The organism is Brevundimonas sp. LM2 (genome assembly GCF_002002865.1).
Classification (GTDB): domain Bacteria; phylum Pseudomonadota; class Alphaproteobacteria; order Caulobacterales; family Caulobacteraceae; genus Brevundimonas.
Genome location: NZ_CP019508.1, coordinates 831759 through 886567, shown reverse-complemented (window position 1 = coordinate 886567; position 54809 = coordinate 831759). Strand labels below are relative to the sequence as shown.

The 54809-nt window shown below is 68.5% G+C and carries 58 protein-coding genes (2 of these 58 cut by a window edge); 31 read left to right on the top strand and 27 right to left on the bottom strand.

Annotation, left to right across the window (positions count from 1 at the left end; all coding sequences use genetic code 11):
* On the top strand, window positions 1–576 hold the 3' end of the coding sequence (locus BZG35_RS04405) for an NAD(P)/FAD-dependent oxidoreductase (RefSeq protein WP_253189266.1). Its footprint begins 669 nt before the window's first position; 576 of the gene's 1245 nt are visible here — the last part of the coding sequence; its start codon lies off the left edge, out of view; the stop codon is at window positions 574–576.
* Here BZG35_RS04405 and folP read toward each other — a convergent pair.
* The 11 genes from folP to BZG35_RS04350 form a co-directional block, all read right to left on the bottom strand.
* Window positions 533–1348, bottom strand: a complete 816-nt coding sequence (folP, locus tag BZG35_RS04400) for a dihydropteroate synthase (RefSeq protein WP_216351883.1) — start codon at window positions 1346–1348, stop codon at window positions 533–535. The two genes, BZG35_RS04405 and folP, sit on opposite strands and share 44 nt — an antisense overlap.
* Window positions 1349–1525: 177 nt before the next feature.
* Entirely contained in the window at window positions 1526–3469 is a 1944-nt protein-coding gene (gene ftsH / locus BZG35_RS04395) for an ATP-dependent zinc metalloprotease FtsH (protein ID WP_077354546.1), read from the bottom strand.
* Window positions 3470–3526: 57 nt separating this feature from the next.
* Window positions 3527–4813: a tRNA lysidine(34) synthetase TilS gene (tilS, locus tag BZG35_RS04390; RefSeq protein WP_216351882.1), complete on the bottom strand. Its 1287-nt coding sequence runs from the start codon at window positions 4811–4813 to the stop codon at window positions 3527–3529.
* 44 nt (window positions 4814–4857) lie between these two features.
* Window positions 4858–5706 carry a tol-pal system YbgF family protein gene (locus BZG35_RS04385; RefSeq protein WP_077354544.1) on the bottom strand — a complete coding sequence of 283 codons (849 nt, stop codon included), beginning with the start codon at window positions 5704–5706 and terminating at the stop codon, window positions 4858–4860.
* 45 nt (window positions 5707–5751) lie between these two features.
* Window positions 5752–6858, bottom strand: a complete 1107-nt coding sequence (locus BZG35_RS04380) for a DUF3667 domain-containing protein (RefSeq protein WP_077354543.1) — start codon at window positions 6856–6858, stop codon at window positions 5752–5754.
* 251 nt (window positions 6859–7109) lie between these two features.
* Window positions 7110–7664, bottom strand: a complete 555-nt coding sequence (gene pal, locus BZG35_RS04375) for a peptidoglycan-associated lipoprotein Pal (RefSeq protein ID WP_077354542.1) — start codon at window positions 7662–7664, stop codon at window positions 7110–7112.
* A gap of 79 nt (window positions 7665–7743) precedes the next feature.
* Window positions 7744–9144 carry a Tol-Pal system beta propeller repeat protein TolB gene (gene tolB, locus BZG35_RS04370; RefSeq protein ID WP_077354541.1) on the bottom strand — a complete coding sequence of 467 codons (1401 nt, stop codon included), beginning with the start codon at window positions 9142–9144 and terminating at the stop codon, window positions 7744–7746.
* 175 nt (window positions 9145–9319) lie between these two features.
* On the bottom strand, window positions 9320–10195 hold the full coding sequence (locus tag BZG35_RS18105) for a hypothetical protein (RefSeq protein WP_216351881.1): 876 nt from the start codon (window positions 10193–10195) through the stop codon (window positions 9320–9322).
* A gap of 2 nt (window positions 10196–10197) precedes the next feature.
* Window positions 10198–10650 (bottom strand): ExbD/TolR family protein, encoded by a 453-nt coding sequence (locus BZG35_RS04360; RefSeq protein WP_077354540.1) that lies wholly within the window; start codon window positions 10648–10650, stop codon window positions 10198–10200.
* A 1-nt stretch (window position 10651) separates the two neighbouring features.
* Entirely contained in the window at window positions 10652–11437 is a 786-nt protein-coding gene (gene tolQ, locus BZG35_RS04355) for a protein TolQ (RefSeq protein ID WP_077354539.1), read from the bottom strand.
* Window positions 11438–11591: 154 nt separating this feature from the next.
* Complete coding sequence (locus BZG35_RS04350; RefSeq protein WP_077354538.1) at window positions 11592–12050, bottom strand: YbgC/FadM family acyl-CoA thioesterase; 459 nt, start codon at window positions 12048–12050, stop codon at window positions 11592–11594.
* Between the two features lie 97 nt (window positions 12051–12147).
* Here BZG35_RS04350 and BZG35_RS04345 point away from each other — a divergent pair, with 97 nt between their 5' ends.
* The 3 genes from BZG35_RS04345 to BZG35_RS04335 all read left to right on the top strand — a co-directional run bounded on the left by BZG35_RS04345 (window position 12148) and on the right by BZG35_RS04335 (window position 13698).
* A complete protein-coding gene (locus BZG35_RS04345; protein ID WP_077354536.1) occupies window positions 12148–12735 on the top strand; it encodes a peptide deformylase in 588 nt (195 codons plus the stop codon).
* The gene (locus BZG35_RS04340; RefSeq protein WP_077354535.1) at window positions 12735–12953 is read left to right on the top strand and encodes a hypothetical protein; all 219 of its coding nucleotides are present in this window, start codon (window positions 12735–12737) and stop codon (window positions 12951–12953) included. The genes BZG35_RS04345 and BZG35_RS04340 overlap by 1 nt, the downstream gene beginning before the upstream one ends.
* A 73-nt stretch (window positions 12954–13026) precedes the next feature.
* Entirely contained in the window at window positions 13027–13698 is a 672-nt protein-coding gene (locus tag BZG35_RS04335; RefSeq protein WP_077354534.1) for a bifunctional 4-hydroxy-2-oxoglutarate aldolase/2-dehydro-3-deoxy-phosphogluconate aldolase, read from the top strand.
* Here BZG35_RS04335 and BZG35_RS04330 read toward each other — a convergent pair.
* The 3 genes from BZG35_RS04330 to BZG35_RS04320 form a co-directional block, all read right to left on the bottom strand.
* Window positions 13695–13940, bottom strand: a complete 246-nt coding sequence (locus tag BZG35_RS04330; RefSeq protein ID WP_077354533.1) for a hypothetical protein — start codon at window positions 13938–13940, stop codon at window positions 13695–13697. The two genes, BZG35_RS04335 and BZG35_RS04330, sit on opposite strands and share 4 nt — an antisense overlap.
* Before the next feature lie 65 nt (window positions 13941–14005).
* Window positions 14006–14413 (bottom strand): response regulator, encoded by a 408-nt coding sequence (locus BZG35_RS04325; protein WP_077354532.1) that lies wholly within the window; start codon window positions 14411–14413, stop codon window positions 14006–14008.
* 217 nt (window positions 14414–14630) lie between these two features.
* Window positions 14631–15347 carry a hypothetical protein gene (locus BZG35_RS04320; RefSeq protein ID WP_077354531.1) on the bottom strand — a complete coding sequence of 239 codons (717 nt, stop codon included), beginning with the start codon at window positions 15345–15347 and terminating at the stop codon, window positions 14631–14633.
* A gap of 173 nt (window positions 15348–15520) precedes the next feature.
* Between BZG35_RS04320 and BZG35_RS04315 the strand changes: the two genes are divergently transcribed.
* Window positions 15521–16474, top strand: a complete 954-nt coding sequence (locus BZG35_RS04315; protein ID WP_253189265.1) for a DUF3883 domain-containing protein — start codon at window positions 15521–15523, stop codon at window positions 16472–16474.
* A gap of 288 nt (window positions 16475–16762) precedes the next feature.
* Here BZG35_RS04315 and BZG35_RS04310 read toward each other — a convergent pair whose 3' ends face one another.
* Window positions 16763–17128 carry a helix-turn-helix domain-containing protein gene (locus BZG35_RS04310; RefSeq protein ID WP_077354529.1) on the bottom strand — a complete coding sequence of 122 codons (366 nt, stop codon included), beginning with the start codon at window positions 17126–17128 and terminating at the stop codon, window positions 16763–16765.
* A gap of 258 nt (window positions 17129–17386) precedes the next feature.
* Here BZG35_RS04310 and BZG35_RS04305 point away from each other — a divergent pair, with 258 nt between their 5' ends.
* The 3 genes from BZG35_RS04305 (at window position 17387) to BZG35_RS04295 (ending at window position 18947) form a co-directional block, all read left to right on the top strand.
* Window positions 17387–18070 carry an EthD family reductase gene (locus BZG35_RS04305; RefSeq protein WP_077354528.1) on the top strand — a complete coding sequence of 228 codons (684 nt, stop codon included), beginning with the start codon at window positions 17387–17389 and terminating at the stop codon, window positions 18068–18070.
* Between the two features lie 258 nt (window positions 18071–18328).
* The gene (locus BZG35_RS04300) at window positions 18329–18625 is read left to right on the top strand and encodes a nucleotidyltransferase family protein (RefSeq protein ID WP_077354527.1); all 297 of its coding nucleotides are present in this window, start codon (window positions 18329–18331) and stop codon (window positions 18623–18625) included.
* A complete protein-coding gene (locus tag BZG35_RS04295; protein ID WP_171981876.1) occupies window positions 18615–18947 on the top strand; it encodes a DUF86 domain-containing protein in 333 nt (110 codons plus the stop codon). The genes BZG35_RS04300 and BZG35_RS04295 overlap by 11 nt, the downstream gene beginning before the upstream one ends.
* Window positions 18948–19014: 67 nt before the next feature.
* On the opposite strand, the gene lepA is transcribed toward BZG35_RS04295, so the two are convergent.
* Window positions 19015–20823, bottom strand: a complete 1809-nt coding sequence (gene lepA, locus BZG35_RS04290; protein ID WP_077354525.1) for a translation elongation factor 4 — start codon at window positions 20821–20823, stop codon at window positions 19015–19017.
* 218 nt (window positions 20824–21041) lie between these two features.
* Between lepA and BZG35_RS04285 the strand changes: the two genes are divergently transcribed.
* Together BZG35_RS04285 and BZG35_RS04280 are read left to right on the top strand one after the other, a co-directional pair.
* Window positions 21042–22196 (top strand): efflux RND transporter periplasmic adaptor subunit, encoded by a 1155-nt coding sequence (locus BZG35_RS04285; protein WP_371454825.1) that lies wholly within the window; start codon window positions 21042–21044, stop codon window positions 22194–22196.
* Window positions 22193–25396, top strand: coding sequence for an efflux RND transporter permease subunit (locus BZG35_RS04280; protein WP_077354523.1), 3204 nt, complete (start codon window positions 22193–22195; stop codon window positions 25394–25396). The genes BZG35_RS04285 and BZG35_RS04280 overlap by 4 nt, the downstream gene beginning before the upstream one ends.
* Window positions 25397–25667: 271 nt before the next feature.
* Here the strand turns inward: BZG35_RS04280 and BZG35_RS04275 are convergent, their stop codons facing one another.
* Window positions 25668–28331: a TonB-dependent receptor gene (locus BZG35_RS04275; RefSeq protein ID WP_077357812.1), complete on the bottom strand. Its 2664-nt coding sequence runs from the start codon at window positions 28329–28331 to the stop codon at window positions 25668–25670.
* Window positions 28332–28695: 364 nt separating this feature from the next.
* Between BZG35_RS04275 and BZG35_RS04270 the strand changes: the two genes are divergently transcribed.
* The 4 genes from BZG35_RS04270 to BZG35_RS04255 all read left to right on the top strand — a co-directional run bounded on the left by BZG35_RS04270 (window position 28696) and on the right by BZG35_RS04255 (window position 31773).
* On the top strand, window positions 28696–30108 hold the full coding sequence (locus tag BZG35_RS04270) for a protein adenylyltransferase SelO family protein (protein WP_077354522.1): 1413 nt from the start codon (window positions 28696–28698) through the stop codon (window positions 30106–30108).
* Window positions 30109–30215: 107 nt separating this feature from the next.
* Window positions 30216–30740, top strand: coding sequence for a DUF2975 domain-containing protein (locus BZG35_RS04265; RefSeq protein WP_077354521.1), 525 nt, complete (start codon window positions 30216–30218; stop codon window positions 30738–30740).
* 14 nt (window positions 30741–30754) lie between these two features.
* Window positions 30755–30991 (top strand): helix-turn-helix transcriptional regulator, encoded by a 237-nt coding sequence (locus tag BZG35_RS04260; RefSeq protein ID WP_077354520.1) that lies wholly within the window; start codon window positions 30755–30757, stop codon window positions 30989–30991.
* Window positions 30992–31326: 335 nt separating this feature from the next.
* Entirely contained in the window at window positions 31327–31773 is a 447-nt protein-coding gene (locus BZG35_RS04255) for a DoxX family protein (RefSeq protein WP_077354519.1), read from the top strand.
* Here the strand turns inward: BZG35_RS04255 and BZG35_RS04250 are convergent.
* A complete protein-coding gene (locus BZG35_RS04250; RefSeq protein ID WP_077354518.1) occupies window positions 31733–31936 on the bottom strand; it encodes a DUF2256 domain-containing protein in 204 nt (67 codons plus the stop codon). The two genes, BZG35_RS04255 and BZG35_RS04250, sit on opposite strands and share 41 nt — an antisense overlap.
* A gap of 81 nt (window positions 31937–32017) precedes the next feature.
* Between BZG35_RS04250 and BZG35_RS04245 the strand changes: the two genes are divergently transcribed.
* The 11 genes from BZG35_RS04245 (at window position 32018) to BZG35_RS04195 (ending at window position 42212) form a co-directional block, all read left to right on the top strand.
* The gene (locus BZG35_RS04245; protein WP_077354517.1) at window positions 32018–32500 is read left to right on the top strand and encodes a MerR family DNA-binding transcriptional regulator; all 483 of its coding nucleotides are present in this window, start codon (window positions 32018–32020) and stop codon (window positions 32498–32500) included.
* Window positions 32501–32504: 4 nt separating this feature from the next.
* The gene (locus tag BZG35_RS04240) at window positions 32505–34286 is read left to right on the top strand and encodes an acyl-CoA dehydrogenase C-terminal domain-containing protein (RefSeq protein WP_077354516.1); all 1782 of its coding nucleotides are present in this window, start codon (window positions 32505–32507) and stop codon (window positions 34284–34286) included.
* Between the two features lie 177 nt (window positions 34287–34463).
* Window positions 34464–35642 carry an acyl-CoA dehydrogenase family protein gene (locus BZG35_RS04235; protein ID WP_077354515.1) on the top strand — a complete coding sequence of 393 codons (1179 nt, stop codon included), beginning with the start codon at window positions 34464–34466 and terminating at the stop codon, window positions 35640–35642.
* A gap of 10 nt (window positions 35643–35652) precedes the next feature.
* Complete coding sequence (locus BZG35_RS04230; RefSeq protein WP_077354514.1) at window positions 35653–36045, top strand: hypothetical protein; 393 nt, start codon at window positions 35653–35655, stop codon at window positions 36043–36045.
* A gap of 9 nt (window positions 36046–36054) precedes the next feature.
* On the top strand, window positions 36055–36768 hold the full coding sequence (locus tag BZG35_RS04225; RefSeq protein WP_077354513.1) for a 16S rRNA (uracil(1498)-N(3))-methyltransferase: 714 nt from the start codon (window positions 36055–36057) through the stop codon (window positions 36766–36768).
* 4 nt (window positions 36769–36772) lie between these two features.
* The gene (locus tag BZG35_RS04220; RefSeq protein WP_077354512.1) at window positions 36773–37213 is read left to right on the top strand and encodes an ion channel; all 441 of its coding nucleotides are present in this window, start codon (window positions 36773–36775) and stop codon (window positions 37211–37213) included.
* An 82-nt stretch (window positions 37214–37295) separates the two neighbouring features.
* On the top strand, window positions 37296–38651 hold the full coding sequence (locus BZG35_RS04215) for a glutamate--cysteine ligase (protein WP_077354511.1): 1356 nt from the start codon (window positions 37296–37298) through the stop codon (window positions 38649–38651).
* A gap of 10 nt (window positions 38652–38661) precedes the next feature.
* Window positions 38662–39411: a DUF72 domain-containing protein gene (locus BZG35_RS04210; protein WP_077354510.1), complete on the top strand. Its 750-nt coding sequence runs from the start codon at window positions 38662–38664 to the stop codon at window positions 39409–39411.
* A 66-nt stretch (window positions 39412–39477) separates the two neighbouring features.
* A complete protein-coding gene (locus BZG35_RS04205; RefSeq protein WP_077354509.1) occupies window positions 39478–40536 on the top strand; it encodes an NAD(P)-dependent alcohol dehydrogenase in 1059 nt (352 codons plus the stop codon).
* A gap of 122 nt (window positions 40537–40658) precedes the next feature.
* A complete protein-coding gene (gene phbB, locus BZG35_RS04200) occupies window positions 40659–41384 on the top strand; it encodes an acetoacetyl-CoA reductase (RefSeq protein WP_077354508.1) in 726 nt (241 codons plus the stop codon).
* A gap of 81 nt (window positions 41385–41465) precedes the next feature.
* On the top strand, window positions 41466–42212 hold the full coding sequence (locus BZG35_RS04195; protein ID WP_253189264.1) for a DUF4908 domain-containing protein: 747 nt from the start codon (window positions 41466–41468) through the stop codon (window positions 42210–42212).
* On the opposite strand, the gene gloB is transcribed toward BZG35_RS04195, so the two are convergent.
* Window positions 42213–42941, bottom strand: coding sequence for a hydroxyacylglutathione hydrolase (gene gloB / locus BZG35_RS04190; protein ID WP_077354506.1), 729 nt, complete (start codon window positions 42939–42941; stop codon window positions 42213–42215). It lies immediately after the preceding gene.
* Window positions 42942–43003: 62 nt separating this feature from the next.
* Between gloB and BZG35_RS04185 the strand changes: the two genes are divergently transcribed.
* From BZG35_RS04185 to BZG35_RS04165, 5 genes are all read left to right on the top strand, one after another.
* Window positions 43004–43753, top strand: a complete 750-nt coding sequence (locus tag BZG35_RS04185) for a class I SAM-dependent methyltransferase (RefSeq protein ID WP_077354505.1) — start codon at window positions 43004–43006, stop codon at window positions 43751–43753.
* 10 nt (window positions 43754–43763) lie between these two features.
* Window positions 43764–44276: a histidine phosphatase family protein gene (locus BZG35_RS04180; protein WP_077354504.1), complete on the top strand. Its 513-nt coding sequence runs from the start codon at window positions 43764–43766 to the stop codon at window positions 44274–44276.
* Window positions 44273–44644 carry a DUF952 domain-containing protein gene (locus tag BZG35_RS04175; protein ID WP_077354503.1) on the top strand — a complete coding sequence of 124 codons (372 nt, stop codon included), beginning with the start codon at window positions 44273–44275 and terminating at the stop codon, window positions 44642–44644. Before BZG35_RS04180 ends, BZG35_RS04175 begins: the two co-directional genes overlap by 4 nt.
* On the top strand, window positions 44641–45672 hold the full coding sequence (locus BZG35_RS04170) for a quinone-dependent dihydroorotate dehydrogenase (protein WP_077354502.1): 1032 nt from the start codon (window positions 44641–44643) through the stop codon (window positions 45670–45672). Before BZG35_RS04175 ends, BZG35_RS04170 begins: the two co-directional genes overlap by 4 nt.
* Before the next feature lie 114 nt (window positions 45673–45786).
* Entirely contained in the window at window positions 45787–47667 is a 1881-nt protein-coding gene (locus BZG35_RS04165) for an ATP-binding protein (protein ID WP_253189263.1), read from the top strand.
* Between the two features lie 36 nt (window positions 47668–47703).
* Here BZG35_RS04165 and BZG35_RS04160 read toward each other — a convergent pair whose 3' ends face one another.
* Window positions 47704–48189 (bottom strand): peroxiredoxin, encoded by a 486-nt coding sequence (locus BZG35_RS04160; protein ID WP_077357810.1) that lies wholly within the window; start codon window positions 48187–48189, stop codon window positions 47704–47706.
* Window positions 48190–48319: 130 nt separating this feature from the next.
* On the opposite strand from BZG35_RS04160, the gene BZG35_RS04155 reads away from it, so the two are divergent.
* On the top strand, window positions 48320–48889 hold the full coding sequence (locus tag BZG35_RS04155; protein ID WP_077354500.1) for a YqgE/AlgH family protein: 570 nt from the start codon (window positions 48320–48322) through the stop codon (window positions 48887–48889).
* On the opposite strand, the gene BZG35_RS04150 is transcribed toward BZG35_RS04155, so the two are convergent.
* The 7 genes from BZG35_RS04150 to BZG35_RS04120 form a co-directional block, all read right to left on the bottom strand.
* Window positions 48886–50553, bottom strand: a complete 1668-nt coding sequence (locus tag BZG35_RS04150) for a bifunctional diguanylate cyclase/phosphodiesterase (protein WP_077354499.1) — start codon at window positions 50551–50553, stop codon at window positions 48886–48888. The genes BZG35_RS04155 and BZG35_RS04150 overlap by 4 nt on opposite strands.
* A 16-nt stretch (window positions 50554–50569) precedes the next feature.
* On the bottom strand, window positions 50570–51166 hold the full coding sequence (locus BZG35_RS04145; RefSeq protein ID WP_077354498.1) for a GNAT family N-acetyltransferase: 597 nt from the start codon (window positions 51164–51166) through the stop codon (window positions 50570–50572).
* 25 nt (window positions 51167–51191) lie between these two features.
* A complete protein-coding gene (locus tag BZG35_RS04140) occupies window positions 51192–52403 on the bottom strand; it encodes a pitrilysin family protein (protein ID WP_150125927.1) in 1212 nt (403 codons plus the stop codon).
* Between the two features lie 50 nt (window positions 52404–52453).
* Window positions 52454–53173 (bottom strand): SURF1 family protein, encoded by a 720-nt coding sequence (locus BZG35_RS04135; RefSeq protein ID WP_077354496.1) that lies wholly within the window; start codon window positions 53171–53173, stop codon window positions 52454–52456.
* Window positions 53166–53561, bottom strand: coding sequence for a DUF983 domain-containing protein (locus tag BZG35_RS04130; RefSeq protein WP_077354495.1), 396 nt, complete (start codon window positions 53559–53561; stop codon window positions 53166–53168). Before BZG35_RS04130 ends, BZG35_RS04135 begins: the two co-directional genes overlap by 8 nt.
* A 7-nt stretch (window positions 53562–53568) precedes the next feature.
* Complete coding sequence (locus BZG35_RS04125) at window positions 53569–54441, bottom strand: cytochrome c oxidase subunit 3 (protein WP_077354494.1); 873 nt, start codon at window positions 54439–54441, stop codon at window positions 53569–53571.
* 61 nt (window positions 54442–54502) lie between these two features.
* Window positions 54503–54809: the 3' portion of a cytochrome c oxidase assembly protein gene (locus BZG35_RS04120; RefSeq protein ID WP_077354493.1), read on the bottom strand. 254 nt of this gene lie beyond the right edge of the window; only the last 307 of its 561 coding nucleotides appear in the window; the start codon falls outside the window, past its right edge; it ends in the stop codon at window positions 54503–54505.

Here is a 54809-nt window from a genome sequence, read left to right as displayed (position 1 = left end):
GAACTGGGGGTCGAGGTGCGGACGGGGGTCGCCGTCGAGGCGATCTCCGACGGGGTGGTGCGCGCGGGCGGTGAGACCGTGGAAGCGGCGGCCGTGCTGTGGAGCGCGGGGGTCCAGGCGCGGCCCGTCGGGACCTGGCTGGGCGCGTTGAGCGCGCCCAACGGCGCCGTGGTGGTCGACGCGCACTGCGCCGTGCCCGGGCTGGAGGATGTCTACGCGATCGGCGACGTGGCCAGCTACCACCAGGCGGGCAAGCCCTTGCCCGGGCTCGCCCCGGTGGCCAAGCAGCAGGGCCAGTGGGTCGGCCGCCTGATCCGCGCTCGCCTGGAGGGGAGACCCGATCCGGCCCCCTTCCGCTATCGCGACTGGGGCACGATGGCGGTGATCGGACGGTCGCGCGCGGTCGCCCTTCTGGGGCCGTGGAAGATCAAGGGTTTCGTCGCGTGGCTGGCCTGGTCCCTGGTCCACCTGATGCTGCTGATCGACTTCCGCAGCCGGGTCGCCGTCTATGTGAACTGGACCTGGGCCTGGTTCACCCTGGGTCGAGGGGCGCGACTGCTGACCCGGCTGCCGTGATGGCCGCCTGAACCGCCAGGGCCTGGACCGTCTCGCGCACGTCGTGCACGCGGACGATCGCCGCCCCCCGGCGCGCCGCATCCAGGGAAATGGCCAGGGAGCCGCCCAGCCGGTCGCCCGCCTCGACCGCGGACGGGTCTATGTTCCGGATCATGCGCTTGCGGCTGGCCCCCATCAGCACCGGATAGCCGGTGTCCGCCAGGGTGCCCAGCCCCGCGATCAGCGCCAGATTATGCTCGATCGTCTTGCCGAACCCGACCCCCGGATCCAGCGTGATCCGGTGCCGGGCCACCCCGGCCGCCTCCGCCACCCGCGCCCGTTCGACCAGATAGGCGCTCACCTCGGCCACCACGTCGTCATAGCGCGGCTCCACCTGCATGGAGCGCGGCTCGCCCAGCATATGCATCAGCACGACCTCGCACCGCAGATCGGCCGCCACCGCCGGACTGTCGGGCGAGAAGGTCAGGGCCGTCACGTCGTTCCAGATCGTCGCGCCGGCGGCCATCGCGGCCCGCGCCGCCTCGGGCTTCATCGTGTCGATGCTGATCGGTCCGTGCCAGCGAGCATGGACGGCGGCGATGACGGGGATCGTCCGCGCGATCTCGACATCGGCCGAGACGGGTTCCGCCCCCGGCCGCGTGCTCTCGCCCCCGATGTCGAGGATGTCGGCCCCGTCCCCGATCAGCCGCATCGCCTGCGCCAGCCCGCTCTCGGCCGAGGCGTGCAGCCCGCCGTCCGAGAAGCTGTCGGGTGTGACGTTCAATATGCCCATGACCCTGGGTCGCATGCACAGGCCTTCTCCCTCCCCCTCGGGGGAGGGTGGTCGCGCAGCGACCGGGTGGGGGCGGCAAGGCGACGTGGCGACGGAGTCTGAGGAGCCTTGCCCCTCCCACCCCGTCGTCGCTTCGCGCCGACGACCCTCCCCCAAGGGGGAGGGAGATGGGTTGGCCTAGTGGACCGTCGGATGCTGACCCGAGGCGACGACCGTGACGCCTTCCGAGATCGGCGTGACCGGCACCGAGACCGAAGGCCCGGCGTTGGGGAAGTTGTTCTCGTCGCGGTTCGGGGCCGCGCCCTTCTCCAGCAGGTCCTTGATCTCCTCGCCCGACAGGGTCTCGTACTCCAGCAGGGCCTGGGCCAGTTTTTCCAGATCCTCGGCCTTGCGGGTCAGGATCTCGCGGGCCTCGTCCCAGCCGGAGGTGACCAGCCGCTTGACCTCGGCGTCGATGGTGCGGGCGGTTTCTTCACTGATGTTCTGGCTGCGCGCGACCGAGTGGCCCAGGAAGACCTCCTGCTCGTTCTCGCCGTAAGCCACGGTGCCGAGCACGTCGGAGAAGCCCCACTGGGTCACCATCCGCTTGGCCAGCTTGGTCGCCTGCTGGATGTCGGAGGAGGCGCCCGAGGTGATGTTCTCCTTGCCGAAGATGATCTCCTCGGCCACCCGGCCGCCGGCCATGATGGCGATGCGATCGACCATCTGCTGGTACTTCATGGAATAGCGGTCGCCTTCCGGCAGCTGCATGACCATGCCCAGGGCCTGGCCGCGCGGGACGATGGTCGCCTTGTGCACCGGGTCGGCCATCTTGACGTTCATGGCGACGATGGCGTGCCCACCCTCGTGATAGGCGGTCAGGCGGCGCTCTTCCTCGTTCATGGCCATGGATTTGCGCTCGGCGCCCATCATGACCTTGTCCTTGGCGTCCTCGAAATCGCGCTGGGTCACCATGCGCCGATCCTTGCGCGCGGCCATCAGGGCCGCTTCGTTGACCAGATTGGCCAGGTCGGCGCCGGAGAAGCCCGGCGTGCCGCGCGCGATGGTCTTGACCATGACGTCCGACGCCAGGGGCACGTCCTTCATGTGGACGCGCAGGATCTTCTCGCGGCCGTTGACGTCGGGGTTCGGCACCACGACCTGACGGTCGAAGCGGCCGGGACGCAGCAGGGCCGGGTCCAGCACGTCGGGACGGTTGGTGGCGGCGATCAGGATGATGCCTTCATTGGCCTCGAACCCGTCCATCTCGACCAGCAGCTGGTTCAGCGTCTGCTCGCGCTCGTCGTTGCCGCCACCCAGGCCGGCGCCGCGGTGACGACCGACGGCGTCGATCTCATCGATGAAGATGATGCAGGGGGCGTTCTTCTTGGCCTGTTCGAACATGTCGCGCACCCGGCTGGCGCCGACGCCCACGAACATCTCGACGAAGTCCGAGCCGGAGATGGAGAAGAAGGGCACGCCCGCCTCACCCGCGACGGCGCGGGCCAGCAGGGTCTTGCCGGTGCCGGGAGGGCCGACCAGCAGGGCTCCCTTGGGGATCTTGCCGCCCAGGCGCTGGAACTTGCCCGGGTCCTTCAGGAAGTCGACGACCTCCTGCAGCTCTTCCTTGGCCTCGTCCACGCCGGCGACGTCGTCGAAGGTCTTGCGGCCCTTGTGCTCGGTCAGCAGCTTGGCCTTGGACTTGCCGAAGCCCATGGCCCCACGCGCGCCGCCCTGCATCTGGCGCATGAAGAAGATCCACACCCCGACCAGCAACAGGATCGGCAGCAGGCCCAGAAGGGCGCTCATCCACACCGACTGGCGCACGGTCTTGGCTCCGACATCGACCCCGGCGGCGTCCAGACGGGCCGCCAGCTGGGTGTCCGAGATCGGCACCACGGCGGTGAATCGTGTCTCGTTGGCATAGGTGCCGGTGACCTGATCACCGGAGATCATCACCGACTTGACGTCGCCGGCCGCGACCTGGTCGTTCAGCTGGGAATAGGTGATGGCCACGGGACGGGTGGTCGATGTCGCGGGCGAGCCCGGCATGGCCATGCCGTTGTTCTGACTGACCGCGGCATAGACGGCCAGAAGACCCAAAAGGATCACGCCCCAGATCGCCATATTGCGCAGGTTCATCGCTCTGATTTCCTCGTCGCCGGCCGCTCGTCCGGCATGGGTTTCACGTCGTTGAATTCAAAATAGGTCAGACGGTGTCGTTTCGCCATGGATCGTTCCGTGAAGCTCGCATTCCTGCGTCGTTTCGCCCAGCGCCAGACGCAGCCGACGCGGGGCCAGGGCGCGCACCGCCGCCGCGCGCCATGCAAGAACCGGCGCATCCACACCGTCCCGGATCAGGACCGGCAGGGCCCCCCGCCCCCAGGCCGGCACCGTCTCGGCGATCGCGCGATCGGCCTTCGACAGACGGTTCAGCCGGCCGAGGGCGGCGACGACGGTCCATCCGGCCTCCGGCGCGGTGATCTCATAGCGTCCGTCCCACACCGCCGGCGTGCCGGGTTGAAGGACCAGCGGCGGGACGGGCACGCGCTTGAATTCCCCCGCCTCGCGGCCGACGATGACCCGGTCGCGCGACGCCTCGACCCGCGCCCCCGCCAGCGTCGCCGTGAAGGCCTCGCCCGCTGCGACCCTCGCCGAGAGCGCGCCCAGCCGATCCCCCCGCGGCCGCCGGTCATGCCCCGCCGCGCACAGCAGCGTCACGGCCAGATCCGCGGCCACCCCCTCGAATCCCTCTCCCAGCGGGAGAGGGCGTGAGCGCCCGAGAGCGTCAGCGATCGGACTTGCGCGAAAGGGTGAGGGGTTATCCTCTTCCCGGTTCGCATCGTAACCCCTCACCCTTTCGGCTGGCGCATCGCTGGGCTCTGCGAGCCTCAAGCCCTCTCCCTCTGGGAGAGCGTGCAATGCCGCCCGCGCCCGCCCGCGCTCGAACCGCGCATTGGCCGGATCCTCGACCCAGTCCTGCCCCCGCGCCCGCAGCCAGTCCCGCAACGCCTCCCGCCGCTCCTCCAGCATGGGCCGCAGCAGCATCAGCCCGCGCCCTTCGGGCCAGGCGGGCGACGGCGACCATTCCCGCAGGCCCCCCAGGGTCGAGCCGCGCGCCCGCATCCAGTCGCTCTCGGCGAGATCGTCCGCCGTATGGGCGAACAGCACCACCCTGGCCCCCGCCTGCCGGGCGGCATTTCCGATCAGGGCATGCCGCGCGCGGCGGGCGGCGGCGGGAAGACCCGTCGCCGGCTTCGCCCCCGCCCAACGGCATTCGATCCAGTCCGCCCCGACCGCGCGAGCCGCACGGGCACACCGCCGGCTCCAGTCCGCCGCCTCCGGGCTTAGTCCGTGATCGACGGTGATCGCCAGCAGTCGCCGCCCCGCGTCCCGCGCCCAGTCGGCCGCGATCAGCAGCAGGGCCATGGAGTCCCCGCCTCCGGACAGGGCCAGGGCGACCGGATGATCGACGTCGCGTTGCACCCGCGCGTCGAGGCGCGCCGAGACCCGCCCCTCGAGGGTGCCGCTCAGGTGCAGTTCGCCGCCCGTCCCGTGTCCGTCGCGATCTGTCGAAGGGCCGGGGTCGAGGTCGCCGCATAGCGCCGGGTGTATTCACCGAGCGCCGCGCAGGCCTGCGGATCGCGGTTGGTCGCCTCCAGCCCCCGCGCCAGTTTCAGCGTCACCTCCCCGGCCCAGGTCTGGGTCGGCCAGCCCTGCAGGGCCTGGGCGTATTGCTGCACCGCCCCGGCCTGGTCGCCACCCGCGCGGATGAGGTCGCCGACCCGCCAAAGCGCCTCGCGTCCCTGGGCCGTGTCCGGCCAGTTGGCCGTCACCGCCTCCAGCGCCGCCCGCCCGCGCGCCGGGTCGGTGGCCGACAGCGCCCTCGCCGCCGCCAGATCGGCCACGGCGTCGCCGGTGGGCGAGCGCGGCCCCGCCGCCTCGGCTTCTTCCGCCGCCCGGGCCTCGGTCGCCGCGCGCTCCAGGGCCTGGACCCGCGTCTCGGCATCGGCCAGCCGGGTGCGCAGGGCGGCGTTGTCGCGGTCGCCCTCGTCCTGCGAGAAGGTCATCCGCTCCAGGTCGCCGTTCACCCGCAGCACCGTGGCCTCCAGGTCGGCCAGCCGGCGATCCATCTGCCCGACCCGGTCCTGCAGGGCGACGACCTCGGGATCCGGCTCGACCAGCACGGGCTGGCCCTGGCTGTTCCTCTGGGTCAGGGCGCGCTCGAGGCGGCGGACATTGCGGTCCAGCGTGTCCAGCCGGCGATTGTCCCACTGCACCGCCGGCAGGGGCTGGGTCTGGGCGACCACCGCGCCGCCGACTAGGCCGCAGGCGACCGTGGCGAGGGCGATGTTCCGAAACGTGAGCAGGCTTTTCATGACGCCACAGCTTTCACCGATTTGGGGCCGCCGCAAGGCCGACGCTCACCCCGTCAGCCCCATCAGGATGATCGCTGCGAGAAACAGGGTGATCGTGAAGACGCAGAACAGCAGCAGGAAGGCCGTGCGCCACAGCGCGGAGAAGATCGACAGCCCATAGGTGCCTTTCAACTGGGCGAACATGTGCACCGGCACCGACAGCATCAGCAGGCCGACGAGGGTGTCCGGAAACCATCCATCCCACCGACCGAAGACCCCGACGGCCATGGTCAGGATGGCCATGAAGGTCAGGGAATACAGCACGAAGACGCCGTGATCGTACCAGGTGAACCCCCGCTTCCAGGCGAACAGCAGCCACACGAACGGGATCGACAGCGGGATCAGCAGGAAGGCGAACTTGTAGGCCGTCTGCTGGATCTTGTAGAGGGCGAAGTCCGGGTTCGCGAGCTTGTGGAGGATCTTCTCCTTCATCTTCTTGTCGCCGATCCCGATGGTGACCCGGCCGTCGTGAACGGAGTCGGCCACGCTGGCCTGCCAGCTGCCGGGGGCCAGGCCGTCGGCCCGAGGCGCGGCCGTCTTGGCCTCTTCCAGCATGCGCAGCGTCGCCTCGGCGCCCGTCACCGCCCCCTGGGCCCCCGCCACGATACCGGCCCTGCCGGGGGTATCGGACGGCGTTTCGGCCTGGACCGTGGCCAAGGCTTCGCGCGATTCCACCACCGCGGTCCGAGCCTCCGCGATCCGCTCATCCAGCGACTGCGATTGGATTGGTTCCACCCCGCCGAAGCTGAGGGCGAAGAACATCAGGAAGACGGTGAACAGGAAGATGGCCAGGGGCGAGACGTAGCGGGTCCGCTTGCCGTGGATCCACTCGCGCGTCAGCTTGCCGGGGTTCAGCAGCAGCAGCGGCAGGGTGCGCCAGATGCGGGCGTCGAAATGCATGACGCCGTGCAGAAGTTCTTCGCCCAGATGCAGCAGCGAGCGGTGCACATGGGTCGGCTGGCCGCAGTGGGCGCAGAAATTCCCGCTGACAGGCTGGCCGCAGTCGCTGCAGGTCCCGGCATGGGCCTCCCCCGCATGCCCGCTCGGCTTTTCGATCGCGCCCGCGATCACGCCGCCGGTGACCAGCCCCCCGGTCGCCTCGATATCCACCATGGGGTCCCCCAGACCGTGCGACGCACAATCTGAGGCCTGGGTGGGATTGAGGCAAGGTCGAGAAAGCAGTCTCCTCCCCGTTCGCCGCTTGGCGAATGGGGAGGTGGATGCGAGCCCTTGCGAGCAGACGGAGGGGCTCTTGAAACTGGCAGGATCAATGGGGCGTCAAGAACCCCTCCACCCCCCGCCAGGCGGCGGGCGGTCCCCTTCCCCGTCCTTCGGACGGGGAAGAGACAGAACGCGCCCCTGACTTAGTTGGCGCCCGACACGATCGCCGTGTGGCCGTTGCGGTTGCGGGCCCACGAGTCCTCGCTGGAACCCTCGGCGATCGGCCGCTCCTTGCCGAAGCTGATGGTGTCGATCCGCCCGGCCGGCACGCCGCGGTTGATCAGATAGTTGCGGATCGACTCGGCCCGGCGCGCGCCCAGGGCCAGGTTGTACTCACGGGTGCCGCGCTCGTCGGCATTGCCTTCGATCCGGACCTGGACCTGGGGATAGCGCTGCAGCCAGGCGGCCTGGGCGTCGAGGCGCGGATAGGCCTCGGGGCTGACGGAATAGCTGTCGAGGTCGAAATAGATCCGGTCGCCGACGTTGACGACGAAGTCCTGGGCCGAGCCGACGGCCGCCGGGCCGGTCGATCCGCCGTCGATGCCGCCATTGCCGGGGCCGGGATAGACCGGATTGTTGGCCACGGCCCCGCCGGTGCCGTCCGTCGCGCCCGTCACCGGGCGGCGCGGGGTGCAGGCGGCCATGGACAGGGCGGCCAGGCCGAGGAGAGCGATCTTGGCGATGGAGGACGGGGACATTCTACGGGTTCCTGGGTCTGTTCGGGCCGGGCGCAACCCTACCACAAGGCTGCGTCCATAGGAGAGGGCTGTCAAAGGGTCAGGTCGGGCAGCTGTCGGCCCCGCCGGTGCCCAGGTTCTGCGGCGCGTCGTCCAGCAGGGGCGACCAGGCCGGGTCGGACCCGCGGCCCTGATAGCCCGACTGGGCGATGACCCGGCCGGACAGGTCCACCATCCACAGATTGGTGTTCCCGCCCCGCGTCTGGCGCGAGAACATCAGATAGCGGCCGTTGGGGGCCCAGGACGGGCCCTCCTCGAAATAGCTGCGGCTCAGCATCCGCTCGCCCGAACCGTCGGTGGCCATGACGCCGATGCCGAACTGGCCCCCGCCCGACTTGGTGAAGGCGATCAGGTCGCCGCGCGGGCTCCAGGCCGGGGCCGTATAGCTGCCGCCGCCGCGGCTGATGGGCCGCTGGTTCGAGCCGTCGGCGTTCATCACATACAGGCGCGGCGTCCCGGTCCGGTCCGAGTTGAACACGATCCTCGACGCATCGGGGCTGAACGACGGCGAGGTGTCGATGCCGGGATCGCTGGTCAGGCGCGACAGCTGACGCGTGCGCAGGTTCATCACATAGACGTCGGTATTGCCGCCCTGAATGATCGAGAAGGCCACCTTGGTCCCGTCCGGCGAATAGCGCGGCGCCAGGGCCTGGCCGTCGAACTCGCCCAGGCTTTCGCGCCGGCCGGTGGTCAGGTTGTACAGGTAGATCCGGCTGTAGTCCTTGCCCAGCGCCATATAGGTGATCTCGTCCGGGTTGGACGAGAAGCGCGGCGTCAGGATGATCTCCGACCCGTCGGTCAGGAACACGGGGTTGTAGCCGTCCTGGTCCACGATCGCGAGGCGGCTAAGCCGGTTCAGCTCGGTCCCGCTTTCGGCGACATAGATGATGCGAGTGTCGAACACCCCGGTCTCGCCGGTCATCCGGGCATAGACGACGTCGGCGATCTTGTGCGCGATCCGGCGCCACTGTTCGGGCGTAGCGGTGAAATTGTAGCTGACCAGCTGGCACTGGCGGTACGGGTCGTACAGCCGGAAGCCGAAGTCGTTGCGACCGTCCGGACGCGGGCTGACCGAACCATAAAGCACCGCCTGAGCCCCGATCTGGGTCCACTGCGGAAAGTTCGGGGCATTGGCCAGGGTCAGGCCGGTCTCGATGAAGCTGCCGGGGTTGATCGGCTCGAAGAAGCCTGAGCGCCGCAGGTCGCCCGACAGCACCTCGGTCAGGGACGCGCCGTTCTGGCCGCTGAAGGGGGCCACCGCGATCTGGAAGGGGCGTAGCACGCCCTGGTCGATCTCGACCTCGATCGGCTCGCCGGTCTGGGCGGGTTGGGCCTGGCTTTGCTGGCGGCTGGGCCCGTTCAGCCCCTGGGTCTGCGCCTGCGGGGACGTCGCCAGGATGCCGAGGGCCGCCACGGTGCCGAGAAGCAGGTTCAGACGCATCGAAGTCTCCAGGCGAAATCAGGCATGTCCCGGTCCTTATCGCCAGACCGTGTGACAAACGCCAGCTTGCGGGCGATTGGGGCGACTTTGCGGACGGCAAGATCTGGGGACCGCGGACCTCCAGGTCCGCTCTTGTCGACTGGAGTGCAGAATGCGGACCTGGAGGTCCGCGCTCCTAGCGGTTCCGGCAGGCCCGTTCGGTCACGAACACCGGCCGGAACGCGCCGCCCGGGAACCCTTGCGGTACATCGAACGGAGCCGTCTGGCGAATGGCGCGCAGGGCCCCGTCGGCGGCGGCGCGATAGACGCTGTCCGACCGTGCGTTACGCAGCGTCGGTCCGGCCGTGATCCGGCCGTCGGCGGACAGGGTCACGTCCATCTCGATCCGCAGGGCGTTGGCGCCGGGAATGTCGCAGGGCAGGGTCCAGTTCGGATAGACCTGGTTGAATACGGCGGTCAGCTGCGGCCCCGTGGCCTGGGGCGCCCGGCCGGCGCCCTGCTGCCCGGTCGGGGCCCGCGTGCCCTGGGTCGCGGCCGGACGACGCGGGCCGGCCAGGGAGTCCAGATCCAGGGACGGGGTCGGGCGGGTCGCCGCCGGCCGGGCGGGGGTCGGCGTCGGCCGCGCCGGAGTCGGACGCGCGGGGGCCGGCGGCGTGGCCCGGGGCGGCGTCGGGGTCGGCGTCGGCCGAGGCGGTGTCGGCGTCGGGCGCGGAGCCGGACGGGTCGGGGCGGGCGTCGGGCGCGGCGTCGGGGGTGTCGGCGTCGGACGCGGGGTCGGCGGGCTGGGGGTCGGCGGTGTCGGGGCTGGCGGGGTCGGTTCGGGCGGAGCCTCCACCGGGGCGGTCGCGGCGTCTTCGGTCACCAGCTCCTCGGACGGATTGTCGGGAGCGGCGGCCTCGATCACCTCGGACGAGACGATCGAGACGGGCACCGAGGAGATCATCGGCACGATCTCTTCCTCAGGCTCCGGTCCGCGCAGCAGGAACAGCGCCCCCACGCCCGCGTGCAGCAGGATCGCGCCCAGGATCGCCGGTGACGGACGCGCGGCCATCCTCAGGCGTCCGGGGCCGTGTCGGTGATCAGGTTCAGCTTGGTGAAGCCCGCCGCCGACAGCCGCGCCATCACCCGCGCCACCGCCTGATAGGGGGCCCGCCCGTCGGCCCGCACGAAGATCGACAGTTCGGCCTTTTCAGTGGCGCCGGCCGCGTCCGTCACCCGTTCGATCAGGGCGTCATAGGCGGTCTCGTCACGTGCCACGAAGATCGCCCCGTCCTGATCGATCGACACCGTCACCGGCGGCTGGTCGGTCTCGACCGCGCTGGCCTCGGTCTGGGGCAGTTCGACCGGCACGCCGACGGTCAGCAGCGGGGCCGAGATCATGAAGATGATCAGCAGCACCAGCATCACGTCCACCAGCGGCGTGACGTTGATCTCGCTCAACGGCCGCCGGCGCGCGCGCCGACGACCCCGGCCGCGACCGCCGCCGGCCCCACCACCCATGGCCATCTCAGACGCTCCGGCGGGTGAGCAGATCGCCGCCGGACGCGGGGATGCCTGGTGCCGGCGGCGGCGTCACGGAGGCCGGGGCCGTCGACCCCAGCCGCCGGGCCACGGCGGCCTGCAGGTCGTCGGCGAAACTCTCCAGGCGGCCGGTGAACTTGCCCGCGTCGATCGAGAACTTGTTGTAGGCGATATAGGCCGGGATCGCCGCCGCCAGGCCGATGGCCGTGGCGAACAGGGCCTCGGCGATGGCCGGGGCCACGGTGGTCAGGTTGGTGTTGCCCGCCGCCGCGATCCGCCCGAAGGCGTTCATGATGCCCCAGACCGTGCCGAACAGGCCGATGAACGGCGAGGCCGTGGCCACCACCGACAGCACGCCGAGCCCCTCCTCGATCCTCTGGCTCTCGCGGGCGATCAGGGAGTCCAGCGCCCGGTCGATGCGGCTGACCAGCAGGCCGCCCTGGCTGTCGGTCATGGGCCCCTTCTGCCGCGTCTCCTTCCAGTCGCCGAGCGCGACGACCAGCATGCGCGGCAGGGCGTGGGTCGGCTGCGGCCCGGCCTGGGCCGCCACATCCTCCAGCGACCGGCCGGAGGCGATCGCGTCCTCGAAGGCATTGGCCTCGCGGTTCAGGGCGGTGAAGCGAAACGCCTTGTCGATGATGATGGTCCAGGACCAGACCGAGGCCACGGCCAGGCCGATCATCACGCTCTTCACGATCCAGTCGGCGGTCATGAACAGGGTGACCGGGTTCATCATCGAGGCTTCGGTGGCGACGGTGGCGGCGACGGTCATGCGGGAATCCCTTGGGCGTCTTGGGGCGTCTTTCGCCCTATCGAGCGAGGGGCGATGGCGGTTCTAAGGCAGTGAGCGGATCGGGGGCGGTTTGCCAGCCCCCAATCCCGACGACCGCCACCTTGTGGCGAGACCGCCACGGGCCGGCCGAAGTCTAACCAGCGTCGCCGGCCTTCGCCAGCCACGGCGTGACGGCCTCGACCAGGGCACGCGTCGGCCGACGGGGCCGCCCGTCCAGATGGATGCAGACCGCCGTGACCTCGGCCCGGCACAGCACCTGCCCGTCCCGCTCGATCGTCTGGGAGATCAACAGGCGAGGGCCCTTCACCGTGTCGTAGAGGGTGCGCACCACCAAAGCGTCGTCGATCCGCGCCGGCCGAAGGAAGGTCAGGTTCAGCGCCGCGATGACGAAGGCCATCGGGGCCTCCCCCTCCAGCAGGTCGGTGTGGTCGATGCCGATGGCGCGCAGGAAGTCCGACCGCCCCCGCTCGAAATAGCGCACATAGTTGGCGTGATAGACCAGGCCGGTGAAGTCGGTGTCCTCGTAATAAACCCGCACGGGCAGCAGGTGGGCGCGCCCGTCGAAGCGGCCGATGGTGGGTTGATCGGTCATGGTCGGCCTCCTTTCGCGCCGTATGCGCTCTCCTACAGCATACGCGCGAGGCCCGCGCCAACTTGACCCTCCCCGCCCTCGCGCCTACCTGACGGGCATGGCCATCCGACGCATCCTGACCATCGACAACGCCCCCGACCTGGCGATCCTGAAACAGGTGTCGAAGCCTGTCGCCGTCGTCGACGACGCGGTGCGCGCCCTGATGGATGACATGCTGGACACCATGTACGACGCTCCCGGCATCGGCCTGGCCGCCGTCCAGATCGGCGAGCTGCAGCGCGTCGTCGTCATGGACCTCGGCGACGGCCCCGCGCCCGAGGGCAGCGAGCCCGCTGCCGAGGGCGAAGTGGAGAACGAGGACACCCCCCGCGTCCCCAACCCCCGCTTCTTCGTCAATCCGGAGGTCCTGTGGGCCTCGGACGAGACCTTCTGCTACGAAGAGGGCTGCCTCTCCATCCCCGAATATTTCGACGAGGTCGAGCGCCCGGCCCGCGTTCGCGTCGCCTATCTGGACCGCGCCGGTGCCCGCATCGAGGAAGAGATCGAGGGCCTGTACGCCGTCTGTTTCCAGCACGAGCTCGACCACCTGAACGGCGTCCTGTTCATCGACCACCTGTCGCGCCTGCGCCGCGACCGCGCCATGTCCAAGGTCAAGAAGACCATGCGCCTGAGAGAGGACGCCTGATGGCCCCCGCCAAAGATCGCATCATCGACGCCGACGGCCGTCGCCGCCTGACCCGCTCGGAAAAGATCGGCCTCGGCTCGGTCGCCACCCTGGTGGGCGTGGCCGTGCTGGGCGTCGTCGCCGGCCTGCTGCTGGACCGCCTGCTCGACTTCGACGACGCCCTGGACGCCGGCGGCGAGTGGGACGAGGGCGGCGGCGTCGGCACGCGCTGGCAATAGGCGGTGCAACGCAACGTCACTTGACGTCACGGCGCGCCCAGTCGATTTCGGGGCACCCCAGCTGGAGCGTCCCATGCCGCACGACCGCCTCTCCGTCCTGACCGCGCTCCAGGCCCAGGGCGTCTGCCCGGTCTTCTACCATGCCGACCCCGAGGTGGCGCTGAACGTCATCCGCGCCTGCGCCCGGGGCGGCGCGCCGGTGATCGAGTTCACCAACCGGGGCGACTTCGCCGTCGACCTGTTCGCCGACATCGCCCGCGAGATCGCCCGCACCGACCCCGGCATCGTCCTGGGCATCGGCTCGGTGCTGGATGCCGGCACGGCCGCCCTGTACCTCAACCGCGCCGCCCGCTTCGTCGTCTCCCCGGCCCTGGTCCCCGAGGTCGCCCAGGTCTGCAACCGCCGCATGGTCGCCTACTTCCCCGGCTGCGGCTCGGTCCGCGACATCAGCGAGGCCCAGGCCCTGGGCTGCGAGATCGTCAAACTGTTCCCCGGGGCCAGCGTCGGCGGCCCGGACTTCGTCAAGGCCGTGATGGGCCCCATGCCCTGGACCAAGATCATGCCGACCGGGGGCGTCGACCCCGACGCGGCCAGCATCGGCAAATGGTTCGGCGCGGGCATCGTCGCCGCCGGCATGGGTTCCAAACTGATCACCGACGCGGCGGTCAGGGCCGGGGACTGGGCCGGGATCGAGGCCTCGGTCCGCGCCACCGTCAACGCCGTCGCCGCCTTCCGGCGCGCCTAGAGGTCGAACATCTCCGGCAGCCGCCCGGCCCGGAACAGGATCGTCGGCGTCTCGTCGTAATCGCCCATCTCGGTGTCCGCCGAGACCGCGAAGGCCACCACGCCCAGCCGGAGCGGCGCCAGGCGCTCGGCCTTGCGGCGCGCCTCCTCGGCCGTCTTGCAGCCGACCTGGGGCTCGGCCTTCAGGGCGTTGCCGCGCCCCTGAACATAGGTCTGCAGGATGTATACGGTCTCGGTCGCCATGGGGCGCACAGGGGCCTGTTCGCCGCCCGGGTCAAGGCGTCAGGCGCGAAGACCCGGCCGCCTCGTCAGGCCGCCAGATCCAGCGCCGCCCGGATCGCCACCGAGATCGCCTCGGGCTCCGTCGGCTTGGCCAGATAGCCGCACGCCCCGCCGGAATAGGCGATGGCCGGCTCCAGATGCGCCGAGGTCATCAGCACCGGCAGGTCGGGCTGGGTGCGCCGCACGAAGCGCAGCACGTCCATCCCGTCCGCCACCCCCGGCATCCGCACATCGGTATAGACCAGGTCGATGAACAGGCCGGACGTCAGGATGGCGATCGCCTCGTCGCCGTCCATGGCCTCGGTCACGAGGAAGCCGACGTCGCGCAGATGATCGGAGACCACCATTCGGATCACGCATTCGTCCTCGACGACCAGGACTCGCGTCCTGTGCGTCGGGTTTGTCGGGTCGTGGGGCGTTCCGCTGAACGGCATGGTGTGGTCTCGATTCCCGATCTGAACCACACAGACTACGGATGGTTCCTCGAAACGGGAAATACAGGTTCAGTATTCCTGAGCCCAAATCGTTTCCGAATAAAAAAGAACAGCCAGGCTTTTCGGAGACGATCTATGTATTCACACTTAGATCCGGAGAGTTCATCGGTCGTCTTGACCATTTCCGGCTGCCGTTACCTTGGGCACGCGCCGCCTCTCATTCGGCATCCGCGGCCGGAGGCTCGCCGCCCAGGTCGCGGATCATCCGCTCCAGTCCGTGGATCCGACGCGTGTTGTCGAGGTCGTAGTCGTTGAACGCCGCCTTGTTCTGCCGCTCGATCTCCCAGTACCGACTTCTCAGCGCATAGTGCTCCGTTTCCGGACCGTCCCCCCAGAGCGCGAACCGCGCCCGCGCCGCCTCGTTGTCGGTCACCAGGATGTCGAACAGCAGCGGCAGGTCGATGGTCTCGACCGTCAGCCGCGCGGCCTCCGCCCCCTTCGCCAGGCGGGCATAGGTCTCCGCCAGCCCGGCCAGGGCCTTCGCCTCGTTCCACAGCCGCCCCTTCATGGCCCGGCCCGAGGCCAGGGTCGCGGCGTTCGACAGGGCGGCGGGGTCCGTGGCTTCCGGGTCGTCCGCCGGCGCGGGCTGGAACAGGGCCTTCAGCGCCCGCGATCCCACCGGCTGCATCGACCGGACCGAGGCCTCTTCCGCCTCGACCATCCGCGCATGGGCCCGCGCCCGCGCGTCGCCCATCCCCTTCTTGGTCCAGCCGTCTCGGCAGGCGTAGCGATAGACCGACGACGGCGCGACCTTCCACTTGGCCCCGATATCCTTCGCCGTCGCCCCGTTCTTGTATTCCTCGGCGATAATGGCCCAGGTCTCGGGCTTCAGCCGGAAATGGGTGGCGGGGGCTTCGACATAGGCTCGGGTCATGCGCGCATTCTCGCAGGGCCGGGATACCGGGCGAGTTCGACGCTTCGAAAAACCTCACGGTCCCTGAGGCGAAAGGGGAAATCGGCGCGAGCGCGGACAACTCGACGCTTCCGAACGGACACCGCCTGGTCAAGCGAAGCGTGTTCAGCCTAACCTCTGCGAGGAGGCGGCGTTTGGTAGATCAATCCAAGGTTGGCACGGGCTGGAGCGCGGACGAGCTCGACGTCATCGTCGCCGACTGGTTCGCCATGCTGGCCCTCGACGCGGCCGGCCAGCCGTTCGTCAAGGCCCACCGCGCCCGCGCTCTGATGGAGCGAACCGGCCGCAGTCACCGTTCGGTCGAGTTCAAGCACATGAACATCTCGGCCGTCGCCGCCGAACTGGGCCTGCCCCACGTGCGCGGCTACCGCCCGATGGCCAACTATCAAGCCGCCATCTTCGACGCCATCGACCGTCATCTTGACACTCACCCCGCGGTCCTGACGGACGAGGCCTTCAATCTAAGCCGTCTCCTCCCCATCGCCGAAGGGCGATGGGGAGGTGGCACGTCGCCCTTCGGCGACGTGACGGAGGGGGCGACCGGGTCCTTCCCTCGAGTCGCCGAGAAGGCCTCGCGGTTCGAACCGGAAGGGGGCTTCCCCGCCCTCACCCTCACCGAGGCCCCGCCCCCTGGCCCGCCCCGCACCCCGCGCCCGGAGGGCCTCGCCCGCCTCGTCCGCAAATACGACCCCGCCGCCCGCAACCACGCCAACCGCACCCTCGGCCGCCTCGGCGAGGAACAGGTCTTCCACCACGAACACGCCCGCCTGATCGCCGCCGACCGCCCCGACCTCGCCCGCCGCATCGAATGGACCAGCCAGGAGCGCGGCGACGGTGCCGGCTACGATATCAAGAGCTTCGACCCCACCGGCACCGAGCGCCTGATCGAGGTTAAGGCCACCCGCGGCGGCCCCACCACCCCCTTCTGGCTGACCCGCACCGAGCGCGAGGTGTCGATGGAGCGACCCGACCACTGGCGCCTCTACCGCCTCCACGACCTTTCGGCCGCGCCGGGATTGTTCGTGCTGCCGCCTCCACTGGAGGCGTCGGTCAAACTGGAGCCAGAGACGTGGGGGGCGCGCTTCTAACGCGTCAGCGTTTGGCGCGTTGGCGCGACAGCCGGACATCGGCGACCTTAGGGCGCGCACTCCGAACCGATCTCGACCCTCTTAACGACGTCGGCAATAGGGTCGCCGCCACCGCCCCCCCCGGCGCCCAGGCCACCCGCGTCTTGCGCACCACCTGTAGGAAGGTGTCGTACTTCCATTGGCCTAGAACCGACGCCAGTTCCGCGCTCAGCCAGCCCTCCGCGCCCTCATCCCGTCGCCAGTCGCTCCTACGGCCCTACGGAGAGGCGAGATCGACCTCTCTTCGGGTCACGCGGCGGCGCGGCCGTCGAACGCCTGGCGCGCCCGCTCCACCTCATCCAGATGCTCCAGGGTCCACACATGGAGGGCTCGAAACGGACCCAACAGCGAGCGGCCGAGCGGCGTGATGGCGTATTCGACCCCGATCGGCGAGGTCATGATGACCCGGCGGGACACGAGGCCATTGCGTTCCAGCCGCCGCAGGCATTGGGCCAGCGCCTTCTGCGTCACGCCCTCCAGGTGCCGCTTGATACCATTGAAGCGCATGGGCCCTGCGTCCAGCACGCTGATCACCATCATCGACCACTTGTCAGCGATATTGTCGAACAGCGAACGACTAGGACAGCTTTCATCGAAATGCTGACAGACGGACATGCGGTTTCCTCAAAGATACCTAGGCGATCTTAGGTGCGTTCTTGCGCTTTAGTATCACACGTATACCTATCGTCCTAATCCACGAGAAAGTGCGCGCCATGGCTTCAACCAACGTCCTGCTTCGACCCTTCCGCATCGGCTCGATGATCTGGCGAATCGCTTGGTAACGCCCTCGATGATGCGCAGCCTTCCGGCCGGCATCCTTGGCCAGGCGCAGGCTCATCAAATCAATCGACTCAACAAAGTCAGGACCTTTCCGTGATCCGCTTCTTCGCCCTCCTCCCCCGCCGCCCCGACATCGACCGCCAGCGCTTCCATGACCACTGGCGCCACCCGCACGGCACCCTGGGCCGCCAGATCCCCGGCATGCTCACCTATGTCCAAGGACACCAGTTCGACACCGACCGCCTCGGCCCGGGTCAGGACCAGTACGACGGCGTCGCCATGCCCTCGTTCGACTCTCCGAAGGACGCCGCCGCGCTGGTCGACGAGCCCTTGTTCGTCGACAATATCCGCCCCGACGAGCCGCTGTTCCAGGACCTGCCCAATGTCATCTTCTTCATCACCGAGGAGGAGGTGATCGTCTCGCGGCCCCCTATCGGCGCCGTATCCGACGTCGATCGGCAGTGGGACGTGCTGGAGCGGCCGACCAGCATCCATCTCCTGCAGTTCGTGCACCTTGATGGCGATCCCGGCTGGGCGGGCGCGAACGACGCCGAGCTCGGCCTGCGGATCGGCGCGCTGCGTCACGCGGTGAACCGGCCGAGCGCCGAGGTGCACAGCGACGACGCACCGTTCCTGGGCGCCCGTCAGTTGTGGTGGCCCACCCTGACGGCGTTCCAGGACGGCGTGGACGCCGATCGGACCGCCTTCGACCAGCTCCTCGGCCAGGCCGGTCACGCCGTCACCATGCTGGCGGTCTCGGAGCGGTTCGTGCGCTGAGCCGGGGCGGCTTTTCTACGGAGGGGCCTGGCCGCGGCCAAATCTCCTCCGCGCGAAGGACAGGGGGGCCGGCGTGGCCGTGCGAGTGACGCCGGCCGCCTGCTTCTCCAGCAGCGTTTTCTCGCGCGTCGCGTCGCCGCAGCCGCCCCACCACTGCGACCGTGAGATCACTATCCGCCTGGAATTTGGGGTGAGTCCCTGGTTCCAGCCGATGGCGGCCCACTCGCCACCCGTCTAATTCCGACCTACAGTCCCCCCATGACCCGCGACGCCGTCATCGCCACCCTGCGCGCCAACGAAGCGGCGCTGCGTCTCAAGGGCGTGACGCATGCGGCGTTGTTCGGGTCCGTCGCTCGCGGGCAGGCCGGGCCCGACAGCGACATCGACATCATGGTCGAGATCGATCCTGCGGCTCCTGTCGGCGTCTGGGAGTATTTGGGCATCACGCATTTCATCGGCGATCTCTTCCCCGTGAAGGTGGACGTATCGGAGCGCGCGGCGCTGAAGGCCCATGTTCGCCCGAGTGCGGAACGCGACGCGATCCATGCCTTCTGACACGGACCGGCAGGCGTGGCGCGACATCGCCGATCACGGCGCTCTCGCGCACGACTGGGCCGTCGAAGTCGATGCGGAGGCGTTCGCGAGGGACCTTATGCGCTTTCACGCCACGGTCCGGTGTCTTGAGATCGTGTCGGAAGCGGCTCGCCGCCTGTCGGAACCCGCCCGTTCCGATGACCTGCCATGGCGCGCCATTATGGACAGTGGCAATGCCTATCGGCACGCCTATCATCAGATCACGCCGCTGCGTATTCGCTACACCGCGATCATCAATCTACCCGTGTTGATCGCCGCCGCCGAAGCCGCGCTCGCCTCTTGAGTCACGGCCGCCGGTCGGCGCTCAAGCAGCGCCGCTCCGCGAGCGCGCGTTAGCGTCCTCGTCCCGGTCAATCATCATCCATCTTCAGCGCCGCGATGAACGCCTCCTGCGGGATCTCCACCTTCCCGAACTGCCGCATGCGCTTCTTGCCGGCCTTCTGCTTCTCCAGCAGCTTCTTCTTCCGCGTCGCGTCGCCGCCGTAGCATTTGGACGTCACGTCCTTGCGCAGCGCCCGCACGGTCTCCCGCGCGATGATCTTGCCGCCGATGGCGGCCTGGATCGGGATGACGAACATGTGGGGCGGGATCAGGTCCTTCATCTTCTCGACCATGCCCCGGCCGCGCGTCTCGGCCCGGCCGCGGTGGACCAGCATGCTCAGGGCGTCGACCGGCTCGGCATTGACCAGGATGCTCATCTTGACCAGGTCGCCGACCTTGTAGTCGGTCAGTTCGTAATCGAAGCTGGCATAGCCCTTCGAGATCGACTTCAGCCGGTCGTAGAAGTCGAACACCACCTCGTTCAGCGGCAGCTCATAGACCACCAGCGCGCGCGATCCCACGTAGGACAGCTCGATCTGGGAGCCGCGCCGGTCCTGGCACAGCTTGATGACCCCGCCCAGGTATTCGTCGGGGGTCAAGATGGTGGCCTTGATCCAGGGCTCGCTGATGGTCTCGATCTGCATCACGTCGGGCAGGTCGGCGGGGTTGTGCAGGTCCAGTTCGGAGCCGTCGCGCAGGCCGATCTTGTAGACCACCGAGGGGGCGGTCGCGATCAGGTCGAGGTTGAACTCGCGGGACAGGCGCTCCTGGATAATCTCCAGATGCAGCAGACCCAGGAAGCCGCAGCGGAAGCCGAAGCCCAGCGCCGCGCTGGATTCCATCTCGAAGGTGAAGCTGGCGTCGTTCAGCCGCAGCCGGCCGATGGCGGCGCGCAGGTCCTCGAAATCGGCGGCGTCGACCGGGAACAGGCCGCAGAACACCACCGACTGGACCTGTTTGAACCCGTTCAGGGCCTCGGTCGTCGGCTTCTTCTCATCGGTGATGGTGTCGCCGACGGCGGCGTCGGCCACCTCCTTGATCTGGGCGGTGATGAAGCCGACCTCGCCGGGGCCCAACTGGTCCACCGGGGTGTTCTTGGGCAGGAAGACGCCGACCCGGTCGATCAGGTGGGTCGAGCCGTTCTGCATCATCTTGACCCGCATCCCGGCCTTCAGGATGCCGTCGAACACACGCACCAGGACGACGACGCCGAGGTAGGGATCGTACCAGGCGTCGACCAGCAGGGCCTTCAGCGGGGCGGCGGGGTCGCCCTTGGGGGCCGGCAGGCGGGTGACGATGGCCTCCAGCACGTCCTCGATGCCGATGCCGGACTTGGCGCTGCACAGGACCGCGTCGGAGGCGTCGATGCCGATCACGTCCTCGATCTGCTGGCGCACCCGCTCGGGCTCGGCGGCGGGCAGGTCGATCTTGTTCAGGACCGGCACGATCTCGTGGTTGTTGTCGATGGCCTGGTAGACATTGGCCAGGGTCTGGGCCTCGACGCCCTGGGACGCATCGACGACCAGCAGGCTGCCTTCGCACGCCGCCAGCGAGCGGCTGACCTCATAGGCGAAGTCCACATGCCCCGGCGTGTCCATCAGGTTGAGCACATACTCCAGCCCGTCCTTGGCCCGGTAGTTCAGACGCACCGTCTGCGCCTTGATCGTGATCCCCCGCTCCTTCTCGATCTCCATCGAATCCAGAACCTGCGCCGACATCTCCCGCGCGGTCAGCCCGCCGGTCACCTGGATCAGCCGGTCGGACAATGTGGATTTGCCATGGTCGATATGGGCGACCACGGAGAAATTTCGGATTCGTTCGATGGGGGGCGTCGTCATTGTGCGGCGCGGTTAGCATGGCGGAGGGGATCGTGCCAACGCGACCGAACCTCCCTGCCGGACGGCGGGTCGAGATGCGGATTACTTTGCTGTAATGCCGTCGCCGCCGTTTGAGAACACGCGGCGAACGCGGTATGACGCCGGGCTAGGCAAGCTTGGCCTGCGCAGACACGACCCCCGGCCGGCGCTGTCGCCCGCCTCATCGACAGGACCCTTCCGTGGCCCCCACGACGCCGATGCGCCTCCGCCTCTCCCTCAAGACCACCGCCGCCGTCGCCGGACTGGGCCTTCTGGTCGCCGCCTGCGGGGGTGGGGACGCCAAGGAGAAGGCACCGCCCCAGCGCCAGTCGGTCACCGCCGCGACCGTCAGCGCGGTCGACCTGCCCCGCGTCGTCAACGCCTCGGGCAGCGTTTCCGCCTGGGAAGAGGTGCCCGTCGGGGCCGAGACCGGCGGCCTTGTTGCCACCGGGGTCTTCGTCGACGAGGGCAGCTATGTCCGCCAGGGTCAGACCCTGGTCCAACTGAATGACGCTCTCCTCCGCGCCCAGTTGCGGCAGCAGCAGGCGGCGGTCCAGACCGCCGAGGCCAACCTCGCGCGCGACGAGGCCGCCCTGGCGCGGTCCCAGGAGCTGAAGGAACGCGGCTTCCTCAGCCAGGCCTCGCTGGACACGGCCCAGGCCGACCAGCGCTCGTCGGCCGCCAGCGTGGCCTCCGCCCGTGCGGCGCTCAGCCAGACCCAGACCCAGCTGAACCAGGCCACGGTCCGCGCGCCCGTCGCCGGTCTGATCATCCGTCGCAGCGTGACGCGCGGTCAGATCGTCCAACCCGGCACCGAACTGTTCCGCATCGTCCGCGATGGCCGGCTGGAGTTGGACGCGCAGGTCCCGGAGACCGAACTGGCCCTGGTCCGGTCGGGCATGCCGGCGGCCATCGTGGCGGATCAGGGCGGAGAGAGCACCGGCCGGGTTCGCATCGTGACTTCCGAAGTCGACCCGGCCACCCGCCTCGGCACCGCCCGCATCGCCCTGGTGGGCGACAGCGGGCTGCGTCCCGGCATGTTCGCCCGGGCCCGGATCGACGTCGGAGCCGCCCCCGCCCTGACCGTGCCGTCGGACTCCGTCGTGTTCCGCGAGGGTCGGGCGGGCGTCTATGTGATCGGCGACAACGCCGCCGTCCGTTTCACCCCGGTGCAGACCGGCGAACGGTCGGGCGACCGGGTCGCCGTGACCGCCGGCCTGGCCTCGGGCCAGCAGGTCGTGGTCCAGGGCGCCGGCTTCCTCGGCGAGGGCGATCAGGTCTCGGTCAACCGCGCCAACACCGCCGGGGCCCGCCCGGCCCCGGCCTCGCCCGCGGCGACCGGAGCGGCCCAGTGAATTTCGCCAACATCTCGTCCTGGTCGATCCGGAATCCCATTCCGATCATCCTGCTGTTCATTATCCTGACGCTGGCGGGCATCGGCAGTTATTTCAATCTGCGGACCAACAACTTCCCCGATGTCGACCTGCCAGTCGTGGCCGTCACCGTTGTTCAGTCGGGGGCGGCCCCGACCGAGATGGAGACCCAGGTCACCCGTCTGGTCGAGGATGCCGTCGCCGGTCTCGGGCAGGTCCGCCACATCACCTCGACGGTCAACGACTCCGTGTCGACCACGCTGATCGAATTCCAGCTCGGGGTCGATCTGGAGAAGGTCACCAACGACGTCCGCAACGCGGTTTCGGGGGTCCGTCAGGACCTGCCGGCCGATGTGCAGGAACCGATCATCCAGCGCATCGAATTCACCGGCACCCCGATCGCCAACTTCGTCGTCCGCGCCCCGGGCATGAGCCCCGAGGAGCTCAGCTGGTTCGTCGACAACACCATCGCCAAACGCCTGCTGAACGTGAACGGGGTCAGCCAGATCCAGCGCGACGGCGGCGTGGACCGCGAGATTCGCATCAAGCTCGACCCGGCCCGACTGGAGGCCCAGGGCATCACGGCCGCGGCGGTCTCGAACCAGCTGCGCGGCTCCAACATCAACCTGCCCGGCGGGCGGGGCGAGATCGGCGGCGAGGAACAGGCGATCCGCACGGTCGGCTCGGCCGAATCGGTGGAGGCCCTGGCCGAGACCCTGATCCCCATCGGCACCCGCACGGTTCGCCTGGGTGACCTCGGCCAGGTCGTGGACGAATGGTCGGAACCGCGCGGCCGCGCCCGGTTCAACGGCCAGGAAGTGGTCGGCTTCGGGGTCGTCCGCTCGATCGGCTCCAGCGAGGTCGACGTCTATGAACAGTCCGTCGCGGCCATCGAAGCCCTGGACGAAGAGCGCGCCGATGTGGTCATCGAGGAGGTCGCCAACACCACCTCCGACGTCATCAACAACTTCCATGCCTCGGTCGAGGCCCTGGTGCTGGGGGCCGCCCTGGCCGTCATCGTGGTCTTCATCTTCCTGCGCGACTGGCGGGCGACCCTGATCACGGCCGTGGCCATGCCCCTGTCGCTGATCCCGACCTTCTGGGTCATGGACCTGACCAATCAGTCGCTGAACGTGGTGACCCTGCTGGCCCTGTCGCTGACGGTCGGCATCCTGGTGGATGACGCGATCGTCGAGATCGAGAACATCGTCCGCCACATCCGCCAGGGCAAGGCCCCCTATCCCGCCGCGATCGAGGCCGCCGACGAGATCGGCCTGGCCGTCCTGGCCACCACCGCCACCCTGGTCGCCGTCTTCGCCCCCACCGGCTTCATGCCGGGGATCGTCGGGCAGTTCTTCAAGAGCTTCGCCATCGCCACCTGCGTCAGCGTGCTGTTCTCGCTGCTGGTCGCGCGGACCCTGACGCCGCTGATGGGGGCCTATCTGCTGAAGGGCGACCAGGGCAAGGAACACGCCGAACCCTTCTGGATGGCCCCCTACCAGCGGCTCCTGTCCTGGTCCCTGAACAGTTCGGCCCGCCCGGACGCCACCCTCGGCGCGCGCCGCCCCGGCTTCGGCCGCCGCATGCGCAACCGCCTGTTCGACCATCGGATCTGGGTCGTCGGCATGGGTCTGGCGTTCTTCGTCTTTTCCATCTTCCTGGCCATGCGCATTCCGGGCGAGTTCATCCCCGTCGAGGACATCTCGCGCTCGACCGTCACCGTCGAGATGGCCCCCGGCACGACCCTGGACCAGACCGACGCGGCCGTCCGGCAGATCACCGACGAACTGCAGAAGCGGCCCGAGGTGGCCTCCATCTTCTCGTCGATCGGTTCGGCGACGACCAGTTTCGGCGGTGGCGGTGGGTCCGGCGCGGGCGAGGTGCGGCGCGCCAACCTGACGGTCAATCTGCTGAAGCGGGCGGACCGGGACATCAGCCAGCAGGCGTTCGAGGCCGAGATGGGTCCCATCCTGCGCCAGACGCCCGGGGCCCGGGTCCAGTTCGGGACCAGCGGCGGGGGCGGCGGCAGTCTTCTGACCATCGCCCTGGTCGGCGACGACGGCGCAACCCTGGAAGCGGCGGCCGCGAACGTGGCCCGCGAGATGCGGGGCATCGATGGCCTGTCCAACGTCGTCTCCTCCGCCGCCCTGGTGCGGCCGGAGATCCTGATCACGCCCAAGTCCGACGTCGCCGCCCTGACCGGCGTCTCGACCCAGGACATCAGCCAGGCCGCGCGCGTCGCCACCCTGGGCGACGCCGACCAACTGCTGCCCAAGTTCAATCTGGGCGATCGTCAGATCCCCATCCGGGTCATGCTGACCGAGGATGCCCGGACCTCCCTGGGCGTGATCGAGAATCTGAAAGTGCCCACCGCCTCGGGCGCATCCGTGCCCCTGTCGGCCGTGGCCGACATCAGCTTCGGGGCCGGGCCCAACCAGATCGACCGCTATGATCGGCGGCGCGTCGCCAACATCAGCGCCGAAATGCCCGGCACCACCCTGGGCGAGGCCACCACGGCGGTGAACGCGCTTCCGGCGATCACCAACCTGCCCGAAGGGGTGATGCAGGCCGTGTCCGGCGATGTCGAAAGCTTCCAGGAGCTGGGCACCGGGTTCGGCTTCGCCATCGTCACCGGCATCCTGCTGATGTACGCGGTGCTGGTCCTGCTGTTCAAAAGCTTCCTGCACCCGATCACCATCCTGGCCGCCCTGCCTGTTTCGTTCGGCGGGGCCTTCATCGCCCTGATGCTGACGGACAAGTCGCTGTCGATGCCGGCCCTGATCGGGATCATCATGCTGACCGGCATCGCGGCCAAGAACTCCATCCTTCTGGTCGACTACGCCATCATCGCCATGCAGCAGGGCATGACCCGCCGCGACGCCCTGATGGACGCGGCGCACAAGCGGGCCCAGCCGATCATCATGACCACCCTGGCCATGGGCCTGGGCATGCTGCCGATCGCCATGGCCCTGGGCGAAGGCACCGCCTTCCGTTCGCCGATGGCCGTGGCCGTGATCGGAGGCCTGATCACCTCGACCGCCCTGTCCCTGATCTTCGTGCCGGTGATCTTCAGCCTGATCGACGGACTGAAGGTCCGGCTGGAGGGTCGCATGAACCGCATGTTCGGCGGTCAGCACGAAGTCGCGCCCGCCCGCCCGGAAGCCCCCCGGCCCGCGGAATAGGACTCCGAAGGCACGGCACCGGCGCAGATCCGCAGTGCGTGTCTTGGGGTTGCGGAACGCACGGGGCCCGCAGCAGCCCCCGTGTGCCGCACGGACATCAGCCTGAGGCGGACACCGCCGGCCGCGGCACGACCTGTTCTTGCGAGCCGCGACGTCGGCGCGTTATCAGGGCCCAGGCGGCCGTTGGCAGAGGGTCCCGTTACCGGCCAAAGAAATAGGCCGGTCGGAGACATCCCCGACCGGCCTGGTCACTCCGGCGATGCGCCGAAGATCAGTATTTGACGCGCAGGGTCACGCCGTAGGTGCGGGGCGCGGCCAGGTAGGCGTTGTAGGTCTGAGTGTCGCCCGTGTTGGTCGCTGCGTTATACGGCGCGTAGAAGGTGCCGTCCGCCTGGGGCGTGGTGGTGTTGGCGAAGGCCGTCCCCTGCAGCGGGGCCGAGAAGCCGACCTGGGTGTATTCTTCGTCCAGCAGGTTCTGGGCCCACAGATCGACGGTCCAGCTCTCGCTTTCGCTGCCGAGCGAAACCCGGCCGTTCACGACCGTGAAATCCTCCTGGAACTTGTAGGGCAGCAGGTCGGAGCCGGTGTTGTACTCGGTCGAATATTTGGCCGACAGGTTGAACCCGCCGCGCAGCCCGCCGCCCAACGACCGATCGAAGCTGATCGCGCCGGTCGCCGACCACTCGGGCGCGAACGAGGCCCGCGCGCCAGGCAGCAGCGACAGCTGCGGGAAGCGGCCCGGGCTGGACAGGTCGGCCGCACCGAAGTCGCCGTATTTGGCGTCGGTGTAGGTCAGGCCGCCCTGGAACGACAGACCCTCGATCGGGGTGAACCAGATCAGGTCGGCGTCGACACCGCGCGAGGTCAGCTCAGGAATGGACTCCACCACGAAGGCGGTGCCCAGGAAGGTGTTGAGCTGGAAATTCTCGAACGTCTGGTCGAAATAGGTCGCGTTCAGCAGCATCACGCCGTCGAACAGCGTGGCCTTGAAGCCGGCTTCATAGCTGTCGACGGTTTCGGCCGCGAAGAACAGCGAGGCGTCGGGGGTCACGCCCGTCTGCACCCGGTCCATGTTGTAGCCGAAGCCCTTGTAGCCGCGGGCATAGGACACATACAGCAGCAGGTCGTCGTTCGGGCGATAGGCCGCCTTGACGGTGCCGCTGATGTCGGAGTCGTCGAACTCTTCGGAGATGCGGCGGTTGTCGTAAAGCGGGTTGGCCCAGGGCAGGCAGAGCAGGCCGAGCGCCGCGGCCGGCGTGGCCACATTGGCCGTGCCCGGGATCGGCGACACGGCGCGGTTGGCCGGGTTCTGGTTCGCCAGCGCCCCGCCGCAGGCCGCGCCATTGGTGCCCAGGTTGTCCTGCAGCCCCATCAGACGTTTCTTGTCGTAGGTCGCCCGCAGACCGAAGGTCAGGTCGAACTGCTCGGTCACGCGGTAGGTGTTGTTGGTGAAGAAGGCGAGCGATTCGGACCGCTGGCTGTAGTGATCCTGATAGGCCTTGCCGACGGGATTGACCGGGGCCGCGGCGCTGGGGGCCACGCCGCCGAGGGCGCAAAGCGCGGAGCCTGCCGGGATTCCTCCGGGGAAAGGCACCGTGTTGACGAGCAGGCCGGCCGGATTGGTGAAGCACTGCAGGCGCGACGGCGAGGGGCCGCCGGCTGCTGTCGGCACGGTCGCCGTCAACAGGAACGACTGGAAGGCGTTGTAGTCCGATCCGTAAACATAGGAGTCGTCGCGATAGACGTTCTCCAGCGTCGCGAAGACACCGACCAGCCAGTCCAGCTTGTCGGTCGCGCCCGCCAGGCGGAACTCCTGGGTCAGGTTGTCGACGCCGTAGCCGTTGGACCCGTCGTTCGCTCGGTACAGCAGGTCGGCCCCGGTATAGTCCAGATCCATGCCCTGCTGGAACGACCAGTCGCGCCAAGACGTGATCGACGTCAGGGTGGCGTTCCATTCGTTCAGGTCGATGTTGGCTTCCGCCGACAGACCCATGTCCTCGATTTCCTGCGGCGTGTCGCGGTTGGCGTAGGAGGTGCGGTCGAACGGCACCGTCCCGAAGCCCGCCACCGGCGGCGCCTGGCCCGAGCCGGCCGAGAGGGCGTCGATGAAGGCCTGAGAGGGACCGACGCGCGTTTGCACGGCACCGCAGCAGAACTCTTCGCGCTTCGAATAGTCGGCGATCAGCCGGACCGAGACGTCGTCGTTCGGCAGGATCAGCAGTTGACCGCGGCCCGTCCAGAAGTCCTGGGTCTGGTCTTCGGTATTGGTGCGCGGGCCGTCGCCCAGGTCGACGTCGTAGAAGCCGTCGCGCTTGCGCGTGGCGAAGAACAGGCGGCCGGCGACCGTGTCGCTGATCGGGCCGGTGACCGAGCCGGACACACCCCAGGCCCCGTAGTTGCCGCCGGTGGCCTCGGCCTCGACGCCGGGGGTGAAGGACGGCAGGGCGGTGATGATGTTGATGACGCCGGCCGAGGTGTTCTTGCCGAACAGGGTGCCTTGCGGACCCTTCAGAACCTCGATGCGGCTCAGTTCGCCCAGATCGCCGAAGCCGACCGAGTTGCGCGAGCGGTAGACGCCGTCGATGACGATGCCGACCGAGCTTTCCAGACCCGGGTTGTCGCCGACGGTGCCCGCGCCGCGGATGCGGACCGTGGTCGAGGCTTCCGACTGCGTCGAGGTGACCGTCAGGCCCGGCGTCAGAATCTGCATGTCCTTGATGTCGCGGACGCCGGCGTCCTGCAGCAGGTCTTCCGACAGGCTGGTGACCACGATCGGCACGTCCTGCAGGCTCTGCTCGCGCTTCTGGGCGGTGACGATGATGTCATCGACCGACGAGGCCTGGTCCTGAGCGGCGGCGACGCCGGCCCAGCCGAACACGGCGGTTCCGACGACGGCCGCCGAAGCGGTGCAACGGAGGAAATTGGTAAGACGCATGATGGACTCCCGGCTCATGTGCCGGACTCCCCCTGTCGGGATGCGTCGCGGCGTTTCCTGTTCCCAGTCCGCGCCCCTCTTGCGGGGGCATCGGATTCTTGTGCATCCGGCCTAGTCCAAGCCGCCTGTAGCGACAAGCGACCGTGAGCGGCTGAGCCGCATTTAGGCCGTCCGACGGCGACCGGTGTGACGCAAAAGCGACAAATAACGGTGACCTTACGTCAATATCGGGCTTATTCCGGTCAGTATTCGCACCCTGGTCTCTTGAGGCGATGCCTTCGTTCCCCGGCTCGGGTCGGGGTCGCATGTTAAAACCCATCTGGCTGCGGTTGCGCCCCGGCCGCTCGCCCCGCATCTGTGGTCGATGCCCGTCAGCCCGACCTATGCGCCCGATCCCCGTTTTTTCGACCTGGGAGATGAATACGGCGACGCCGTCCGCCCGGCCGAGTTCCCGCGGACGATCCTGCGCCATCGCAACCAGGCCGCGGCCGCCAGCGTGGGCCTGGCCACCCTGACGGAGGCCGAGTGGATCGCGGCCTTCGGTCGGTTCCAGCCCCTGCCCGGCCAACCGGGTCCGATCGCCATGCGCTATCACGGCCACCAGTTCAGGACCTACAATCCAGACCTCGGCGACGGGCGTGGCTTCCTCGCCGGCCAGTTGCGGGAGGCCTCGGGGCCGGCGCGTCGCCTGCTCGACCTCGGCACCAAAGGATCCGGCACGACGCCGTGGTCGCGGTCGGGCGACGGCCGGCTGACGCTGAAGGGCGGGGTGCGCGAGGTGCTGGCCGCGGCCATGCTGGAAAGCCAGGGCGTGCCGACCAGCCGGGCGCTCAGCCTGATCGAGACGGGAGAAGCGCTGGAGCGCGGCGACGAGCCGTCCCCGACCCGCTCCGCCGTTCTGGTGCGGCTGCAGCACAGCCACATCCGCTTCGGCACGTTTCAACGCGCCGCCTATTTCGAGCGGACCGACCAGATCGAGACCCTGGTCGAGCATGTCCGCAGCCTCTACCACCCGGCCGTGGCCCCCGGCGATGCGCCCGGGCTGCTGGCGGCCATCGCCGCGGCCTCGGCTAGGTTGACCGCGCGCTGGATCGCGGCGGGCTTCGTCCACGGCGTGCTGAACACCGACAATCTGAACGTCACGGGCGAGAGCTTCGACTACGGCCCCTGGCGCTTCCTGCCGCATTACGAGCCCGGCTTCACCGCCGCCTATTTCGACAGCCAGGGTCTATATGCCTTCGCCCGCCAGCCCGAGGCGGTGTTCTGGAACCTGACCCAGCTGGCCGGCTGCCTGAAGCTGGTCGCCGAGGCCGGGCCCCTGACCGAGGCCCTGAACGGCTTCGGCCCCGCCTATATTCGAGAGCTCCGCGCCGCCTTCCTGGAGCGGTTGGGCGTCAAGAGCCTGGGCGAGGCGGCCGACCAGAGGCTGCTCGACACCACATTGGCCCTGCTGCGCGAGGGCGGCGCGGCGATCCGGTGGGAGCCCCTGTTCCACGACTGGTTCGGCGGCTTCGCCTCCGCGGCCCGCGCCCTGTCGGGGCCGCGCGCGAAGGCCTGGCAGGGCGAGGCCTTCGACGCCTTCCGCTTCGCCCTGTTCGAACACGAGCCCGACCGGCCGGAACGGCTGGAGCATCCCGCCTTCGCTACCGCGGAACCCGAAGAGATGCTGATCGACGAGGTCGAAGCGATCTGGTCCGCGATCGACGGTGACGACGACTGGTCGCCTCTCAAGCAGAAATTGGGCCGGATCGATGCGGCGCGAGCCGCGCGCAGCTGAGATTACATAAGTTTCATATCGAAAAACAGAAAAACTCTTGATCGATAATCGATGTTTGCATATCGATTTTCGAGATGGCCGCGCTTTTGCGGCGGGGAGGAACGGATATGAAACTCATCGGACGACGCTCGGTCGCCAGCGTGATGCGCTGGATCCTGGGCTTCTTGAACGTCTTCATCAGCGGCGCGGTCCTGTTTTGCGCGGGCGCGCTCATCGTGGCGCTGATCGACCCGGATTTCGGTGCGGGCCTGCTGGAAGGCCTCTCCGGCGTGACCGTGAACGCGGGGGATGCGGGCCTGAGCCATCAGGTCAGCCTGATCGCCGCCGTTGTCGGCACCTTGAGCACCTGGTGGGTCATCAACCGACTGCGCCGCATCTTTCTGGCCGTGAACCAGGGGGACGCCTTCGAGCCGGCCAACGTCAACCGGCTGCGCGGCGCGGGCCTGGGCCTGATCGGCGTTCAGATCTCGACGGCTATCCTGACCTTCAGCGCGCCCCTGGCCGAGGGCGCGGCCGAACGGGACTATGACATCAACCTGGGGGCCTGGCTGGGCATCCTGATTGTCTTCATGCTCGCCGAAGTCTTCCGCCAGGGCGCGGCCATGCGCGACGATGCGCAGATGACGGTCTGAGGGGCACGAAGATCATGGCCATCACCGTGCAACTGGACCAGATGCTGCTGGAGCGCCGCATGTCGCTGACCGAACTCAGCGACCGGGTTGGGGTCACCATCGCCAATCTGTCCATCCTCAAGACCGGCAAGGCGCGGGCCATCCGCTTCAGCACCCTGGACGCCCTGTGCCGCGAGCTGGACTGTACCCCGGGGCATCTGCTGGGCAACTCGGCCGAACCCCAGCCGGAGGGGAACGCCGACGAGGCGTGACAGGCTCGATCAAGGCACCATTTCGCAATGATCCGAGGGCCTCGCGTTCAGCGCGGGGCCCTTCAGCGCTGCCGGACTGGTCCCGGCCACAATAAGTCATCAATTGATGTCTACGGCTGATGACAAGCCGAGCGAGACGTGCCATATGGTGTTCACGGTGATCCGACGGATTACCGTTTTGTATGCATACCGCCGAATTGCCGCCGCGTATCTCCGGCACAGCCTGTCCATCACAACCGGTTACGCCCGGGCTTCAGGGCCCTTGCGGAACGGGTCGGCCAATCTGATCTAGATACTGTTACCAATCCCGTCCTCCCCGACGAAACGAAACGCGCATGTCCATCACCTTCGCTCCCGCCCCCGCCTCGCGCCCGACCCTGTCGGCGGCGCAGATCCGCAATCGCGCCGTGTTCCGCAATCTGACGCTGTGGACCCTGCAAGGCTGGGTGGCGATGTTCTTCCTCGCCGCCGGCTACGCCAAGCTGAGCGAGCCGCTGACGACCCTGACCGCCCTGATGGGCTGGCCGGCCCTGGTCAGCGAGAATCTGGTCCGCGGCATCGGCATCGTCGAGATCGTTCTGGCCCTGGGGATGATCGCCCCGCTGGCCTCTTGGACCCTGGGTCGCTGGCCGCTGCTGGTCGCGGCGGTGGGCCTCATCGCGCTGGAGGCCACCATGCTGGTCGTGCACGCCGTGGGTCTCGACATCGGCCTGGCCCTGACCAACGTGGCCCTGCTGGCGATCACGATCCCGGTGCTGCTGGGCCGCCGCGCCCCGCGCTGAGCCTCTTCGCCGACCGGCACCGGTCGGAGCAGACCGTGATCGCGTCCCAGTCGCGGGCCCATTTGGCCCGCCAGGCGAACGGACGCTGACACACCACGCAGGTCTTCTCCGGCAGGTCGCCCTTGCGCGGCGACAGCCCCTTGTTGACGTGTTTGCGCGACATTGGACCGAGCATCGGCCTGCCACCGCCGCTGCGTCAACCTGAAAGCTTCCCTTTACGTCCGCGTCAAGTTATGACGTCGGCATGGCGACCGCAGACGACCATCGCACCTATTCGATCCGCCAGCTGTGCCGCGAGTTCGGGGCCACGGCGCGCGCGCTGCGTTTCTATGAGGACAAGGGTCTGCTGACCCCGGCCCGCAAGGGGCAGACCCGGGTCTATGACGCCCGCGATCGCGCCCGGCTGAAGCTGATCCTGCGCGGCCGTCGGATCGGTTTCACCCTGACCGAGATCCAGGAGATGCTGGATCTGTACGACCGCAACGACGGCAACACCCATCAGATGGCCATCGCCCTGCGCCGCCACCGGGCCCAGATCGAGGCCCTGAAGCAACAGCGCGAGGACCTCGACGCCGCCATCGAGATGGCCGAGGCGGCCTGCGCCGCGATGGAAGAACGCCTGACCGAACAGCGCCCCGACCTTCTGCCCGGGGCCGAGGAATATGCCTCGGTGCTGCGCGAACACCTCGACCACCCCCATCACCACCCGTTCAAACTGAGAGCCTGACCCCATGGCCTACAAGGCGCCCGTCCGCGACCTGACCTTCATCCTGAACGAAGTCCTGGAGATCGACCGCTATTCGAACTCGCCCGGCTTCGCCGACGTCTCGTCCGACCTGGTCCAGCAGGTTCTGGAAGAAGGCGCCAAGTTCGCCGAAGAGGTCATCGCCCCGATCAACCATTCGGGCGACAAGGAGGGCTGCCACTGGGACAACGGCGTCGTCACCGGACCCAAGGGCTGGAAAGAGGCCTATCAGGCCATGGTCGAGGCGGGCTGGCCCGCCCTGTCGGCGGATCCGGCCTATGGCGGCCAGGGCATGCCCGCCGTCGTCGGCATGGCGTTCGGCCAGTTCACGGCCGGAGCCTCGGCCGCCTTCTCCATGTATCCGGGCCTGACCGCGGGGGCCTATGCCGGTATCCACGCCAATGCCTCGGACGAGCTGAAGACCAAATACCTGCCCAAGATGGCCACCGGCGAGTGGGGCGGGACCATGAACCTGACCGAGCCCCAGTGCGGCACCGACCTCGGCATGGTGCGCACCAAGGCCGTGCCCCAGGGCGACGGCACCTACAAGATCACCGGCCAGAAGATCTGGATCTCGGCCGGCGAGCACGACTTCACCGACAACATCATCCACACCGTCCTGGCCCGCGTCGAAGGCGCGCCCGCCGGGATCAAGGGCCTTTCCCTGTTCCTGGTGCCCAAGGTGCTGGTCAATGAGGACGGCTCGCTGGGCGAGCGCAACACGCTGCAGTGCACCGGCCTCGAGCACAAGATGGGCATCCACGGCAACGCCACCGCCGTCATGCAGTATGACGACGCCACCGGCTGGCTGATCGGCGAGGAAGGCCGGGGCATGAACAACATGTTCGTGGTCATGAACGAGGCGCGCCTGGGCACCGGGCTTCAGGGCCTGGCCATCGGCGCCGCCGCCTATCAGGCCGCGCTGGAGTTCGCCAAGGATCGCATCCAAGGCCGCAGCCTGACCGGACCCAAGAGCCCGGACGCCCAGGCCGACTCCATCATGGTCCACCCCGACGTCCGCCGCATGCTGCTGGAGGCCAAGGCCTTCGTCGAAGGCGGCCAGGCCTTCATTCTGTGGACCGCGCTCCAGGCCGATCTGGAGAAGTCCGACGACGAGGCCACGGCCCAGAAGGCCAAGGACTACATGGGTCTGCTGACCCCGGTGCTGAAGGCCTATCTGACCGACAAGGGCTTCCACGTCGCGTCACTGGGCATGCAGGTCCACGGCGGCTCGGGGTATACCGAGCATTTCCAGGCCAGCCAGTATCTGCGCGATGCCCGGATCACCATGATCTATGAAGGCACCAACGGCATCCAGGCCCTGGACCTGGTCGGCCGCAAACTGCCCGGCAACGGCGGCCGTGCGATCATGAGCTGGTTCGCCGACATCGACGCCTTCGTGGCCGAGAACGGCGCCGAGGGTCCGATCAAGCCCTTCGTGGACGGCCTGGCCGACTCCAAGAAGAAGCTGCAGGAGGCCACCATGTGGCTGATGCAGAACGGCATGCAGAACCCGGACAACGCCGGGGCCGCCTCGACCGACTTCCTGAACCTGTTCGGCCTGACCGCCCTCGCCTACATGTGGGCCCAGATGGCCAAGGCGGCGCAGGCCCAGGTCGACGGCGGTTCGACCGACCCCTTCTACGTCACCAAGCTGCAGACCGGCCGCTATTTCGTCGAACGCATCCTGCCCGACGCCGCCGCCCACCTGGCCAAGCTGAAGACCGGCGCGGACGTCCTGATGCAGATGCCGGCGGAGGCGTTCTGATCACGCACTGACCTCTCCCTCCCCCTGCGGGGGAGGGGGTCGACGCGAAGCGGAGACCGGTTGGGGACGGCCAGGCAAGGCCCCACAGACCGTGCCCGCCTCGCCTTGCCGCCCCCACCCGGCCGCTGCGCGGCCACCCTCCCCCGCAGGGGGAGGGAGAATGCCGGAGTGTTCCCCATGAACGTCATCGACACCCCCTCTCCCGACTTCATGCTGGAAGAGGACATCGTCATGTTCTCCGACAGCGTCGGCAAATGGATCGACGAGCACGCCCCGCCGGAGGCGATCCAGTCCTGGATCGCCAACTCCAGCGTCCCGCGCGCGCTGTGGAACACCGCCGGCGAGGCGGGCCTTCTGGGCCTGTCCATGCCGGAAGAAGACGGCGGCATGGGCGGCGACTATCGCCACGAGGTCGTGCTGATGCGTCAGCTGGGCTGGAAGGGCGCGGACCATTTCGGCATCAGCCTGCACAACGCCATCGTCGCCCCCTACATCTGGCACTACGGCACGGCAGAGCAGAAGGCCCGCTGGCTGCCCCGCCTGCTGACCGGCGAGCTGGTCGGGGCCATCGCCATGACCGAGCCGGGCGCCGGCAGCGACCTGCAGGGCATCAAGACCACCGCCATCCAGTCCGGCAACGGCTATGTGGTGAACGGCTCCAAGACCTTCATCACCAACGGCCAGCTGGCCAATTTCATCATCGTCGTGGCCAAGACCGACCCGACGGCGGGCGCGAAGGGCACCAGCCTGATCGTGGTCGAGACCGACGGCGACAATGGAGGCAACGTCGAGGGCTTCGAGCGCGGCCGCAACCTCCACAAGATCGGCATGGAGGGCAACGACACCTCCGAACTGTTCTTCAACGACGTCCAGGTCCCCGGCGACAACATCATCGGCGGCACCCCGGGCCAGGGCTTCATCCAGCTGATGCAGCAGCTGCCGCAGGAGCGGCTGAACATCGCCGTCCAGGGCGTGGCCGCCGCCGAGCGCGGCCTGCAGGAGACGCTGGACTACGTCAAACAGCGCAAGGCCTTCGGCAAGTCGATCCTCGACTTCCAGAACACCCAGTTCAAACTGGCCGAGGTCAAGACCAAGCTGACCGTGGCCCGGGTCTTCGTCGACCACTGCATCGGCCTGCACCTGAAGGGCCAGCTGGACGCCGTCACCGCCTCCATGGCCAAATACTGGGTCACCGACATCCAGGGCGAGGTGCTGGACGAGATGCTCCAGCTGCACGGCGGCTATGGCTATATGAACGAATACCCGATCGCCCAGCTGTACAAGGACGCCCGGGTGCAGCGCATCTACGGCGGCACCAACGAGATCATGAAGGTGCTGATCGCGCGTTCGCTGTAAGACGGGGCCCATGCGCAAGACAGCCCCCCAGAGACTGGCGGAACGCGAGGCCCGCGCCCGCTCCGAACTGCTCGACAGCCTGTTCGATCCCTGGATCGGCCAGGCGGGAAACGCCGCGACCCTGGACCGCCTCGGCCCCGTCGATCCGCTGGGGGCGAAGGATGTCGCGCGGGCTCTGCGCTCCGACATCGCAGGGCCGTTCGCCGACCTGACTCGCGAGACCCAGACCCGCATCAAGGCCGCCCTGACCGTTCTGGCCAAGAGCGATGGGGCGGAGTTCCGCGCCTACTGGCTGGACCTGCGCGCCCCGTTCGGCACCACCGAAGAGGAGGCGGACGCCATTTTCCCGGTCGTGGCGAAATCGTTCGGCGTGCGACTGCCCGAGACGCCCCCGGGAAGCTAGAGTCCCGCGATGATCCGCCTTCACGTCACCCCTGATCTTGCCCCCAATGCCGCCGTCGCCCCGACGCTGGACCAGTCCCGCTACCTGACCCAGGTCATGCGGCTGAAGCTCGGCGACGCCCTGCTGGTCTTCAACGGCCGCGACGGCGAATGGCGCTGCGTCATCGCCGAGATCCTCAAGAAGGGTGTGATCCTGCGGGTCGAGGACCAGGTGCGGCCCCAGGCCTTCGGCCCCGACCTCGATCTGATCGTCGCCGTGGTCAAGAAGTCGCGCGTCGAGACTATCGTCGAGAAGGCGGCCGAACTGGGGGCCAAACGCGTGCGCCTGACCGTCACCCAGCGCACCAATGTCGAGCACGTCCGCCTGGACCGGCTCGACGCCATCGCCATCGAGGCGGCCGAGCAGACCGGCCGGCTGGATGTGCCGACCATCGACGACCCGCAAAGACTGGCGACCCTTCTCGACGACTGGGACCCCGCCAGGCGGCTGATGTTCTGCGACGAGACCGGCGGGGCACCGGTCGCCTCGGCCGTCACCCAGCCCGGGCCCTGGGCCATCCTGATCGGCCCCGAGGGCGGCTTCGCGCCGGAGGAGCGGGAGCGGCTGCGCGGCCTGCCCTTCACCACCGCCGTCTCGCTCGGCCCCCGCATTCTGCGCGCCGATACCGCCGCCATCGCGGCCATGACCCTGTGGCAGGCCGCCGTCGGCGACTGGGAGCGTTAGAGACATGCTGGCGGAGCTGGCCATCGCGACGGTGATGGTGCTGCTCACCGTCATGATTCACGGCGCCGGCCTGCTGGCCCTCGGTCACGCCATGGCCCTGCGGGACCGGCGGAGCAATGAGGCGCGGGCCAGCCCCCTGTCCAGCGAGGGGGCCATCGTCGCGGTCGTCGCGGCCCTGGGACTCGTGGTCCTTCATGGTGTCGAGATCTGGCTCTACGCCTTCCTGTACCGGGCGATCGGCGCGATCGCCGTGCTGCGCGACGCGGTCTATTTCTCCACCATCGCCTATGGCTCGATCGGATTTTCGGACGCGGTCATGGCCCCGGAGTGGAAGCTGCTCGGGGCCATCGAAGGCATCAATGGCTCCATGCTGCTGGGCTGGTCCGTGGCCTTCTTCGTCACGCTGATGACGCGTTTCATTCCGGCTCGGCATCACAACGGCTGAAGGTCGCCGCGTTGGACCTTGAGACCGGCCGCATTCTCGCCCATCTAGCCGCCACGGGCCCGTCGCCCGCGCCGGGGCCTGAATGACCGATCCGATCACCTTCGACGACCTGGTGGGCGTCATGTCAAAGGGCATGAAGCCGAAAGACCAGTGGCGCGTGGGGGCCGAGCACGAGAAATTCGGCTTCGACAAGTCCACCCTGCGCCGCCCGGCCTATCACGGTCCCAACGGCATCCTGGCCATGCTGACCGGCCTGCAGCGCTTCGGCTGGGCCCCCGTCGAGGAGGCCGGCCACGTCATCGCCCTGGAGCGCAAGAACGCCGACGGCTACGCCGCGTCCATCAGCCTCGAGCCCGGTGGCCAGTTCGAACTGTCGGGCGCGCCGCTGAAGGACATCCACGAGATCTGCGCCGAGACCGGCCAGCATCTGATGGAGGTCAAGATGGTCGCCGACGAGCTGAACCTCGGCTTCCTCGGGGCCGGCTTCGACCCGATGTGGCGGCGCGAGGACGTGCCGGTCATGCCCAAGGGCCGCTACGACATCATGCGGTCCTACATGCCCAAGAAGGGCAACCTCGGCCTCGACATGATGCTGCGCACCTGCACCATCCAGGCCAATCTCGATTTCGACAGCGAAGCCGACATGGTGGCCAAGTTCCGCACCAGTCTGGCGCTCCAGCCCATCGGCACGGCCCTGTTCGCCTGTAGTCCGTTTACGGAGGGTCGGCCGAACGGATTCCTTTCGGCCCGGGCCAACGTCTGGACCGACACCGACCCCGACCGCACCGGCATGCTGAACTTCGTCTTCCAGGACGGCTTCGGTTTCGAGACCTATGCCAACTACGCCCTCGACACGCCGATGTATTTCGCCAAGCGCGGCGACCGCTATGTCGACGCCTCGGGCCAGTCCTTCCGGGACTTCATGGACGGGAAACTGCCCGCCCTGCCCGGCGAGCGGCCGACGCTGAAGGACTGGGGCGACCACCTGACCACCCTGTTCCCGGAAGTCCGGCTGAAACAGTATCTGGAGATGCGCGGATCGGACGGCGGCCCGTGGAGCCGGATCTGCGGCCTGCCCGCCTTGTGGACCGGCATCTTCTACGACGGCCCCTCGCTGGCCGCCGCCTGGGACCTGTGCAAGGACTGGGACATCGAGGATCACGAACGCCTGCGCCGCGACGTGACCCGACTGGGCCTGCGCGCCGAAGTCGCCGGCCGGTCGGTGCGCGACATCGCCGTCGACATGGTTGCCATCGCCCGCCAGGGTCTGAAGAACCGCGCCCGCTTCAGCGGCGGCATGGTCGACGAGCGGGGCTATCTGTCGGAGCTGGAAGACATCGCCGACACGGGCGTCACCCCGGCCGAACGGCTGCTCGACCTCTACCATGGCGACTGGCAGGGCGACGTCAGCCGGATGTACCGCGACTTCGCCTATTGAGGAGCGACGCATGACCCACCCCATCCGTATCGGCGTCGGCGGCTGGACCTATGAGCCCTGGCGCGGCGTCTTCTATCCGGACGACCTGATCCAGAAGCGCGAGCTGGAATATGCCTCGCGCGCCCTGACCTCGATCGAGATCAATGGCACCTATTATTCGACCTTCAAGCCCGACAGCTGGATCAAGTGGCGCGACGAGACGCCGGACGGCTTCGTCTTCTCGGTCAAGGCCAGCCGCTACTGCACCAACCGCAAGATCCTGTCCGACATGGGCGAGTCGATGGACCGGTTCCTGGGTCAGGGGATGACGGCGCTGGGCGACAAGCTGGGCCCCATCAACTGGCAGTTCATGGGCACCAAGAAGTTCGACGCTGAGGATTTCGAGGGCTTCCTGAAACTGCTGCCCCAGGAGCGCGACGGCCTTCGCCTGCGCCACGCCCTGGAGGTCCGCAATCCGACCTTCGACACCCCGGCCTTCTTCGACCTGGCGACGAAATACGGCGTCGCCATCGTCTATGCCGAGGACGACGAGGAGCCCACCTGGCCCCGCATCGACCAGCCGACAGCCGACTTTACCTATGCCCGGCTGATGTCCAGCCGCGAGGACGAGCCGACCGGCATGACCTCGGCCGATCTAGATGCCATCGCCGACCGGACCCGGGCCTGGTCGAAACGCGGCGCGGTGTTCGCCTATTTCATCGCCGGAGCTAAGGTCCGGAACCCGGCGGCGGGCCAGGCGCTGATTAAAAAGCTGGGCTGATCCGTTGCGGTGGGTCGAGCCCGCCCACACCTAGGTCCATCCCTTTCTCTTCAAGGACGGACTGCCATGCCCATCGCCACACGCGCCTTCGCCGCCGTCGCCGCCGATAAGCCGCTGGAGCCCTACAGCTTCGAGCGTCGTGATCCGGGTCCGGACGATGTGGCGATCGATGTGAAATTCTGCGGCGTCTGCCACTCCGACCTGCACATCGCGACCAACGACCTGGGCAACACCCAATATCCGATCGTGCCGGGCCACGAGGTCGCGGGCGTCGTCTCGGCGGTCGGGGCCAATGTCACCCGGTTCAAGGTCGGCGACCGCGTCGGGGTCGGCTGCATGGTCGACAGCTGCCGCACCTGCGCCCCCTGCCGCGAAGGCGAGGAGCAGTACTGCGTCCCCGGGATGACCCAGACCTATGGCTCGCCCGATCCCAAGGGCGGCCCGGTCAACCAGACCGTCACCCAGGGCGGCTATTCGGACCACATCACAGTGGACCAGAACTACGTCCTGTCGATCCCCGACTCGATCCCGCTGGACGCGGCCGCGCCGCTGCTGTGCGCGGGCATCACCACCTATTCGCCCCTCAAGCACTGGAACATCGGCCCCGGCTCCAAGGTCGCCGTCGTCGGCCTGGGCGGGCTGGGCCACATGGCGGTCAAACAGGCGGCCGCCATGGGCGCCGAGGTGACCGTCATCTCCACCTCCGATCGCAAGAAGGCCGATGCCGAGCGGATGGGCGCGAAACATTTCCTGATCAACTCCGACACCGAGGCGATGGCGGCGGCGGGCGAGACCTTCGACCTGATCATCAACACCGTGTCGGCGACCCATGAGATCGCCAGCCAGGTCCAGCTGCTGGCCAAGGACGGCACCATGGTCATGCTGGGCCTGACCACCGAAGGCCTGCCGGTCTATGCCATGGGCCTGCTGTGGCGTCGCCGTTCCGTGGCCGGATCGCTGATCGGCGGCATCCGCGAAACCCAGGAGATGCTGGATTTCTGCGCCGCCAACGCCATTGCCTGCGACATCGAGGTGATCGCGCCCGACCGCATCAACGAGGCCTATGAGCGGATGGGCCGGTCCGACGTCCGCTACCGCTTCGTCCTGGACATGGCGCAGCTCTAGCCCCGGTCAGAGGGCGAGACGGCGCAAGTCCGTCTCTCGCCCTCGACCCCTGCGCCATCGCCCGCTAACCTTTCCGCGAACAGGTCCGCAGCAGACGGGGCCGTCAGGGAAAGGAACATCTTATGGCTCGAGTGGCTCTCGTGACCGGCGGCACCCGCGGGATTGGCCGTGCCATTGCGCAACGGCTGAAGGAGGACGGCCTGGCCGTCGCCTGCGGCTATTCCGGCAATGCCGAGGCCGCCGAGGCTACGGCGCGCGAGCTGGGCGTGATGGTCGTGAAAGGCAATGTCGGATCCTACGACGACTGCGCCCGCGCCGTGGCCGAGGTCGAGGCGGCACTGGGCCCCATCGACGTGCTGATCAACAACGCCGGCATCACCCGCGACGGCTTCTTCCACAAGATGAGCGCGGACCAGTGGTCCGACGTGATCCGCGTCAATATGGACAGCGTCTTCAACATGACGCGTCAGGTGATCAACGGCATGCGCGAGCGGGGCTATGGCCGCATCGTCAACATCTCCTCAATCAACGGTCAGAAGGGCCAGGTGGGCCAGACCAACTATTCCGCCGCCAAGGCCGGGATGATCGGTTTCACCAAGGCGCTGGCGCTGGAGAACGCCCGCAAGGGCGTGACCGTCAACTGCATCGCCCCGGGCTATATCGACACCGAAATGGTGGGGGCCATGGACGAGAAGGTCCTGGCCGCCATCGTCGCCCAGATTCCGGTCGGACGCCTGGGAAAGGGCGAGGAAATCGCCGACATGGTGTCCTGGCTGTCGGGCGAGCGTGCCGGATATGTCACAGGCTGCACCCTGTCGCTGAACGGCGGTCAGTACCTGGTGGGTTGAGGGGGCGCTTGCCCAAAATCCGCCGTGCCGCGCGCCCATCGTCCGACCATGAAGTCCCGGGTTAAGGTCGAGACGGCAAGAATGCCGGTCGCGCATATGGCGGCGTTTGCCATGCTGATGGCCATAACCTTGGCGCCCGACTTCGCCGTCGCTCAGGTCCGCAGCAACGCCCAGGCGGAGCAGCGCCGCGCCATCGCCGTGCCGACCCGGCGCGGCCTGCCGCCCTCCGGCCGCTATGTGTCCGACGGCGGCGAAGCCTTCATCCTAGACGGCACCGGCCTGCTGCCTCTGTTCCGCTTCGAGCGGCGACCCGAGACCTGGGTGCTGCGGGCGACACCCGCGCCGCGTGGAGACATCATCTACCGCAACGACGCCGGCTCCCAGATCCTGCGCGTCACGCCGGCGGGGGGGATCACACTCTACACGACGGCGGCTCCGAACGGCGCGCCGGTGTCGCGGACGGGCCCCGCCGCCGCCCTGACCCTGCCGCCGCTCGGCCCCATCCGGTTGTTCACCTTGATGAATCAGCGCGGCAGTCTTGTCAGCCAGGCGCTGGGTCGTCTCGTGGTGATCAACCTGTCAGGCGAGCGGTCGGAAGCCCTGATGGTCGACACCCTGATCGTCTCGACCGAGGCCGTGATCCGCATGGCCCGCAGCCCCACGTTCCGGGCCAGCATCGCCACCCTGCGCAGCATCACCCTGGTGGAGGGCGACCGCAGCACCGTCAGCTTCCTGCGCGGCGACCTTCGGATCGTGGTCGATCCCGACGAAGGTCAGGCAGGACGTCCGTCCTCGGCGCGCATCATCCGGGCCGTGGCCGGCAACTGATCAACCGGCGAAGCCGTCCTTGGCCGCGCGGCGTCGGGCGAACTCGGCGCCGTCGGCGGCGGTCAGGAACGGGTTGAAGGCCCGCTCGATCGCCATCGTCGTCGGCACCGTCGGTTCACCGCGGGCGCGCGCCGCAAAGATGGCCTCGGTGTGAGCCGCGACCTCGGGCCGGTCGTCGACGGTCAGCGTGAACCGGGCATTGGCGGCCGTGTATTCGTGAGCCCCGTAGAGGACCGTCTCGTCCGGCCAGGCCAGCAGGCGCGACAGACTATCCCACATCTGCCCCGGCGTGCCTTCGAACAGCCGCCCGCATCCCAGGGGGAAGAGGGTGTCCCCGGTGAAGGCGATTCCATCCTCGACCGAGCGGAAGACGAGGTGGCCGAGCGTATGGCCAGGCGTCGCGGTCGCATGCAGGGGCGTCGCGCCGATGGTCACGACGTCGCCCTCCTCCACCACCCGGTCCAGCGGGGCGACCTTGCGCACCTCCGCCGGCCCCCAGATGTCGCAACCCGTCTCGGCCTGGAGCCGGGCGTTGCCCTCGGTGTGGTCCGGGTGCCAGTGGGTGTTGATGATCCGGTCCAGCCGGCCCCAGCCCAGCGTCGCGATCCCGTCCAGGATCACCTGGGCGTCCGGCGTATCGATCGCCGCGACCATCCCCGTCGCCGCGTCCCGTGCCAGGAAGGCATAGTTGTCGGTACGCGCCGGAAACAGGTGGACGGTCAGGGGCATGGCACGGTCCTTCACGGACACGGCCTTGGTGCGTGCCCCTCGGACGGGATATAAGGGAGATCATGCGTCGCGCCATCGAAGACCTGCGAACCTTCTACGGCGAGCCCACCGGGGCTCTGGTGCGCCGTCTGCTGGCCCGCCGAATCGAGGACGCCTGGGGCGAGGCGAACGCCTGTGACGTGCTCGGCATCGGCTATGCGACCCCCTGGCTGGACGCCTTCGTCGGCGCCCGGCGGGTGATCGCCGCCATGCCCTCCGGCCAGGGCGTCGAACGGTGGCCCGCCGCGGGTCGCAACCGGACCCTTCTGGTCGATGACCGAGCCCTGCCCTTCGCCGCGGGATCGTTTGATCGCGTGCTGCTGGTCCATGCGCTGGAAGAGGCCGATGATCCGACCCAACTTCTGAACGAGGCGGTGCGCGCCCTCGCTCCGGCGGGCCGGATCATCCTGGCGGCGGCGGCGCGGGGCGGCATGTGGGCGCGGGCGGAGGCCACGCCGTTCGGCCACGGCCGACCCTTTACCCGCGGTCAGCTGGAAAGGCTGGTGCGGGAGGCGGGGCTGGAACCGACCGCCTGGTCCCAGACCCTCTACGTCCCGCCCTGGACCCCGCTGCTGGGCCTGGCCGACGGGTTCGAGCAGGTCGGCCGCCACATCGCCCCCGGCTTCGCCGGGGTCATCCTGCTGGAGGCCACGCGCCGGGCCTATGCACGCATCCGTCCCTCGGTCGCGACCCAGCGTGTGCGGGCCGAGGCGCGCGGTCTGCAGCCCCAGACGGTCACACGCGGGCTGGATGCCGACGGCGAACCCCTTTAAGCGGCTGGCCATGCACCGCCTGATCCTGATGCGCCACGCCAAGACCGAACGAGCCGCCGCGTCCGGCCTCGATCGCGACCGGGCCCTGACCCCACGCGGAAGCGAGGACGCCGCCCTGATGGGCCGTATCCTGGCCGAGAAGGGCCTGCGCCCCGATCTGGCGATCGTGTCGTCCGCCGTCCGCACGCGCGAAACCTGGGACGCAATTCACGAGGCCCTCGGCGACGTCGAGGTCCGGATCGAACCGCGCCTGTACGACGCCACCCCCGACGTAATCCGTCGCTTCGTGGAGGAGGCGGAAGACGCGGCCGGCTGTCTGCTCGTCCTCGCCCACAATCCGGGGGTCCACCTCCTGGCGATGGAATATCTGAGCGAAAGCGCCGCCTCGCCGTCGGTGCTGGACCGGATGGCGGGCGGGTTCCCGACGGGCGCTGCGGCGGTGTTCGAAGTCGATGTGGCGGGGCGTTGCGCCTATGACGGGTTCCTGACGCCCAAGGCCTTTGGCGGCGGAGCGGACGATTGACCGAACCCGCGGAAGCCCCATCCGTCGCCTTCAAGATCATCGCCGCGGCGGAGTGGCGGCGCGCCGTGAGCGAGGGAACCTACGACGGTTCGGCCGTCGATCTCGCCGACGGCTACATCCACATGTCGACGGCGGACCAGCTGTCCACCACCGCCGAGAAACATTACGCCGGTCAGACCGACCTGATGCTGCTGAGCGTCGACTTGGACCAGGTCGGCGACGAGTTGGTCTGGGAACCCTCCCGAGGCGGGGCCCTGTTTCCGCACCTCTATGGCTCCCTGCCGACCGGGGCCGTGACCTCGGCGCGCGCCTGCGCCGTTTCGCCCGAAGGCCGGTTCGTGTTCGCCGACCCGGAGCCGTCGGCGTGATCCGCAATCTCGGCGCGGCCGCGCTTCGGCTGCTGGAGCCGGAGACGGCGCATGGCCTGGCCATCGCGGCGCTGAAGCATGCGCCGCTCCCCCGCCCCGCGTCCGACGACCCCGTTCTGGCCACCCGCCTGGCGGGGCTGAGCCTGCCGAATCCGATCGGACTGGCGGCGGGTCTCGACAAGAATGCGGAGGCTCTGGCCGGCCTGTCGCGCCTGGGTTTCGGCTTTCTTGAATGCGGCTCGGTCACGCCGCTCGCCCAGCCTGGCAATCCCAGGCCACGGCTGTTCCGGTTGACCTCGGATCGGGCGATCATCAACCGGATGGGCTTCAACAACGACGGGCTCGACGCCTTCGCCGGGCATCTGTCGCACCGACCGGCCCAGGCGATCGTCGGGGCCAATCTGGGAGCCAACAAGGACACCGAAGATCGCGCGGCCGATTATGTCACCGGCCTGCGTCGCCTGGCCGGGCTCGCCGACTATTTCACCGTCAACATCTCCTCGCCCAACACGCCCGGTCTCCGCGCCCTTCAGGGACGCGCGGCGCTGGACGATCTGCTGGGGCGGGTGGCAGAGGCGCGGAACACGCCGGCACCGGTGTTCCTGAAGATCGCGCCGGACCTGACGGCGGCCGAGATCGCCATGATCGTCGAGGCGGCCCTGGCCCACCGCATCGATGCCCTGATCGTCTCCAACACCACCCTGGACCGGCCCCAGACCCTGAGATCCGGGGACCGGGCGGAGGCGGGCGGCCTGTCCGGCGCGCCGTTGAAGACCCTGGCGCTGGCGGCCCTGCGACATGCCGCCGAGGCCGCCGAAGATCGGCTGCCGCTGATCGGCGTCGGCGGCATCGCCTCGGGCGGGGACGCCTATGAACGGATCCGGGCCGGGGCCTCGGCGATCCAGATCTATTCGGCCCTGATCTATGAAGGCCCCGCCCTGGTCGGGGCGATCAAGCGCGACCTGGCGGCCCGGCTGCGCGCCGACGGATTTTCCACAGTCACCGAGGCCGTCGGCCGCGCCCGTTGACGGAGCGTTAGTCCCGATCTGCCATTCTGGAGCTTGGCGGGACGAACACCGCCAGTCGTCGGGGTGTACATGTCGGAGGCCAGAACAGAAGCGTCTCCAGGCTGGGCACCCGCCGTGCGCCGCCGCCGACGCGCCCTGCTCCAGCGGCTGGGCATGGGCGCCGCCACCGCCATGATTTTCGCCCCGATCTTCGGCTGGGCCTTCAGCGCGGCCTGGGTCGCGCTCTATTTCGTGGTTCAAGGGCTGGACCTGGCGATCTTCTCGCCGATCACCAGCGGCCGGACCGAAAAGATGGGGCGGTTGAGAACCGCTGTGGCCTGGTGCCTGCTGTTTCTTAATGCAGCCCTGTTCGGCAGTCTTTCCATCCCGCTGTGGCATTTGGGCGGGCCGATGGGGGGCGTCTGCGCGGCGATCCTCTGCGTCTCCGGTGCGATCTACGGGACCCTGAACTCACCCCGATCGCGCCTTGTGCTGTTCGTGACCACCACGCCGCATTTCCTCTACATGCTCTCCATGCCGTTCTGGATGGCCTGGTACGGAGCCTCGCCCGCCTTCGTCACGGCCGTCTGCGTCGCCTTCGCGGTCTTCGGGGCCTATTGCCTGTCCACCTGGAAGCACATCGACCGCGCTGCCGAGGCTGAAACAGCCGCCCGTCTGGATGCGGACCGGCGGCGGGCCGAGGCCGAGGCCGCCATGGCCAGTCGCCAGGCCTTCCTGGCCGCCGTGGGCCACGACCTGCGCACCCCCATCAGCGCCATCATGACGGGCGCGGCCGAGCTGGAACGCGGCGCGGTCGACGGGGCGGCCCGCAATCAGGCCGCCCTGATCACCGACGCCGGCATCATGATGAAGGCCCTGCTCGACGACCTGCTCGATCACGCCAAACTTGGGGCCGGGCGCATGACGGTCGAGGTGGTCGATTTCAACCTGCGCAGCCTGATCGCCCAGACCGTGATGTTCTGGCAGGGCGAAGCCCGGAACAAGGGCCTGGCCCTGGGTCTGGAAGGGGCCTCCAGCGTCCCCGCCAGCGTCCGCGGCGATCCGATCCGCATGCGCCAGGTTCTGAACAATCTGATCTCGAACGCCGTCAAGTTCACGTCGAAGGGATCGATCACGCTGCGGCTGAAGGCCTGGGTGGAAGAACCGGGACACTATGCCGTGCTGATCGAGGTCGCCGATACCGGGCCGGGCATGACGGCCGATCAGCTGGACCGGCTGTTCACCCCGTTCGATCAGACGGCCGAAGGGGTGTCCGCCCGACATGGGGGGACGGGGCTGGGTCTGTCGATCAGCCGCGATCTGGCCCAGCTCATGGGCGGACGCCTGACGGCCCGCAGCCACAAGGGTGCCGGCGCGGCCTTCACCCTGTCCCTGATGATGCCACAGGGAAACGCGAACGCCCTGGTTGCCTCGCCCCTGAGCGAAGACGGCCGCGGCGACATCCTGCGCAGCCTCGCCCCCCGTGCGAACAGGGCCCCCCTCGCCGATCCTGCCGCCGCGTCACCCGCCCCCCCGCCGGTCGCGACGCCGGAGACCCGAACGCCGGCCGAGCTTGGCACCATCGACGAAGAGTCCGAGGATCGGCCCCTTCGCATCCTGGTCGTCGACGATCACGACATCAACCGTCGGGCCATCGAGCTGATCCTCGCACCGCTGGGTTGCGATATCGCGACCGCGGCCGATGGCCTGATCGCGCTCGCCCAGTGCGAGACCGCCCTGTTCGACGTCGTCTTCATGGATGTTCGGATGCCGGAACTGGATGGGCGCGAGACCACCCGTCGCCTGCGGGCCGGGGGCGGTCGGAACGCGAAGGTTCCGGTCATCGCCGTGACCGCCGACACGTCGGCCGAAGACATCGCCGCCTGCACGGCCGCGGGCATGAACTATTTCGTCTCCAAGCCCCTGACGCCGGCCACGCTGCTGGCAGCGCTCGACCAGGTGCTGACGGCCGGCGACACCGATGCGTCGGCCGAGGCGGACTTCGTCGCCGCCTGAGCGCGAAGGTCACCGCGGTGACCTTCGCCGCGTCACCTACAGCTGGGCGAGCAGATGCTCGGCCGAGGACACCTTGAACTCGCCGCCCTGCTCGATGTTCAGTTGCTCGACCACACCGTCCCGGACCAGCATCGAATAGCGCTGCGACCGCTCGCCCATGCCGAAACCGCGGGCATCGAGCACCAGGCCCAGGGTGCGGGTGAAGTCGCCGCTGCCGTCGGCCAGCATGACCACGTCGGCCTCGGTCAGGCTCTGGCTCTCGGCCCAGGCCTTCATCACGAAGGCGTCGTTGACGGACAGGCAGGCGATGACGTCCACGCCCTTGTCGGCCAGAGCCGCCTTGTTGTCGACGAAGCCGGGCAGATGCCGGGCCGAGCAGGTCGGGGTGAAGGCCCCGGGGACGGCGAACAGCGCCACCGTCTTGCCCTTGAAGAACTCTTCCGTCTGGACCGGCCGCGGACCATCCGGTGTCGGCGTCATCAGGACAGCGTGAGGAAGGCGTTCACCGATCTGGATGGTCATGAGGAAATCTCCGAGACAGGACGGCGGCATGCGCCCGATGCCCGTCCTGTAGTCGGCGCAGGGCGTTGCGCCAAGCGAGATCATAGGTCCGCACCTTGCGCCGAGCCGGGTTGCACCCGATCATTCGCCCATGATCGATTTCCAGTCCCTCGCCGGCCGTCTGCTCGTGGCCATGCCCGGCATCGGCGACCCGCGATTCGAGCACGCGGTGATCCTCGTCTGCGCCCACGGCCCCGATCATGCCATGGGGTTGCGCATCGATCGTCCCGCGCCCGGCGTGACCCTGAACAGCGTCCTGGGCAAGCTCGACGTGCCCGCCCCGGCGCACACCGCAGAGACGCCCGTCCTGATCGGAGGTCCGGTCGAACGCGAACGCGGCTTCGTCCTGCACAGCGACGACTGGACCGTGCACGACAGCTCCGCCCCCGTCACCGAAGGCCTGGCCCTGACCGCCACGCGCGAGGCGCTGGCGGCCATGACCGACCGTCATGTCGGGCCCCGGCGCGCCGTCCTGGTTCTGGGCTATGCCGGCTGGGGGGACGGTCAGCTGGAAGAGGAACTGGCCGACAATGTCTGGTTGACCGCCGAGCCGGATCTGGACCTGCTGTTCGACACCGACTTCGAGACCAAATGGAGCCGCGCCCTGGCCGGGATCGGGGTCGATGCGGCCCGGCTGTCCAGCCAGAGCGGCCGGGCCTAGGCCGAGCGCGCCTTCAGCGGCGCGGCCCCGTCCGACAGGCTTTCGTTCAGATAGACCTCGGCCTCCTGGGCCGGCAGGGCGGGCGCATAGCCGAAGCCCTGGCCGTAATGGCACTGGGCGTCGAGCAGCAGCTTGGCCAGGGTCGCGTTCTCGACCCCCTCGGCCACCACCTCCAGCGACAGGTCGCGGCCGAGGTTGACCACCGATTTGACGATCTTGGCCGAGCCCTCGTCCTTGTTCATCGTCAGGACGAAATAGCGGTCGATCTTCAGCGTATCGAAAGGCAGCCGGGCCAGGTAGCTGAGCGACGAGAAGCCCGTGCCGAAATCGTCGAGGGCCAAAGAGGCCCCGACGTCCTTCAGCTTCTGCAGGATCACGGCGGCGGACGCCGTGTCGCGCATGATGTCGCCCTCGGTGACCTCGAGCTTCAGCGCCCCCTTGGGCAGGCCGGTTTCGCGGATGACCCGGGCCACGTCCTCGATCAGATTGGGGCGTTCGATCTCGCCGACGGACAGGTTCACACTGCAGAACAGTTTCCCGGCCATCGGATGGCGCTGCAGCCAGTCCGCCAGTTGGCGCGCCGACTGGGTCATCATCATCAGACCCAGTTCGTTCATCAGGCCCATCTCGTCGGCCAGTCCCAGGAACTCGTCCGGCGGCACCAGGCCCCGCTTGGGATGGCGCCAGCGCGCCAGGGCCTCGAACCCCGCCACCGCGCCGGTGTTGAGGTTCACGATGGGTTGGTAGAAGGGCTCGATCTCGCCCCGGACGAATGCGTTCCTGAGATCGGCTTCAAGCGCCAGCCGACTCAGGCTGTCGCTTTCCAGCGCCCGGCCATAGACGGCCACCCCGCTCCGACCCAGTTTCTTGGCCGACCCGACGGCCAGCTCGACCCGGCGCAGCAGTTCGGCCGCATCAGGGGCGTCTGGTCCACCCTCGCAGGTCACGGCGCCGATGGAGACGGTCGGGTAGATATCAAAGCCCGCCACGCGCAGCGGCTGTTCCAATGCCTCGCGCAGCCGGTCCGCGGCGTTGCCGAGGCCGCGCGGCACGATCGCGGCGAACTCGTCCTCGCCGATCCGCGCCGGCGAGGCCTCGTTGGCGAAGGCGGCCGACATCCGCGACCCCAGGGCGGAGATCACCATGTCGGTCCGATCGTGGCCCAGGGCCTCGTTCAGTCGACGCAGCCGATCGATGTCGGCGACGACCATGTCATATTCGCCCGGCGCGGTGAGGGTCTCGGTCACGCGCGCGAGGAAGGTCCGGCGGTCGAGCAGGCCGGTCAGCAGATCCTTGTCCGACCCCGCGATCTTGGTCTCCATCGCCACCATCCCGGCGGCGCGCAGACCATCCTCGAGCCACACGCCCCGCCAGAGACAGGTCTCAGCGCCCCGCATGCGCAGGCGAACGGCGACCTCGGTGCCCTCCTCGGCCGGTTTCAGGACCCGTTCGGCCAGAGACCGATCCTGCGGCAGGGCCAGGGCGATGAAGGCGGCGCCGGAACAGTCAGGGGCGAGCGGTCCCAGCCCCAGCGAGCGGGTCGCGCCGGTGAAGCGCATCGAGTCTTCGGCAGGGGTCCAGATCCACAGCGCCGAATCGGCAGCCGCCAGCGCTTCGATCGCGGTCGTCGCGTCCCAGGTCAGACTTCGGGATCGCGGGTTCAAAACGGTCACTGGTCCTTCAGGCGTGGGTTCGCACGAGGGGGTCGTCGCACACCAGGCCGAACAGCACATGATCTGCCCATGCGCCGTTAATTTTAAGATAAGCCCGCGCCTCGCCCTCCTTCACGAAGCCCGCTTTTTCAAGCACGCGGCGCGACGCCAGGTTGGTCGGCAGGCAGGACGCCTCCAGCCTGTGCAACCGGGCGGACTGGAAGGCGAAGCGCGTCATGGCCCTGACCGCCGCCGTTCCGACGCCTCGCCCCGCGAAGGGCTGTCCGATCCAGTAGCCGAGCGTCCCCGTTTCGGCGACGCCGCGTCGGACGTTCGACAGGGTGATCGCCCCCTGAAGCGTCCGGCCCGGTGGATCGAAGACGAAGAACGGCCAGGCGTGGCCCAGCTCCATTTCCCGGGCATAGACGCCCAGCCGACGGCGAAAGGCCGCCCGGGTCAGGTCGTCGTCGGGCCAGGACGGCTCCCACGGCTGCAGATAGTCGCGGGACGCTTCGCGCAGCTCCGACCAGGCGGGATAGTCGCTGGCGCGTGGCGGGCGCAGCAGCACCCCCTGGCCCTCGACCACGGGACCGGTCGCATCCGTCATCCAGTCCAGCAGGGCCATGGGGACAGACTAACGCGGTCGCCGCTCAGTTGACCAGTCGTTCCGCGAAGGCGCGACCGGCCGGGGCCGCCGCCTTGGGACCCAGCACGGCTGTCGCCGCCCGTCCCGACGCCAGGACCCGCTGTCCGACGGCGCGCAGATCGCCGGCCGTGACGGCCTGCAGCCGCGCCACGGTGTCGTCCGATGCGACGGGTCGACCGAACATCAGGGTCTGGGCGGCGTTGCGGCCGGCGCGGCTGGCCGGGCTTTCGTCCGAGATCCACACGCCGCCGCGGAGCACCGCCTTGGCCCGCGAGAGCTCGGCGTCCGTGGGGCCCCTGTCGGTCAGATCCCGCAGCTCGTCGGCGCAGACCTGAGCCAGCTCCAGCGAGCGGTCGGCCGCCGCCCCGGCATAGATGCCCAGCACGCCGGTGTCGTCATAGGGCTCGTGATAGGCGTCGATGGCATAGGCCAGACCGCGATCCTCGCGGGCGCTCTGGAACAGGCGCGACGCCATGCCCCCGCCCAGAATCTCGCTGAACAGCCGCATGGCCGGCATGGCCGGATCGTGGACCGGGATGGAGGGCAGCTGGAACACCAGGTTGGCCTGCTCGATCTTGCGGCTCAGCGTGGCCGCCCCGCCCGTGAAGGTCGCGGGCTCCGCCGCATCGGCCGGCATGGCCACGGCGTCGCCGAACCAGCGCTCGGCCAGGGCCAGGAGTTCGGTCTCGTCCACCGCGCCCGAGACGGCCACCACCATCCGGTCGGGCGAATACAGCCGGGCGCGCCAGGCCTCAATCGCGGCCCGGTCGACCGGCTTCAGGCTCTCGACCGACCCCAGGATCGGACGTCCCATCGCCTGGCCGGCGAAGGCCATGGTCTGGGCCATCTCGAACACATGGTCGTCGGGGGTGTCGAAGGCCTCGGCGATCTCCTGGGCGACCACGTCCTTCTCGCGCTCGATCTCGGCGGCGTCCAGCCTGGGCCGGAACACCAGGTCCGACAGCACCTGCATGGCCAGCGCCAGGGACCCGTCGAGGGCGCGGACCTCGTAGCTCGTGCGCTCGTAGCCGGTCGCAGCATTGATCGAGCCGCCCTCGGCCTCGATCCGCTCGACGATGTCGCGGGCCCCCATGTCCGCCGCGCCCTTGAACACCAGATGCTCCAGCAGGTGGGACCAGCCAGACCGGCTCTCGCTTTCCCACCGCGTTCCGCCCCGCACCGCGACGGTCAGGGCCAGGGTGCGCAGGCCGGGCATGGGATCGCAGACGATGCGGACGCCGTTGGAGAGGGTATGGATCGTGGCGGTCAGGGTTGGAGCTTTCGATTGCGACGACGCAGGACGGCCACATAGAAACCGATCAGGGCCAGCGCCAGGCCGAACCAGGTGATCGCATAGCCGAGGTGGTTGTTGGAAAAGGCCGCCGGGGGGGCCGAGGCGACCAGAGCCGGAAGCTCCGGATTGGCCGAAGTCAACGCGAAGAGCGTGAACTCGGCCGGGTCGGCCGCGCCCAGGGCGGTCGCAATCGCCGCATTGTCCCGACCGAAGAACCGCCCTTGCGACGGCGCTGGCACCATCGCCCCGAGGGGCGGGGTCCGCCGCAACTCGACGGCCAGCGCCAGGGGGAGAGTCGAGGAGACGACGCGCGGCCGCGCCGTCACGGCGTCCGGCAGGAAGCCCCGGTCCACCAGATAGGTCCGGGTCTGCCCCTCGGGCACACAGGCCGAGATCAGCCGCCGTCCGGGGTCGCCGTCATGGATGGACTGGAGCTCGACGAAAGCAGCCGTCGGCAGACCCCGACACACGACCACGGCCTTGCGGAACTCCGGGTCAGAGGCCTGGAGCACCTCCGAAAGGGGTGCCGGCGGCAGGGCGGCCGCGGTCTCGGCCTGATCGATCAGGCCCTCCTTCCACTGCAGTCGCTGAACCTGCCAGACGCCGAATCCGCACAGGACGCAGACGCACAGCGCGATGAAGACGGTCAGCAGGAGCGGGAAGCGGCCCCGGGCCGCGGGGGCGTCAGTCATCGCGGCTGGCCTGCCCGGCCTTGTTGCGCATCTGCAGGGCGATCATCACGCCCTTGCCCGGTCGCATCAGTCCCAGCGACAGGACCAGAACCAGCGGCAGGAAGATGATCAGGTGCACCCACATGGGCGGCGAATAGGCGATCTCGGTGAACAGGGCCGTGAACACGACCAGCCCCCCGGCGATCTGCATGACGAAGATCGCGGCCCCGTCGCCGGTGTTCAATCGCGTGAAATCGAACCCGCACACGGCGCAGGTGTCCACGACCTTGAGGAACCCCGCGAACAGCCGGCCCTTGCCGCAATGAGGGCAGCGGCAAAGCAAACCGGCGCGGATCGCATGGATACGCGCCGGCTGGGTCGCTTCGGGTTCGAGCGGAGCGCCGGTCAATGCGTCCTTAGCCGAACGTCACATAGACGAAGGCGAAGAGGAACAGCCAGACCACGTCTACGAAATGCCAGTACCAGGCCGCCGCCTCGAAGCCGAAATGCTTCTGGGGGGTCAGCTGACCGGCCAGCAGGCGGCCCAGGCAGACCACGAGGAAGATGGTGCCCAGCAGGACGTGGAAGCCGTGGAAGCCCGTCGCCATGAAGAAGATCGAACCATACAGGCCCGAGTTGATGGCTTCCTCGTTGAAGAACAGATTCTCATGCAGGATGTGCTGGTATTCGATGACCTGGACGGTCGTGAAGATGGCGCCGAGGATCACGGTGATGATCAGCCCCAGCCGCGCGCCCTGACGGTCGCCGACCTGCAGCGCATGGTGGGCCCAGGTGACCGTCGTGCCGCTGAGCAGCAGGATGACGGTGTTCAGCAGGGGCAGCTGCCAGGCGTCCAGCACCTCGACGCCCTTGGGCGGCCAGGTCGACCAGGCGGCGGCGGTGTCGGCCCAGTTGCCGATCTCGGGAATGTGGGCGCGCGCCTCGTTGAACACGGCCATCTCGAAGAACATCCAGAAGAAGGCCGCGAAGAACATGACCTCCGACGCGATGAACAGCGTCATGCCGTAGCGCAGACCGATCGAGACGACCGGGGTGTGGTCGCCGCGGCGGCTTTCCTTGATCACGTCCGACCACCAGCCGAAGGCGGCATAGAGCACGCCCGCGAGACCGGCGAAGAACAGCCAGCTGGTGCCTTCCGGCAGGCCGAAGACGCCCGCCATCCAGGCTACCGCGCCGACCATCATGACGACGGTCGCCATGGAAGAGATCAGCGGCCAGGGGCTGGGATCGACCAGATGGTAGTCGTGCTTGGGAGAAGCGTGGTCCATGCGTCTTACGGTCTCTGAAATCGTCAGATGGGGCGGTTGGCAGCGGCTATAGCGTCGCCGATCAGCCCGCGCCAGTGGTGGCGGGCGTTTCGTCGTCGGATACGGGATAGAAGGTGTAGCTGAGCGTGATCTCCTGAACGCCTCTGGTCTCGGCGTCGGAGGCCATCTCGGGGGCCACGAAATACTGGACCGGGAATTTGCGGGTCTCGCCGGCGGCGATCGTCTGGTCGTCGAAACAGAAGCACTGCAGCTTCTGGAAATACTGGCCGGTCCGCTCCGGCACGACATTGTAGCCCGCGCGCGCCTGGATCGGCTGGTCCGAGGTGTTGGTGACGTCGAAATAGGCCAGGCCCGTCTCGCCGATCCGG

What these genes read in the sequence shown, in the direction of transcription:
- folP (WP_216351883.1), bottom strand. Translation starts at nt 1,348, where the DNA reads ATGGGCATATTGAACGTCACACCCGACAGCTTCTCGGACGGCGGGCTG.
- ftsH (WP_077354546.1), bottom strand. Translation starts at nt 3,469, where the DNA reads ATGAACCTGCGCAATATGGCGATCTGGGGCGTGATCCTTTTGGGTCTT.
- BZG35_RS04385 (WP_077354544.1), bottom strand. Translation starts at nt 5,706, where the DNA reads ATGAAAAGCCTGCTCACGTTTCGGAACATCGCCCTCGCCACGGTCGCC.
- BZG35_RS04380 (WP_077354543.1), bottom strand. Translation starts at nt 6,858, where the DNA reads ATGGTGGATATCGAGGCGACCGGGGGGCTGGTCACCGGCGGCGTGATC.
- pal (WP_077354542.1), bottom strand. Translation starts at nt 7,664, where the DNA reads ATGTCCCCGTCCTCCATCGCCAAGATCGCTCTCCTCGGCCTGGCCGCC.
- tolB (WP_077354541.1), bottom strand. Translation starts at nt 9,144, where the DNA reads ATGCGTCTGAACCTGCTTCTCGGCACCGTGGCGGCCCTCGGCATCCTG.
- BZG35_RS18105 (WP_216351881.1), bottom strand. Translation starts at nt 10,195, where the DNA reads ATGGCCGCGCGTCCGTCACCGGCGATCCTGGGCGCGATCCTGCTGCAC.
- BZG35_RS04360 (WP_077354540.1), bottom strand. Translation starts at nt 10,650, where the DNA reads ATGGCCATGGGTGGTGGGGCCGGCGGCGGTCGCGGCCGGGGTCGTCGG.
- tolQ (WP_077354539.1), bottom strand. Translation starts at nt 11,437, where the DNA reads ATGACCGTCGCCGCCACCGTCGCCACCGAAGCCTCGATGATGAACCCG.
- BZG35_RS04350 (WP_077354538.1), bottom strand. Translation starts at nt 12,050, where the DNA reads ATGACCGATCAACCCACCATCGGCCGCTTCGACGGGCGCGCCCACCTG.
- BZG35_RS04345 (WP_077354536.1), top strand. Translation starts at nt 12,148, where the DNA reads ATGGCCATCCGACGCATCCTGACCATCGACAACGCCCCCGACCTGGCG.
- BZG35_RS04340 (WP_077354535.1), top strand. Translation starts at nt 12,735, where the DNA reads ATGGCCCCCGCCAAAGATCGCATCATCGACGCCGACGGCCGTCGCCGC.
- BZG35_RS04335 (WP_077354534.1), top strand. Translation starts at nt 13,027, where the DNA reads ATGCCGCACGACCGCCTCTCCGTCCTGACCGCGCTCCAGGCCCAGGGC.
- BZG35_RS04330 (WP_077354533.1), bottom strand. Translation starts at nt 13,940, where the DNA reads ATGGCGACCGAGACCGTATACATCCTGCAGACCTATGTTCAGGGGCGC.
- BZG35_RS04325 (WP_077354532.1), bottom strand. Translation starts at nt 14,413, where the DNA reads ATGCCGTTCAGCGGAACGCCCCACGACCCGACAAACCCGACGCACAGG.
- BZG35_RS04320 (WP_077354531.1), bottom strand. Translation starts at nt 15,347, where the DNA reads ATGACCCGAGCCTATGTCGAAGCCCCCGCCACCCATTTCCGGCTGAAG.
- BZG35_RS04310 (WP_077354529.1), bottom strand. Translation starts at nt 17,128, where the DNA reads ATGTCCGTCTGTCAGCATTTCGATGAAAGCTGTCCTAGTCGTTCGCTG.
- BZG35_RS04300 (WP_077354527.1), top strand. Translation starts at nt 18,329, where the DNA reads ATGACCCGCGACGCCGTCATCGCCACCCTGCGCGCCAACGAAGCGGCG.
- BZG35_RS04295 (WP_171981876.1), top strand. Translation starts at nt 18,615, where the DNA reads ATGCCTTCTGACACGGACCGGCAGGCGTGGCGCGACATCGCCGATCAC.
- lepA (WP_077354525.1), bottom strand. Translation starts at nt 20,823, where the DNA reads ATGACGACGCCCCCCATCGAACGAATCCGAAATTTCTCCGTGGTCGCC.
- BZG35_RS04275 (WP_077357812.1), bottom strand. Translation starts at nt 28,331, where the DNA reads ATGCGTCTTACCAATTTCCTCCGTTGCACCGCTTCGGCGGCCGTCGTC.
- BZG35_RS04270 (WP_077354522.1), top strand. Translation starts at nt 28,696, where the DNA reads ATGCCCGTCAGCCCGACCTATGCGCCCGATCCCCGTTTTTTCGACCTG.
- BZG35_RS04265 (WP_077354521.1), top strand. Translation starts at nt 30,216, where the DNA reads ATGAAACTCATCGGACGACGCTCGGTCGCCAGCGTGATGCGCTGGATC.
- BZG35_RS04260 (WP_077354520.1), top strand. Translation starts at nt 30,755, where the DNA reads ATGGCCATCACCGTGCAACTGGACCAGATGCTGCTGGAGCGCCGCATG.
- BZG35_RS04255 (WP_077354519.1), top strand. Translation starts at nt 31,327, where the DNA reads ATGTCCATCACCTTCGCTCCCGCCCCCGCCTCGCGCCCGACCCTGTCG.
- BZG35_RS04250 (WP_077354518.1), bottom strand. Translation starts at nt 31,936, where the DNA reads ATGTCGCGCAAACACGTCAACAAGGGGCTGTCGCCGCGCAAGGGCGAC.
- BZG35_RS04245 (WP_077354517.1), top strand. Translation starts at nt 32,018, where the DNA reads ATGGCGACCGCAGACGACCATCGCACCTATTCGATCCGCCAGCTGTGC.
- BZG35_RS04240 (WP_077354516.1), top strand. Translation starts at nt 32,505, where the DNA reads ATGGCCTACAAGGCGCCCGTCCGCGACCTGACCTTCATCCTGAACGAA.
- BZG35_RS04235 (WP_077354515.1), top strand. Translation starts at nt 34,464, where the DNA reads ATGAACGTCATCGACACCCCCTCTCCCGACTTCATGCTGGAAGAGGAC.
- BZG35_RS04230 (WP_077354514.1), top strand. Translation starts at nt 35,653, where the DNA reads ATGCGCAAGACAGCCCCCCAGAGACTGGCGGAACGCGAGGCCCGCGCC.
- BZG35_RS04225 (WP_077354513.1), top strand. Translation starts at nt 36,055, where the DNA reads ATGATCCGCCTTCACGTCACCCCTGATCTTGCCCCCAATGCCGCCGTC.
- BZG35_RS04220 (WP_077354512.1), top strand. Translation starts at nt 36,773, where the DNA reads ATGCTGGCGGAGCTGGCCATCGCGACGGTGATGGTGCTGCTCACCGTC.
- BZG35_RS04215 (WP_077354511.1), top strand. Translation starts at nt 37,296, where the DNA reads ATGACCGATCCGATCACCTTCGACGACCTGGTGGGCGTCATGTCAAAG.
- BZG35_RS04210 (WP_077354510.1), top strand. Translation starts at nt 38,662, where the DNA reads ATGACCCACCCCATCCGTATCGGCGTCGGCGGCTGGACCTATGAGCCC.
- BZG35_RS04205 (WP_077354509.1), top strand. Translation starts at nt 39,478, where the DNA reads ATGCCCATCGCCACACGCGCCTTCGCCGCCGTCGCCGCCGATAAGCCG.
- phbB (WP_077354508.1), top strand. Translation starts at nt 40,659, where the DNA reads ATGGCTCGAGTGGCTCTCGTGACCGGCGGCACCCGCGGGATTGGCCGT.
- BZG35_RS04195 (WP_253189264.1), top strand. Translation starts at nt 41,466, where the DNA reads ATGCCGGTCGCGCATATGGCGGCGTTTGCCATGCTGATGGCCATAACC.
- gloB (WP_077354506.1), bottom strand. Translation starts at nt 42,941, where the DNA reads ATGCCCCTGACCGTCCACCTGTTTCCGGCGCGTACCGACAACTATGCC.
- BZG35_RS04185 (WP_077354505.1), top strand. Translation starts at nt 43,004, where the DNA reads ATGCGTCGCGCCATCGAAGACCTGCGAACCTTCTACGGCGAGCCCACC.
- BZG35_RS04180 (WP_077354504.1), top strand. Translation starts at nt 43,764, where the DNA reads ATGCACCGCCTGATCCTGATGCGCCACGCCAAGACCGAACGAGCCGCC.
- BZG35_RS04160 (WP_077357810.1), bottom strand. Translation starts at nt 48,189, where the DNA reads ATGACCATCCAGATCGGTGAACGCCTTCCTCACGCTGTCCTGATGACG.
- BZG35_RS04155 (WP_077354500.1), top strand. Translation starts at nt 48,320, where the DNA reads ATGATCGATTTCCAGTCCCTCGCCGGCCGTCTGCTCGTGGCCATGCCC.
- BZG35_RS04145 (WP_077354498.1), bottom strand. Translation starts at nt 51,166, where the DNA reads ATGGCCCTGCTGGACTGGATGACGGATGCGACCGGTCCCGTGGTCGAG.
- BZG35_RS04140 (WP_150125927.1), bottom strand. Translation starts at nt 52,403, where the DNA reads ATGCCCGGCCTGCGCACCCTGGCCCTGACCGTCGCGGTGCGGGGCGGA.
- BZG35_RS04135 (WP_077354496.1), bottom strand. Translation starts at nt 53,173, where the DNA reads ATGACTGACGCCCCCGCGGCCCGGGGCCGCTTCCCGCTCCTGCTGACC.
- BZG35_RS04125 (WP_077354494.1), bottom strand. Translation starts at nt 54,441, where the DNA reads ATGGACCACGCTTCTCCCAAGCACGACTACCATCTGGTCGATCCCAGC.